Annotated in this window: 42 protein-coding genes; 16 read left to right on the plus strand and 26 right to left on the minus strand. The window is 63.2% G+C overall.

The features are described 5' to 3' along the window. Positions 1–18 precede the first annotated feature (18 nt). Genes AC1DJT_RS05260 through AC1DJT_RS05270 form a run of 3 tightly spaced genes read right to left on the minus strand, consistent with a single transcriptional unit; the run spans position 19 to position 2,839 of the window. Positions 19–1,149 (minus strand): NAD(P)/FAD-dependent oxidoreductase, encoded by a 1,131-nt coding sequence (locus AC1DJT_RS05260; protein ID WP_476770103.1) that lies wholly within the window; start codon positions 1,147–1,149, stop codon positions 19–21. Beyond that, entirely contained in the window at positions 1,146–2,546 is a 1,401-nt protein-coding gene (locus AC1DJT_RS05265) for an FAD-dependent oxidoreductase (protein ID WP_476833665.1), read from the minus strand. The genes AC1DJT_RS05260 and AC1DJT_RS05265 overlap by 4 nt, the downstream gene beginning before the upstream one ends. Further along, positions 2,543–2,839, minus strand: a complete 297-nt coding sequence (locus AC1DJT_RS05270; protein ID WP_476770101.1) for a (2Fe-2S)-binding protein — start codon at positions 2,837–2,839, stop codon at positions 2,543–2,545. Before AC1DJT_RS05270 ends, AC1DJT_RS05265 begins: the two co-directional genes overlap by 4 nt. Positions 2,840–3,079: 240 nt before the next feature. On the opposite strand from AC1DJT_RS05270, the gene AC1DJT_RS05275 reads away from it, so the two are divergent. Continuing rightward, positions 3,080–4,072 carry a LysR substrate-binding domain-containing protein gene (locus tag AC1DJT_RS05275; RefSeq protein WP_476833666.1) on the plus strand — a complete coding sequence of 331 codons (993 nt, stop codon included), beginning with the start codon at positions 3,080–3,082 and terminating at the stop codon, positions 4,070–4,072. Positions 4,073–4,240: 168 nt separating this feature from the next. Here the strand turns inward: AC1DJT_RS05275 and AC1DJT_RS05280 are convergent, their stop codons facing one another. From AC1DJT_RS05280 to AC1DJT_RS05315, 8 genes are all read right to left on the minus strand, one after another. Further along, positions 4,241–5,155, minus strand: a complete 915-nt coding sequence (locus tag AC1DJT_RS05280) for an SDR family NAD(P)-dependent oxidoreductase (protein ID WP_476833667.1) — start codon at positions 5,153–5,155, stop codon at positions 4,241–4,243. Positions 5,156–5,220: 65 nt separating this feature from the next. Continuing rightward, on the minus strand, positions 5,221–6,312 hold the full coding sequence (locus tag AC1DJT_RS05285; protein WP_476769998.1) for a Gfo/Idh/MocA family protein: 1,092 nt from the start codon (positions 6,310–6,312) through the stop codon (positions 5,221–5,223). A gap of 133 nt (positions 6,313–6,445) precedes the next feature. Continuing rightward, positions 6,446–6,883 (minus strand): DsrE family protein, encoded by a 438-nt coding sequence (locus tag AC1DJT_RS05290; protein ID WP_476770007.1) that lies wholly within the window; start codon positions 6,881–6,883, stop codon positions 6,446–6,448. Between the two features lie 26 nt (positions 6,884–6,909). Beyond that, positions 6,910–7,875, minus strand: a complete 966-nt coding sequence (locus tag AC1DJT_RS05295; RefSeq protein WP_476833668.1) for an MBL fold metallo-hydrolase — start codon at positions 7,873–7,875, stop codon at positions 6,910–6,912. Positions 7,876–7,980: 105 nt separating this feature from the next. Next, positions 7,981–8,805, minus strand: coding sequence for an alpha/beta fold hydrolase (locus AC1DJT_RS05300; RefSeq protein ID WP_476770000.1), 825 nt, complete (start codon positions 8,803–8,805; stop codon positions 7,981–7,983). Between the two features lie 267 nt (positions 8,806–9,072). After that, positions 9,073–9,372: a tautomerase family protein gene (locus AC1DJT_RS05305; RefSeq protein WP_476770001.1), complete on the minus strand. Its 300-nt coding sequence runs from the start codon at positions 9,370–9,372 to the stop codon at positions 9,073–9,075. 36 nt (positions 9,373–9,408) lie between these two features. Beyond that, the gene (locus tag AC1DJT_RS05310) at positions 9,409–10,407 is read right to left on the minus strand and encodes a zinc-dependent alcohol dehydrogenase family protein (protein WP_476770002.1); all 999 of its coding nucleotides are present in this window, start codon (positions 10,405–10,407) and stop codon (positions 9,409–9,411) included. Positions 10,408–10,547: 140 nt separating this feature from the next. Further along, positions 10,548–13,418, minus strand: a complete 2,871-nt coding sequence (locus AC1DJT_RS05315; protein ID WP_476833669.1) for an ATP-binding protein — start codon at positions 13,416–13,418, stop codon at positions 10,548–10,550. 277 nt (positions 13,419–13,695) lie between these two features. Here AC1DJT_RS05315 and AC1DJT_RS05320 point away from each other — a divergent pair, with 277 nt between their 5' ends. Then, positions 13,696–14,019: an acylphosphatase gene (locus AC1DJT_RS05320; RefSeq protein WP_476770004.1), complete on the plus strand. Its 324-nt coding sequence runs from the start codon at positions 13,696–13,698 to the stop codon at positions 14,017–14,019. Here AC1DJT_RS05320 and AC1DJT_RS05325 read toward each other — a convergent pair. Further along, positions 13,984–14,205 (minus strand): hypothetical protein, encoded by a 222-nt coding sequence (locus AC1DJT_RS05325; protein WP_476770008.1) that lies wholly within the window; start codon positions 14,203–14,205, stop codon positions 13,984–13,986. The genes AC1DJT_RS05320 and AC1DJT_RS05325 overlap by 36 nt on opposite strands. A 147-nt stretch (positions 14,206–14,352) precedes the next feature. Here AC1DJT_RS05325 and AC1DJT_RS05330 point away from each other — a divergent pair, with 147 nt between their 5' ends. Further along, the gene (locus AC1DJT_RS05330) at positions 14,353–16,044 is read left to right on the plus strand and encodes an FAD-dependent oxidoreductase (protein WP_441492833.1); all 1,692 of its coding nucleotides are present in this window, start codon (positions 14,353–14,355) and stop codon (positions 16,042–16,044) included. Between the two features lie 686 nt (positions 16,045–16,730). Here AC1DJT_RS05330 and AC1DJT_RS05335 read toward each other — a convergent pair. Beyond that, on the minus strand, positions 16,731–17,879 hold the full coding sequence (locus AC1DJT_RS05335; protein ID WP_476833670.1) for a hypothetical protein: 1,149 nt from the start codon (positions 17,877–17,879) through the stop codon (positions 16,731–16,733). Then, on the minus strand, positions 17,876–18,433 hold the full coding sequence (locus AC1DJT_RS05340; RefSeq protein ID WP_476770006.1) for a DUF4365 domain-containing protein: 558 nt from the start codon (positions 18,431–18,433) through the stop codon (positions 17,876–17,878). Before AC1DJT_RS05340 ends, AC1DJT_RS05335 begins: the two co-directional genes overlap by 4 nt. Positions 18,434–18,581: 148 nt before the next feature. Here AC1DJT_RS05340 and AC1DJT_RS05345 point away from each other — a divergent pair, with 148 nt between their 5' ends. The 3 genes from AC1DJT_RS05345 to AC1DJT_RS05355 all read left to right on the plus strand — a co-directional run bounded on the left by AC1DJT_RS05345 (position 18,582) and on the right by AC1DJT_RS05355 (position 21,590). Next, positions 18,582–20,039, plus strand: coding sequence for an RES family NAD+ phosphorylase (locus AC1DJT_RS05345; protein ID WP_476833671.1), 1,458 nt, complete (start codon positions 18,582–18,584; stop codon positions 20,037–20,039). A 73-nt stretch (positions 20,040–20,112) separates the two neighbouring features. Beyond that, a complete protein-coding gene (locus tag AC1DJT_RS05350) occupies positions 20,113–20,526 on the plus strand; it encodes a hypothetical protein (RefSeq protein ID WP_476833672.1) in 414 nt (137 codons plus the stop codon). A 137-nt stretch (positions 20,527–20,663) separates the two neighbouring features. Next, a complete protein-coding gene (locus tag AC1DJT_RS05355) occupies positions 20,664–21,590 on the plus strand; it encodes a hypothetical protein (RefSeq protein ID WP_476833673.1) in 927 nt (308 codons plus the stop codon). A 489-nt stretch (positions 21,591–22,079) separates the two neighbouring features. On the opposite strand, the gene AC1DJT_RS05360 is transcribed toward AC1DJT_RS05355, so the two are convergent. Beyond that, on the minus strand, positions 22,080–24,869 hold the full coding sequence (locus AC1DJT_RS05360) for a UvrD-helicase domain-containing protein (protein ID WP_476833674.1): 2,790 nt from the start codon (positions 24,867–24,869) through the stop codon (positions 22,080–22,082). Between the two features lie 880 nt (positions 24,870–25,749). Here AC1DJT_RS05360 and AC1DJT_RS05365 point away from each other — a divergent pair. After that, positions 25,750–26,292, plus strand: a complete 543-nt coding sequence (locus AC1DJT_RS05365) for a hypothetical protein (protein WP_476833675.1) — start codon at positions 25,750–25,752, stop codon at positions 26,290–26,292. 1,261 nt (positions 26,293–27,553) lie between these two features. After that, positions 27,554–27,760, plus strand: coding sequence for a hypothetical protein (locus tag AC1DJT_RS05370; protein ID WP_441492172.1), 207 nt, complete (start codon positions 27,554–27,556; stop codon positions 27,758–27,760). 101 nt (positions 27,761–27,861) lie between these two features. Here the strand turns inward: AC1DJT_RS05370 and AC1DJT_RS05375 are convergent, their stop codons facing one another. Beyond that, complete coding sequence (locus AC1DJT_RS05375) at positions 27,862–29,187, minus strand: MFS transporter (protein WP_476833676.1); 1,326 nt, start codon at positions 29,185–29,187, stop codon at positions 27,862–27,864. Between the two features lie 126 nt (positions 29,188–29,313). On the opposite strand from AC1DJT_RS05375, the gene cyoA reads away from it, so the two are divergent. The 5 genes from cyoA to AC1DJT_RS05400 are packed head-to-tail and all read left to right on the plus strand — an operon-like array spanning position 29,314 to position 34,274. Beyond that, complete coding sequence (gene cyoA, locus AC1DJT_RS05380; protein ID WP_476833677.1) at positions 29,314–30,453, plus strand: ubiquinol oxidase subunit II; 1,140 nt, start codon at positions 29,314–29,316, stop codon at positions 30,451–30,453. Between the two features lie 41 nt (positions 30,454–30,494). Then, the gene (gene cyoB / locus AC1DJT_RS05385; RefSeq protein ID WP_476833678.1) at positions 30,495–32,495 is read left to right on the plus strand and encodes a cytochrome o ubiquinol oxidase subunit I; all 2,001 of its coding nucleotides are present in this window, start codon (positions 30,495–30,497) and stop codon (positions 32,493–32,495) included. A 9-nt stretch (positions 32,496–32,504) separates the two neighbouring features. Next, the gene (gene cyoC, locus AC1DJT_RS05390; RefSeq protein WP_441505616.1) at positions 32,505–33,140 is read left to right on the plus strand and encodes a cytochrome o ubiquinol oxidase subunit III; all 636 of its coding nucleotides are present in this window, start codon (positions 32,505–32,507) and stop codon (positions 33,138–33,140) included. Further along, a complete protein-coding gene (cyoD, locus tag AC1DJT_RS05395; protein ID WP_441477516.1) occupies positions 33,137–33,514 on the plus strand; it encodes a cytochrome o ubiquinol oxidase subunit IV in 378 nt (125 codons plus the stop codon). Before cyoC ends, cyoD begins: the two co-directional genes overlap by 4 nt. A 10-nt stretch (positions 33,515–33,524) precedes the next feature. Next, complete coding sequence (locus AC1DJT_RS05400) at positions 33,525–34,274, plus strand: SURF1 family protein (RefSeq protein WP_476833679.1); 750 nt, start codon at positions 33,525–33,527, stop codon at positions 34,272–34,274. A gap of 37 nt (positions 34,275–34,311) precedes the next feature. Here the strand turns inward: AC1DJT_RS05400 and AC1DJT_RS05405 are convergent, their stop codons facing one another. The 9 genes from AC1DJT_RS05405 to AC1DJT_RS05445 all read right to left on the minus strand — a co-directional run bounded on the left by AC1DJT_RS05405 (position 34,312) and on the right by AC1DJT_RS05445 (position 43,387). Beyond that, the gene (locus AC1DJT_RS05405) at positions 34,312–35,088 is read right to left on the minus strand and encodes an enoyl-CoA hydratase/isomerase family protein (RefSeq protein ID WP_476833680.1); all 777 of its coding nucleotides are present in this window, start codon (positions 35,086–35,088) and stop codon (positions 34,312–34,314) included. Between the two features lie 117 nt (positions 35,089–35,205). Further along, positions 35,206–35,979 carry a sulfite exporter TauE/SafE family protein gene (locus tag AC1DJT_RS05410; RefSeq protein WP_441505613.1) on the minus strand — a complete coding sequence of 258 codons (774 nt, stop codon included), beginning with the start codon at positions 35,977–35,979 and terminating at the stop codon, positions 35,206–35,208. After that, the gene (locus tag AC1DJT_RS05415) at positions 35,976–36,725 is read right to left on the minus strand and encodes an SDR family NAD(P)-dependent oxidoreductase (RefSeq protein WP_441505612.1); all 750 of its coding nucleotides are present in this window, start codon (positions 36,723–36,725) and stop codon (positions 35,976–35,978) included. Before AC1DJT_RS05415 ends, AC1DJT_RS05410 begins: the two co-directional genes overlap by 4 nt. Before the next feature lie 3 nt (positions 36,726–36,728). Then, entirely contained in the window at positions 36,729–38,102 is a 1,374-nt protein-coding gene (locus AC1DJT_RS05420) for an MmgE/PrpD family protein (RefSeq protein ID WP_476768804.1), read from the minus strand. Then, positions 38,099–39,595 (minus strand): tripartite tricarboxylate transporter permease, encoded by a 1,497-nt coding sequence (locus tag AC1DJT_RS05425; protein ID WP_476833681.1) that lies wholly within the window; start codon positions 39,593–39,595, stop codon positions 38,099–38,101. The genes AC1DJT_RS05420 and AC1DJT_RS05425 overlap by 4 nt, the downstream gene beginning before the upstream one ends. A gap of 10 nt (positions 39,596–39,605) precedes the next feature. After that, positions 39,606–40,103, minus strand: a complete 498-nt coding sequence (locus AC1DJT_RS05430) for a tripartite tricarboxylate transporter TctB family protein (RefSeq protein ID WP_476768805.1) — start codon at positions 40,101–40,103, stop codon at positions 39,606–39,608. Between the two features lie 49 nt (positions 40,104–40,152). After that, complete coding sequence (locus AC1DJT_RS05435; RefSeq protein WP_476768806.1) at positions 40,153–41,115, minus strand: tripartite tricarboxylate transporter substrate binding protein; 963 nt, start codon at positions 41,113–41,115, stop codon at positions 40,153–40,155. Positions 41,116–41,210: 95 nt separating this feature from the next. Further along, positions 41,211–42,653, minus strand: coding sequence for an MmgE/PrpD family protein (locus tag AC1DJT_RS05440; protein ID WP_441505609.1), 1,443 nt, complete (start codon positions 42,651–42,653; stop codon positions 41,211–41,213). A gap of 32 nt (positions 42,654–42,685) precedes the next feature. Continuing rightward, positions 42,686–43,387, minus strand: a complete 702-nt coding sequence (locus tag AC1DJT_RS05445) for an FCD domain-containing protein (RefSeq protein WP_476833682.1) — start codon at positions 43,385–43,387, stop codon at positions 42,686–42,688. Positions 43,388–43,738: 351 nt separating this feature from the next. Here AC1DJT_RS05445 and AC1DJT_RS05450 point away from each other — a divergent pair, with 351 nt between their 5' ends. The 3 genes from AC1DJT_RS05450 to AC1DJT_RS05460 all read left to right on the plus strand — a co-directional run bounded on the left by AC1DJT_RS05450 (position 43,739) and on the right by AC1DJT_RS05460 (position 47,791). Further along, positions 43,739–44,833, plus strand: coding sequence for an ABC transporter ATP-binding protein (locus AC1DJT_RS05450; RefSeq protein ID WP_441492158.1), 1,095 nt, complete (start codon positions 43,739–43,741; stop codon positions 44,831–44,833). A 54-nt stretch (positions 44,834–44,887) separates the two neighbouring features. Continuing rightward, positions 44,888–45,949, plus strand: coding sequence for an ABC transporter substrate-binding protein (locus AC1DJT_RS05455; protein WP_441492157.1), 1,062 nt, complete (start codon positions 44,888–44,890; stop codon positions 45,947–45,949). Between the two features lie 111 nt (positions 45,950–46,060). After that, complete coding sequence (locus AC1DJT_RS05460) at positions 46,061–47,791, plus strand: ABC transporter permease (RefSeq protein WP_476768807.1); 1,731 nt, start codon at positions 46,061–46,063, stop codon at positions 47,789–47,791. On the opposite strand, the gene AC1DJT_RS05465 is transcribed toward AC1DJT_RS05460, so the two are convergent. After that, on the minus strand, positions 47,792–48,362 hold a 571-nt coding region (locus AC1DJT_RS05465; RefSeq protein WP_476833683.1), incomplete at its 5' end, for an FCD domain-containing protein.

The following is a 48,362-nucleotide window of genomic DNA, read 5'->3' on the forward strand; positions in this document are numbered from 1 at the left end:
CCCTATGGTTGTCCGGCATCACGCCGCCGCCCGCTGCTGCATGAGCCGCGTGGCGCCGAAGCCTTCGATCGATCGCCGCGTCGTGCCGTGGATGACGAGATCGGCCATGATCGCGCCGACCACCGGCACGAGCTGAAATCCGTGCCCCGAGAAGCCGAACGCGTGAAACGCACCCTTCGCGTTCGGAGAGGCGCAGATCACCGGCAGATGATCCTTCGTCGTGGCCTCCATGCCGGCCCAGGTCCGTACGATGCGCAGCGCGCTGATCGAGGGGAACAGATCCGTCGCGGCGCGAGCGCCCTTGGAGAGCTTCTGGAAATCGACGTGGCTTTTCTGAACCTCGATATCCGCCCGGCCCTGCAGGCCGCCGCCAATGACGAGCGTTCCCTGGTCCGACTGCTTGAACGAGAGCGGCCGCCCGACCACACTGACGACGGGTTTGAGCAGCGGCGCAACGCGCTCCGTCACGATCATCATCGAGGCCTTGAGCCCCAGCGGAATGTCGTCGCCCAGCATTGCGGCGATCTTACCCGCCCAGGCGCCCGCGGCGTTGATCACCGTCGGGGCAACGAAATCGCCGGCATGCGTGCGCAGTCGCCAATCGGCCCCGGTCTGTTCGATCGCATCGACGCCAACGCCCTCGTGAATCGCCACGCCCGCGGCTTCCGCGCTGCGCCGGAACGCCTGCAAGGTCCGGTGCGGGTCCGCGGCACCGTCGCGCCGTGCGATCAATGCCCCCACGCAATGCGGTGAGATCGCCGGCACGAGCTTCAGGAGCTCGGCGCGGTCGATCAGTTCCTCGTGCGCGTATCCGGCCTCCCGCATCTGGGCGAGACGGCTCTCGAGCTTGGGCAGATGGCTCACATGCTCGGCGATGTTGAGCTGGCCATGGGAATGGAAACCGCAGCCGTCCCCGACGATCCCTTCAATGCCGTGCCACATCTCCATGGCTTCGAGGGAAATCGGGATCTCAGCGGGATCGCGATTGAGCGTGCGGACACCTGCCGCTGTCGCTCCGGACGCGTGGCGTCCGACCCACGATCTTTCGAGGATCGTGACGCGGCGACCGGCGCGCGCCAGATGCAACGCGGCTGACAGGCCGTGAAGCCCGCCACCGATGACGAGCGTGTCGATGACCTTCCCGCTCATGCCCCGGAATCCATCGTGTCGAGCGCCGCGAGTTCACCCAATGTAACGGGCTTGAGCGGCGGACGGGCCCTGTAGAGCCCGACATCGGGCACGCTTCGGCCTTCCGCCGCGGCGAGGACATGGGCAACCGTGTAGCTGCATTGGCGACCTTGGCAGGGGCCCATGCCGGCGCGCGTGAAGGCCTTGACCTGGTTCGGCCCGGGACGGTTCGCGCTGACCTGATCCCGGATCGACGCGACGCGGACCTCCTCGCAGCGGCAGGCGATCGTCTGGTCGGGCGGAATGAAGACTGCTGGTCGCGGGCGGAAATAGCGATCGAGGAACGCACGCGAGGCAAGCGCCCGCACCAGCCGGGAGCGGATCGGCTTCGCGAGGCTTTCGGCTTTTGCCTCTGACAGCCGGCCGGCCTTGGCCGCAATCTGCAGTGCAGCGAGTTCGCCCCGCAGGCATGCGGCCCTGGCACCACCGATACCGGCCCCATCCCCTGCGACGAAAACATTCCGCTCCGATGTCTCCCCCCAGCCGTCGAGTTCCGGCGCAAAACTGTCCTGGTCACTGTTCCAGGCATGCCGGCAACCGAGTGCGAGGGTCGGATGAATCGTTGGGACGAGGCCTTCATGGACGAGGAGAAGCCCCGCCCGCGCGGTCGCGGCACGGCCATCGGTCGTGACATAGCGGATGCGTTCGAGCGCCTGCTCGCCGATCGCCTCGATCTCGGCGACATGCCGGACATAGGGAACCTGCCGCCGCAACCGCGCGATCCAGGCCAGGCCCTTCAGAAGGTCGCCCGGCGCGCCGAACAGAGCCGCCGGCAACGTCGCCATGGTTTCTGCGGCCCGCCTGGGTGGCGTGGTATCCAGGAAACCGGCGATCGTTCCGCCCGCCTGCAACAGCTGGACAGCATACAGGAGCGGCAGGGGGCCGGAGCCAACGATCCAGGCCGGCTCGTCGGGAATCTGGCCCGAAGACTTCAGGACAATCTGGGCCGCGCCGACCGTCATCACGCCCGGCAGCGTCCACCCGGGAAACGGCGCCGGGCGTTCCTGTGCCCCCGTCGCCAATAGCAACCAGTCAGCCTCGACGGAGCTGGCGGCGCCGCCACGCCTCAGGAACGCCCGCATTCCCGCCTCGACGTGCCAGACCTGCGTCTCCGGTTCGTAATCGACGCCGCTCGCGCGAAACCGGCCGACCACGGCCGCGCCCTCGGCATAGGCCTTGCCGAGAAGTCCGGCCCGCGGGGTCCCGGCAACATGCTCGATGTTCCGCCAGATCTGCMCTCCCGGCGAGGGTTGCTCGTCGACGACGAGCACCTGCAGACCGTGCTGCTTCGCGATGATGGCCGCCGACATTCCAGCCGGGCCGGCTCCGACGATCAGGAGATCGGCACGCCGGCTCATGGCGTCACATCGGGCCGGCCGTGCTGACGCTCGATCCGCATGCCGTCGCGAACCTGCGCGAGGCAGGTCTGAACCGACGACACGCCGTCGACCACCGCAAGGCAATCGAAGCACACGCCCATCATGCAGTAGGGGGCCCGCCGCGCACCCGACACCGGGGTCGTCCGCGACCAGAACGATGCCTGCCGCAGAAGCACGGCTGCAACGCTTTCATCGGCGCCGGCAGTGACGGGATGCCCGTCGACATAGACCGTCAGCAAACCGCCGGCTTCCTGATCCAGCTTCCTGAACATGAGAGTGCCTTCTGGACGTTTCGACGTAAGACCGTGGCTCTTAGCGGGCGGCCGCCAAAGGCGATGATCCGCTGCGGGAACAGGCCGTCGGCGCGCGCTGCGTTCCCTGCCTTGGCATCTCGAAATGCTTCATCGGCCTTGGGCAATGCATGATGGTCCCTCCGTGTTGACGACGGTAGGAAGCTGCATACTATTATGTCCAATAGAAAAATGACCGCACTCTATTCCTAGAGTTATAGCATGCCGCGCGCGCTCAATCTGAGACAGATCGAAATCTTCAAGGCCCTGATCGAGCACGGCACAGTCAGCCGCGCGGCCGAGGCGCTCTACATCTCGCAGCCGGCCGCGAGTAAGCTCCTGATGCAGTTGGAGAAGGACAACGGCCTCAAGCTCTTCGATCGCTACAAGGGCCGCCTGGTGCCCACGGCCCAGGGCTTGCGCCTGCACGAAGAGGTCGCCCGGATCTTCGTCGGCGTGCGCCAGGTCGAAAGCGCGATCGGATTGATCAAGCGCGAGGATCAGGGACGCCTGGTCGTGGGCGTGATCCCTGCGCTCAGCGGCGCTTACATCCAGCGCACCACGATGAACTTCCTCAAGCGCAATCCGAACGTCTATTGCTGGATCAAATCGCCCAGCTCCCAATGGATCCCCGAATATGTCCTGACACGCGTTCTGGACATCGGGATCGTCACCGCACGCGTCGAGAATCCCTTCATCGTCACAGAACCGCTCTTCGAACACCCGTTGCTGTGCATCATGCCGGTCGGCCATCCGCTCGCCGATCGCAAAACCGTCCGGCCGGACGATCTGAACGGTGTTCCGTTCGTCGCCTTCAACACGGAGACCTATACGGGACAAAAGGTTTCCACGATGTTCGACAAATATAATGTCAGATCAAACATAGTCTTGACCGCCGATTCAAACTCGACACTTTGCCAATTCGTCGCGGCCGGCCTGGGCGTATCTCTTGTTCACCCCCTCTTTATCGCAGGGGTCGAAAAACAAGTGGTCGTACGGCCGTTCGAGCCCATCATGCCGCTGGATTTCCTGGTCTGCTTTGGGCGCGATGCGAGAAACCCCCAGCTCATCTCCGAATTCGCGAGTGAGGCGAAAACAATGGCCACGCGTTTTGTCGATGATCTCTCAAAAAGCTGGAGCTGCGCCGGCCCCGCGGCGTTGCCCCTCGGCAGACAGCAAGCTATGGGCCGACGTCGGAGCAGCAGGAAAAACTAACGTGTCAATCGCGCCACAACCGGACTCTGGCTCTTTGCCCGAAAGCGGACCAACGCTGCGGCCTTGGATTGCCAACGCACGCCGGCACGCACCGAAGCACTCCATAGACCCGGCACACGGCCGACGTGTCCCGATCCGAGCCGGCAGGAAGTTCAGCGCCGCCTTCGACTAGGAAATCAGCCTGAGCGATGTGTCCCAAAGGCGCTCTGCGTTTCCGCTGTCGAGTGCATAGCGGGCAACGCCGGTGAAATCAGCGGGGCGGCGTGACACTGTCGTGGCCTCATTGCAATCCTCGAAATAGCGCCCGCCGACCCCCTGCAGCAATGGAGACGCTGCGAGAAGCACGGAGGTTGCCGCGCCTTGCCGCGGCGACTTCCGACGCTCGGGAGGTGTTTTGAGGCMACCCGTATGCTTCTGGAGATTGGTGGCGATCGCTCCTGGGTTTAGCGCGTTAGCAAAGATGCCATCGCTCGACCAACGTCGTGTTGCCTCTACTGCCAGAAGGGCACATGCCGTCTTGGACTGTCCGTAAGCGACGAGCGGATCGTAGGGCAGAAAATCAAAATTTAGATCATCAAAKATGACAGGTGCGATGAGGTTCCCGCTTGAGCTCACCGAAACGATCCGGGCGCCGCCCGCAGCCGCAAGCGCGCGCTGCAATCCGATTGCGAGTGTGAAATGCCCGAGGAAATTAGTGGCAAACTGCATCTCCCATCCTTCGGGAGTGCGTTCGAGGGTTGGCAACGCCATGATGCCAGCATTGTTGACCAGAATGTGCAGCGCACCGTCCCAATCGGCAACAAATCGGCGAACACTTCGCTGATCGGACAAATCGAGCTGCCTAACCAGGACGGAGGCGTCGTTAGACGCCGCGCGGATTTCGGCAGCCGTGGTCTCTCCTGCATCGATCCTGCGCACGGCCAGGGTGACCTCGGCGCCAGCGGCGGCGAGCGTTCGAGCGGTTTCCACTCCGATTCCCGAGGAAGCACCTGTCACCAGTGCGCGCTTGCCGCTCAGATCGATGCCTGAAAGGACCTGCTCTGCAGTTGTGCTGAAGCCAAAGGGCGTGGTGATGAGACTCATTTTGCATCCCTTCGGTGCCTCGTTGGGCGTCCGCTAGTCGAGCGACGGCGCCCATCCGTCCGCCTTTAGGGGCGGCGGGACGACCCCTGGCTGTGCTCGATCGTCTCGATCAGGCGGTGAAGCTCCACGGCGTCGTCGAATGTCGGTCTGAGCTGCGTTCCCTTCAGCAAGTCAGATGCGAGACGCTGGTATGAGAGAGCGAGAATCTGCTGTGGGCCCTCGCCAAAGCGGTCGGCTCTGTAATTCGCCGGAATATCCAGCTCCTCCAATGGTCCGCCCCCGCTTGCTCCCATCAGGTTGAAGCCGCCCAAACCAACATATCCGACGGGGCTCGTGATAATCAGATCGCCTTTTGTGCCATTGATCTCGACGTGAAAATTGGTGCCCCGCGAGAGGCCGCCGCGGAAATGCGCAGTGACCGCCACGCCATTCGCCAGTTGGCCGCTCACCATCACCTGGTCAGGGACCGTCATGGGCAGCTCAGCTCCAGTCTCCTCGAGGCGGATAGTCCGGCGACGGGTGATGAGAGTTCCGGCCACTTTGTCGAAGCGGCTATCCAGCGCATGAAGCAGCGCGTCGATCGAGTGAGCGAAAGGTACGTTCAGCATCGCCGCGCCGGCTGTCCGATCGAGCGTGTAAGCAAAGCTGCTGCTCATCGCTTCTCCCCAGACGATGCCGGAGCCGATCTGCGTGGCTGAAAGAACTTCGCCCAGATACCCGTCCCGAATGAGATCGCGCGCATAGGCGAAAGGCGGCGCAGCACGTGTCTGCAGGCCTATTGTGGTTGCGACGCCTTTGGATCGAGCAAAGTCACGCATCGCAACGGCGTCAGAGAGGTCCATCCCGAGAGGCCATTCGGAGAACACGGCCTTCTTCGCCGCGATCGCTTTGGTAACAAGGTCCTTGTGCCGAGTGACTTTGACCGCGATGACGACCAAGTCGACGTCAGGAGAGGCAACCAATTCCTCTGTCGTTCCCATTGCAAAAGGAACGCCGAATTTACCGGCGGCTGCGGTCGCGATATCGAGATTGCTGTGGCTAATCGCTGTAAGGCGGAAATCTGAAAGCCCCTTCAGCGCCGGGATGTGCGCGGTCGTCGCCCAGCCCTTGTCGGGATGGACGCCTATGATTCCGACCTTGATTGGGTTGCCGAACATGTCGCACTCCCTACGTCGGTGACGCGGCAGATCCCGAAGCCGACCGATGCTCCGCAGACAATGGCACGTCATCTCGAACCAGCGTCGAGCTCGAAGCAAAACGGCTGAGCAGCGGCCGGCTACTCGCGCCAAGTTATTCGGTGATCTTCACGAAACCCTGCTGAACGAGCTGAATCGTTCTCGCCATCGCGTCGAGGTTGATCTTCACATCCGGCAGCAAATCCATATTGCCCCAGCCGTTCGCTTTGGCGGTTGCGCCGCAGAGTTCAATGTTCACCCCGCGCTTCATCAAATCGGCGATCAGGCCCTGATACGGGTTGCCGGTCTTGATGTTTCGAGCGGCATTATAGGCCCGGTCGTTCAGCGTCGCGTGCCCGGCGTTGGTATGGAAGACCGCAATGACCTCGGACTGGGCATTCCAATCGCTGATGTCGCCGGTGATCAGATCAAGATGAAACAGCGACGCTGGGAGATCGCCTTCGAACGCAAGCCCGCCAATGCTGTGCACCGACTTTACGTTCTGCAGCGTGACCGGGATATCGATGACTATGGCATGTTCGGTTTTGGACATGGGGACACACCGTTCGGAAAAAGCCGTCACACGCCCTCGTGAACGAGCTTGGTGAAGAAGGCAGGGCCGATGACGAACTGGCCCCATTTCTCATCAAACTGAGCCGTCGGCTTGGCTGCGACAATCTCGTCCAGAGAGCGACCGTCACGTTTCAGCTTGGCGACATTCGCGCGAATGCCAACGAGCATGTCGTGGTAGTTCYGGAGCTCCGCCTTGTTGCTCACGGGTTGCCCATGACCCGGAATAACGATCGTCTGGTCGCTTATGCCAGACAGGATTGCCTCGATCGCGCGGATCGTGCCGTCAATGCTTCCTCCGGTCGAGTAGTCGATGAACGGGTAGATTCCGTTCCAGTAGATATCGCCAGCGTGGATGATATCCGCTTCTGCGAAGCTCACCGTGATGTCACCGTCCGTGTGGGCGTTCGGGCGGTGCTTGAGGAGCAGCGTCGCGTTGTTCAGCCGGATGGACTTCTCGTCGGAGATGGTTTCGGCCGGCAATGCGCCTGGGGGCGAGGGTGGGAAGTTGAAATCCCAATCCTCGACCCTCTGCGCTGCCATGAGGTGTTTGCGTGCATTGTCGTGGGCGAGGATCGCCGCTCCTTCCTTGTTGAGCCATTCATTGCCGTCCGCATGGTCGAAATGCCAGTGCGTGTTGATCAGGTGCTTCACGGGCTGGCGGCCGAGTGCGTCGAGAGCCTCGATGATCCGCGGCCGGGACGCCGTAATGCCAGCGTCGACGAGCACCTTCCCGTCGGGCCCGGTCAGTACAGCGATGTTTCCTCCCGATCCTTCCAGCACGGCCACATCGCCACGTAGCTTGTGGACGGCGATAGGCGCCTTCGCGGCTTCGGCGCGGATCATGTCGACGATGCCCTGGGCCTTGGCGAAGGCGTGCCTTGGGCTCAGCCAGCCATCGGTGGCCGTGATTGTGCCCGCGCCGATGCAGCACAGGCAAAATCCGCGGCGCGAAAGCCTGAATTCCTGGGTCATGACAATACCTTCCTCGGGCGCGCAGCCCGAGGCTGGCGCGTTGGTGGGTAAAGGCTGAGGGAGGGCGCTGATGGGCCGAAGCCGTCTGCGTCCAAGCTACGGTTGCTACGCCTTGATGAAGGCGAGCAAGTCCCGATTGATCTCGTCGGAATGCGTGCTGAACATGCCGTGCGGAAAGCCCTTGTAGACTTTGAGCGTTCCGTTCTTGAGCAGCTTGACCGACAGTTGGGCGGAGTCCGTGATCGGCACGATCTGATCGTCGTCGCCATGCATGACGAGGACCGGCACGTCGATCTGCTTGAGGTCTTCGGTGAAATCGGTTTCCGAGAATACCTTGATGCAGTCGTAATGCGCGTTGGCGCCGCCCATCATGCCCTGGCGCCACCAATTTCGGATCAGGCCTTCAGATACCTTCGCGCCCTTGCGATTGAAGCCGTAGAAGGGTCCGCTGGGTACATCGAGGTAGAACTGGGCCCGGTTGGCAGCGAGCTGGGCACGCAGATCATCGAAGACAGCGATTGGCGTGCCGTTCGGGTTGCGATCCGATTTCACCATGACCGGCGGGATTGCGCTGATGAGCACGGCCTTGGCGACCCGCCCCCTGCCATGGCGGGCAACGTAGCGCGTGACTTCGCCGCCGCCGGTTGAATGACCGATGTGGATCGCATCGCGCAGGTCGAGCGCGGCTGCCAGCTCTCCGACATCCGCCGCATAGGTGTCCATGTCGTTGCCCGTCGCGGTCTGCGAGGAGCGACCATGACCTCGCCGGTCGTGGGCGATGACCCGGAAGCCCTTGCCTAGGAAAAACAGCATCTGATTGTCCCAGTCGTCACCGCTGAGCGGCCAACCGTGATGGAAGACGATCGGCTGTCCCGACCCCCAATCCTTGAAGAAGATCTGCGCGCCGTCCTTGGTCGTGATCGTGTTCATCGGATGCTTCCCTCGTTCGCTGGAAAGATTGTTCGTCCGGTCTGGCTTTGCGATTTGGGCCTGCGCCGCGCTGGGAAGCCCGGCTGCGGCCGCTGCACTCGCCGCGGTCACCAGGACATCGCGCCGTGAGGCGCCCCACGCAGGTGACGGATTTGATGTCGTCATCGCCATCTCTCCTCTCGCTGCCGGTTGCACTTGCATGCAGCCACGCAATTCCGCTGCGCCACCGGTCGGCAGGCGTTCAATGGTCAGCAGTCAGCGAACCGATCAGGCTCGGACGGGCGCGGCGGCGGCCAACTCACTCCGGGTGGTCGGCCTGCCGTTAATCGTCTCGTAGACGGCCTTGGATTTGCCGAGCGTGTCCATCAGCGACTTCGGCCCCTCGAACGGCCTTCCGCCGATATGCCAGCCATCGGTATGCAACTCTTCGATCAGCACCCATACGACCTCGCGGAACGCCTCCGATCCCTCGAATTGGACCATGACGTCGGTGAGGGCCTTGGCCATTGCGTGCTTCTCTTCGGGTGTGAAGACGCCGTCGACCAGCTTGACGTTGACGAAGGGCATGACATCGCTCCTGGAAAAGGTGAGTTGGAGTTCGCGTTAGTCGGCGATATCGACGACGATCTTGCCGTTGGCGCTGCGATTTTCGACCTCGCGGTGGGCGTCGGCCACTGCGTCGAATTCAAACCTGCGTGGATCGACGAAGGGTTTCACCTTCCCGTACTCTGCCAGCTTCGTTGCCTCGCGCATGATCTCGCCATGGTGCTCACGACCTTGACCCGTCAGCATCGGCAACAGGGTGAAGACGCCCGAATAGCTCGCGGCGCGGAACGACAGTGGAGCGAGCGAGTGAGTGCCCCATCCGAGGCAGCTCACCACATGGCCGAAGCGGCGAACTGCGGTGAATGAGGCATCTAGGGCTATGCCCCCCACGGTATCGTAGACCACGTCGAAACCACGGCCGCTGCTGTGATCGTCGACATACTCCTGAGGAGTCGTCTGCTCGCGGTCGATCGCCGTGGCGCCCAATTCCTCGATAGCCCCTCCCTTCGAGGCCTTATCGACCGCGAACACCTCGGCACCGAAGGCCCGGGCGATCTGGATCGCCATCAGCCCAACGCCGCCGGCGCCCTGAACCAGAACCCGCTGCCGGGCCTGGACCTGGGCTCGGTCGACCAGACCTTCCCACGCCGTGATGAACACCAGGGGGAGCGCGGCAGCCTCGCGCATGCTGAGATTGACGGGCTTCGGCGCAAGAAGGCTGGCATCGACCGCAGCAAACTGCGCCAGCGATCCTTGAAGGCCCCCGACGCCTCCGGTCAGCCCGTACACCTCGTCTCCGACGACGAAGCCGGTGACGCCGGTCCCGAGCGCCTCGACAGTGCCGGCGAGATCCATTCCCAGGATCGCGGGAAAGGGGTGTTTCGCGTGCGCCGCGTTTCCGCTCCTGATTTTGAGATCGAGCGGGTTCACGCCGCTCGCCTTGACGCGAACCAGGACCTGGCCTGGCGCTGGCTCCGGGCGAGCGATGCTCGCCCGAGTAAAAGGCGCATTGGTTCCGTTGAGGACGAGTGCATCCATTGCGGCTGCCGTGGTCATCGTCTGACGCCTCTGTGAGGACATTTGCCGCTTACCTGGCGGCACACAGACGATGACCAAAGGACCAACCGGCAGCCAGTGAATTCTCGTGAATTCTTGTGTGGCCGCGCCAGCGCGGCGCACAAGCGCTGTTGGTCAGGTCAGGACAATTCGGCCAGAAGAGACTTCGCGGCTCGCAGATCAGCCGTCTCAAAGCCTTCGCCGAACCGGCGGTACACCGTCGCCAACGACCGATGCGCCTGAACGATCTCCCCGCGGCCACGCAGAAAACGAGCAAGGCTCATGCTGGCTCGAAGCTCCCACGACAGAGCGTCCTGCTGTTGCGCCCGCTTGATGGATTCAAGGAAACACGGCTCGACCAAAGCTGCGCCGGCGCCTTCCTGCAACAGAATCTCGCCCATGACGCGCAAAAGCTCGGCAACGCACCAAAGCTCMTCTTTTTCCTCGCTCCGCAGGATTGCGGCTTCGACGAGCGCCCGGCCCTCAGCCACTTGTCCCGAGAGTGCTAGCGCTTCGGCTAGGAAGCCGGAAAATCTGACGTTATAGAGAGTGAACAATCTCCCCTGTTGAAGTTMGCCCAGCGCGGTCCGGAGAAGCGGAATTCCGCGGTCGAGAAGGCCCTGCTTGATCAAGAGCGTGCCCTTCCAGCAGCGGCCGAACACCTCCCATGGGCCAAGCGCATTTGTTGCCGCCTGGTCGAGCAAGGTTGTGATCGCAACGTCCGCAGCAGCCAGATCCCCGACATGAACCCAGACGGGACATGCCCAACGTGATAGGGCATCACACAGCGAAATTGCGTGGCCGGTTGCCCGCGCAGCATCAGTTGCATGTTGGACAGCCTCCACTGCCTGATCAGGGAATCCCTGCATCCAGAGGAGTTGAGCCGGCTGTACGCGGGCAGCCACTGATTGTCCGAATCGAAAGCGTACCGAACTGGTTGGGCTGGTTCCGGCGGCGGAGACATCGTKAGCAAGCATGCGATCGGCATGATTGCGAGCGCCCCGACAATCCCCCATCGAAAACAGCGTCATGCTGAGCATCCGATCACCGATGAAGCGATCGAGGCTGCTTTCGGCGAGCGACATGAACCGTTGTGCGAGTTCAAGTGACGTTCCGTACTCACCCATGCCGACCTGACAGAGCCACAAACCCCAGAGGGCCTCTGACTGAGCCTCAACATCGGCGAGGTCTTCGGCCATCTCCAATGCCTTAGCGAATGCGGCCGGCGCCTGCGGCGCGAAGCCAATCTTGAAAGCTTGTGACAGGCCGAGCGCTCGGTAAAGCTGCATGACTTGGCGCGCCTGCGCATCCCGGGCTGCTCCGGGACCGATGCCCGACAATGCGCGCTGAACGCCGTTCAGGCATTCGTCGACCGATGACAGCTGATACCAAAGAGGGATGGCGGCCACGGTTACAGCGAGGCCGACCTCCGGATCGCCCTGGGGCGAATAAGCCCAATCGAGAACCATGCGCACATTGTTGATGTGGCGGCCGTACCGGCTGAGCCACTCATCACCAGGCAGTGTTTCGACTTCGCCATGCGCGTGCTTCAGGACAGCGCACAGATAGTCGGCCACTCCCCGCACGGCGCCACTGAGCTCGCCTCGTTGTGAAAGTTTAGCCAGCGCGTAGGCACGGGTTGTGTCGAGCAACCGGTAGCGTGCGACTTTCCCGTGGGCTTCCGCTGCGACCAGAGACTTGGAGATCAAATTTGCCAGATGATCGCGGATGTCGGTGGCCGGGTCGCCGGCACCGCTCATGATGGCGATCACGGCCTCAAGCGTGAACTCGCCAGCAAACACGGCGAGGCGACGCAGGACCGCCTGCTCCGGCGCCGACAGCGCCTCGTAACTCCAATCGAGTGTAGCAGCGAGCGTCTGGTGCCTCGGGAGAGCAGTACGTCGACCGCCAGTCAACAGTCGGAAGCGGTCGTCGAGGAGTTCTGCGATTCCTCGCGTGCCGAACGCCTCGACACGGCCCGCCGCAAGCTCAATTGCCAAAGCAATCCCATCAAGCTGGCGACAAATGTCAGCGACGACGGGCGCCTCATTGTCGTCGAGCTCGAACCCACTGCCGCGTGACGTCGCGCGATCGACAAACAGCTGGACGGCCGGGAAAGTCAGTGCGTCCGCGGCGGTCAATCCAGCAGACACGGCGGGCATCTCGAGGGGAGCGAGCCGGTAAACGCTTTCGCCCTCAGCCCGCAAAGCCTCTCGGCTGGTGGCGAGGACGTGGAGTCCTGGAGCTTCCTTGAGAAGTGTTTCTGCCAACCGGGCCGATGCATCAAGAACCAGCTCGCAGCTGTCGAAAATCAGCAGCATCCGCCGCTTACGCAGAAGCGCGATCACACCAGGAAGCGGGTCGGAAGCACCGTCGGCAAGACCGAGTGCAGCCGCCAACACGCTTGGCACCAGCTGGGCGTTCGCGAGCGGAGCCAAGTCAAGAAAGCAGACGCCATGCTCATATGACAAAAGGAGTTGTTCAGCGACGGCGAGACAGAGTGTGGTCTTGCCGATGCCGCCCGGTCCCACGACCGTTGTCAGACGGGATCTTTGAAAGCGGCCTCGAACGGCCTTGATCGCCTCGGCACGCCCGATCGGCTGCGTCAGTTGTCGCGGGAGATTGTTTCGGGCGCCTGTTGCCCCAGCCTCACCGGAGACATCGGAGGATGAGATTGGAGCCACGAACCGGTAGCCGCGCCCCGGAACCGCAGCGATATAGCGCGCGCCGGCCTGGTTATCGCCGAGGGTTCGCCGAAGCAGAGCTACCTGAGCCCTGAGGTTCGACTCTTCGACGGTGGCTTTCGGCCAGGCGCGCGCCAGCAATTCATCCTTGGTGACGACCTCCCCGACGCGCTCGGTCAAGGCGATCAGAATCTCAAGGGCTCGGCTTCCGACCTGTAATGGTTCACTATGTTGAAACAGACGGTGTTGATCAGGACGGAGGCAAAACGGACCGAATGTGAGAGTTCCGCCGCGCGGGGGCCTCGCGAGAAATGGTGCCTCGTCCATTCAGCGACATAGCTCCGGCTGCTGTCGAAGTATTCGACTATCTGAGCGGTCAAGCAATATGTAAGCCGAGGTCTCACTCTCCTTTTTGCGGAGGCTATCCGTCTCGTCGAGCGCTGCCCCTCGGAGCACCCAATGCCCTGCAAGATGACTCGAAGCGCCATTTCCGGACATTGGCCCGCCAGCCTGAAGCGGACATTCAAACGAGCGCGCCTTGAGATTGGTCAGGACTGGGTGTTAGATTTCATGGAGCGATTTCTTGACGGAAAAGCGGGATCGAATGGATCTGCACATCAGCATTTCCGGACGGGTCCAGGGAGTTGGCTACCGGCAATGGTTCCGCGGCCGCGCGCTCACGGCTGGCGTAAGCGGTTGGGTGCGTAACTGCGTAGACGGCACCGTGGAAGCAGCGCTTTCCGGTCCAGCCGAAAGTGTCGAGCGATTAGTTCTTGAGGCGGGGCAAGGGCCCCGCGGCGCAGATGTCCAGGATGTTCGTCGCCTAGAAGCAGCACCGCCGCGGTTAGATGGCGGCGGCCAGACCTTCTTCATTGCCGCAACCGATAGCTTTCTACAAAAAGGGCGCGATACTCCTCATTCGCCTTAGCCAGTCGCCCTTGAAGTCCGGAGATTTCGCGAATTCGCCGACCCTGTAAGGCAGGGCCTCGATGCGCCAGAAGCGGACATTGGCCTTCTGCCGGAAGGCGGACCTTGGCGCGCTTCGCCGATCCTTGCCTGCATAGTATTTCGCGAGTTTCAGCGCGCGCGGGCCGCCCTCTGAGAGGCGCCTCATGATACTTCGTAGCTGAGCAAATTCCCTTTCCGTCAACGTTTCCGAAGGCGCCTCAGCTCGCGCCCGCGTGATTGCGGTCAAGCTCCTAATCTGGTCGGATGGTGTCGCGCACGAGAAGTGGCAAAGGCCCGATACGGAGGTCACCCCATGGCAATCGGCGAGGCTCGGCGAGAGCAGATTTTTCCGACACTGTCCGCCCTTCAGATCGCGACGGCGCGTCGCTTCGCGAGCGGTGCACCGCGCCGCTTCGACCCTCGTGACGTCGTCTATGAAATCGGCGCCCGCAACGCCCCCTCCTGGCTGATCCTCGATGGCTCGGCTGACGCGATCCGGCGTAGCGCAGCCGGCCAGTCGTCGGTGGTCACCACCTACGGTCCCGGTCAGTTCACCGGCGAGACCAATCAGCTCTCGGGCCGTCCATCCCTCATGTCGGTCGTGGCGGGTGACACTGGCGCGGTCGCGATACCCTTTGATGCGCCGCATCTCCGTGCGCTTGTCATTGGATCGGCGGATGTCGGTGAAACGATCATGCGCGCCTTTATCCTCCGGCGCGTCATGCTGATCGAGGAGGGGCAGACCGGCGGCGCAGGGTCGATCCTGATCGGACGCCGGGATGATCCCGACATCGTCGGGTTGTCGGGGTTTCTCACCCGCAACGGCTACCCTCACACTGTCATTGCCGCATGCGAGGCAGAGGGTCGCGAACTGGTCGAACGGCTCGGCGTCGCCCCCGAAGATCTGCCGCTGATGATCTGCCCGAACGGCACATTGCTCAGAAGCCCGAGCAATGCGGATGCCGCGTCCTGTCTYGGCATCACACCTGATCTCGATCCGAAGATTGTCCATGACGTGGCGGTCATCGGGGCCGGGCCGGCCGGGCTTGCCACTGCCGTCTATGGCGCATCCGAAGGGTTATCTGTCCTGGTCCTGGACAGCCGCGCCTTTGGCGGCCAGGCGGGCGCATCCGCCCGGATCGAAAACTATCTCGGCTTTCCGACCGGCATCTCCGGACAGGCCCTCGCGGGGAGGGCCTTCAATCAGGCGGCGAAGTTCGGCGCCGAACTCGCCATTCCGCTGACCGTCGAATTGCTCCGCTGTAACGGAGCGGGTGCGGAAGCCCCGTTCACCCTCGAGCTCAGCAACGGTGGCACTGCGCGGTCGCGCACCATCGTGATCGCTTCGGGAGCGCGCTACCGGCAGCCCGACATTCCCAACATCGACGAGCTGGAGGGGGCCGGCGTTTCCTACTGGGCATCGCCCGTCGAGGCGCGACTTTGTGCCGGCGAGGACGTCGTCCTCGTCGGCGGAGGAAACTCCGCGGGCCAGGCGGTTGCCTATCTCGCACCGCAGGTCAGGCATCTGCACCTCGTGGTGCGCCGACCCCTCGAGCAGACCATGTCCCGGTACCTGATCGATCGAATCGCGGCGTTGCCCAATGTCGAGCTGCATGTGGGCAGCGAGATTGCCGATTTGCACGGCGACCGGGCGACAGGCCTGACCGGGACGACGTTTCGGGACAGCCGGACTGGTGCGATCCGGGAGTGCACGTCGCGCCACCTCTTCCTGTTCATCGGTGCCGATCCCAATACGCACTGGCTCGACGGCTGTGTGGCGCTCGACGGAACGGGCTTCGTCCTCACGGGGGAGCGCGCCGGTGACGGCGGGCGGCTGCCGCTCGAAACCAGTTGCCCAGGCATCTTTGCCGTCGGAGACGTGCGTGCCGGCTCGACCAAGCGGGTCGCCGCCGCCGTCGGCGAAGGTGCCGCCGTMATCGCGCAGATCCATTCCGTCCTGACACGGAACGTCGGACCCGCATTGAATGCGGTGCCGCAAGCTTGATGGAACGTGACCTCTACAACACCCCAGGGCCAGCTACGCTGAGGTGCATGCTCCGTTCAGCGGAATCTTGAAAGCCTTCGAGGGGCGGGACTGAAGTGCGCCACATCCAGACATTGGCTCACTGCCCGGAAGCGGACATCAGGATAGCTCGACCGCTTGCCCGGATCCGACCCATCTGAGACGTTGGGGCTGCTCGCTTCAGGGTTAGGTGGTTGTGGTCAGCCTCGCGACCGCTCCGACGATGTGCCGGAGCTGAAGTATTTTCTCCAAGCGCTCAACTTTTTCGAACTCCGGCGGGATCACCTCAGCGTCGTAGCCGGTCGTGAAGCCGAGCCGACAATTCCGAATGGTACGTCGAGATAGCGCCATTGTAAGGCTCCGCAGATTTCCGGGTCCTATTCACGAGCCATTCATAGCATGCAGCCAGTTTCGGCTAGCGCCAGATGCGGATTGGCTCCTGCCCGAAAGCGCACGTGGCCGATAGGGCAACGATACGCACGCTAGCGGGACGCGTCGGATTCCTGATTATCGGCGATCTGAAGAGGCCATATGGACATTTGGAGAGGTTTGTCTGGGAGACATCTAAAGTCGTGGCCGGTTCTTTAGTGTTCGGAGCCAGCATTCGCGGTCACGGCCGCACTGCAGCCCTGACCGGAATATCCAGCGCAACCATCAAACGGCCTCGGTCAGTTATCAAGGTCGTCCACGTCCGCGGAAAAATCAAACCCAACAGKGTTCGTTACGACGTAAGACCGCCCTGACTTCTTGACGTTGCCCCGTAATTTCACGGCTTGGTATCGGCCGTGAGCCTGGGTTGCCTTGTTGTAGTCGTCGAGCGGAAGTGTCACGACGACCTTACGGAGCACTTCGTCGATCGGTGCGTAAATCGTCACGCGCCCGCTAGGCTCCCCATCCTCCCTTTCCAGCCTGACAACAGGTCCTTGGACTAGGTAGTCTTCCAGAGTGTCCGTCGCTCGAAAAAGTCTTGCCGCTTCGGTGATTGCCGGGACGACGTCCTTGCTGATCACGACCCGCGAAAGGACATCGCTTGGCATCGGCCGATTCTGTGCCCATGCTACCGAGACAGCAATCGACGTGGGATCGCCGACTTTGAAAAGGCGGCTCACGGCCTCGCACAGGTTTGCGCTGACGCCATCGGCGACGGCGTCCTGAAATGGCTGGAAGCTTCCGCTGATAGACGCTTCGGCGGCGGCATCCACGGTGAGGCTGACGGATCGTGACAGCGTGCGGGTTACCCGACGCTCGAAGGGGTCCTCCGGAAATAGGTTCGTGTCGCTGTAAGCGTTAAGCTGGGGGGCCACAGGCGAAAGCATGGTCAGAACATAGCTGCCGTGTTCGGTCTGTCCCAGGCGGGCCGTTTCCATGTACTCATTGGCCTGCTGCGGCTTCCGCGCGTGGAAAACCGAACGTGGCTTCACAGCTGCGCACGCGGCCGCGAGAAGGATCTCACGAGCCTCTTCGAACAGGGTTAGTCCCTCGTCGATGCGTATCGAGCCGCCTGCCGCGTCAGAAGACTTCGCGGCGACGCGTACGACATCGAAACCGGAATTCAGCAGGTCTCGGATGATACTCAGCTGGGACCGCTCCTCCGCGACCTCCAGTTCGCGCAGGACGCCGCTCAGGAGCGAGACGTAATCGGATGCCCGCTTGTAGGGTATCACCAGCTCCGCGTCGGGCTTCTGGTCGTTGACCCAGACGGAGAACTTTCCAGCCGTCTCGCTATATCGCGTCCAGCCCTTCGCGCGCAGGTAACCGATAACGCTCAGGGGGCTGAGCGCGGAGATCGCGTCCTTGTCGGTGATGAGCGCCTTCATTGCAGTTCATCCGCGGCGACGACGCCGGACAGATCCTGCCCATTGCTGATCCTCGTCATCATCGACTGCAACGATAGCGGGGAAAAAACGTTCAATCGTGGCAGGTGCACGACCCGCGAGTCCTGGTCTGGAAATTCCGGAAGCCCTTTCAGCGAGACCCAATAGCCGCAATGGCTCAGGGCGAGCTGTTGTTCGCTCTGGGCGAGCCAGTTCGGAAGCGACTTTGGCGTGAGAACCACAACCAAGATCCGAGGTATCGAGACCTGCTCGTCCCGCAGGATGTCATAGGTCTCGATGTCGAGGGCATAGGAGGTGTGCTCCCCTTCGGCTGCGGAACTCAGCAGACTTTTCGCCTGCACGGCGATCATCGGTTTCGTAAACATCGTGCCACGAACCCGGGAGCCTATCAGCCAGTCGATCTTGTCGTTGTCCGGTCGCGGCGAAGAGATCGAGCATCCCGCCACTGCCGCCACGGCCTGAATGTAGGCGCTTGAGAATGCTTCCTGCCGGGCCGTAACGTCATTGTAGGGTCTCAGAATAGAAGCCGATGACACATCTACCCCCGACTGCGCCGACGTTCCTCAGTATGGTCTTTACCTGCGTCAGTCTCCATAAATTCCTAATTTCGGGCGGGCCCATTCCTAAGGCTCTGCGGGCGGGGCATGCTCCCGACACCGGAAGAGAAGCACAGGGCGTGAATTGATGTCGTTCGATATTGCCGAGTTGAAAAATAACAAGCTGTGCTTCGAATGCGTCGGCGAGAGCTTTCTAAAAAGAGAAATGCTGACCCACGGCAAGGTCGCTGAGTGTTCGTATTGCGGCACTCAGCAAGAGAGCTACACGCTCGCGACCATGGCAGAGCGGATCTCCGAAGTGTTCAACGAGCACTACAGGCGCACCTCCGATCAGCCCAATTCCTTCCAGCAGATGATGCAGGCGGATAAGGAGGGGACCTATGAGTGGGAACGGGATGGCGAGGAAGTCATCAATGCCATCGCCAACGCCGCCGAGATCTCCGCCGATGCCGCGCGAGACATCCAAGAGATCCTCGACGACGAGAACGGTGACTACGACGCCTCTATGAGTGGTTTGGAAACCGAATTTGCTGCGGAATCCTACTATGAGGAAAGGAGGTMGACCATCGATGCCTGGCATGGGGAATGGAGCTCATTCGAGCGATCGCTGAAGACGGAGGCGCGCTTCTTCAGTCAGACGGCCACGAAACACCTTGTTTCGGTATTTGGCGACATCGAGACGATGCGAACCAAGAACGACGGCCCCCTGCTTGTCGATGCTGGTCCGGGCACGCCGCTGGAGGCCTTCTACCGGGCCAGAGCGTTCCAATCCGAGGACAAGCTCGTCGAAGCCATGGGCCGGCCAGACAAGCATCTGGGATCGGCCCCTGCGCACCTATCGAGTGCAGGACGGATGAACGCTCGCGGCATATCGGTATTTTACGGCGCGAGCACGGCTCTCGTTGCTCTTGCCGAGGTCCGACCTCCAGTCGGCAGCCAAACCCTGGTCGGGCGGTTCGAGATCATCCGACCTCTGCGCCTGCTCGATCTCACGGCGCTGAGCGATGTCGTGGAGCGCGGAAGCATCTTCGACCCAAGCTTCGGAAGGCGGCTAGAGCGAGCGATGTTCCTCCGGTTCCTGAGCAAGAAAATCACGCGACCAGTGATGCCGGACGATGAGGCTTTTGAGTACCTGCCCACTCAGGCGATCGCCGATTTCCTCGCGACCCAGAAGGAGCCTGCGATCGATGGCATCCTGTTCCCATCGGTGCAGGCGGCAGGCGATGACCTGAATGTCGTGCTCTTCCATAAGGCCGCACGCGTCGAAACCTATGAGGTGCCGAAGGGGACGAGGATCGAAGGCAAGACCTACGAACAGCATGCCGATGGGGAGGACATCGATTATTCCGTGATCGAATGGCTCCCGCCCGAGGAAAGGAAGATGGCCGCTCCGTCACCCGGCTGGCCGGATTTCGCCGCGATACATGGCAACCCTTGGATCGAACCCGACGTGGATAGCAGAGAGCCGGCTCTGCGCGTCGACATGAAATCGCTCAGAGTCCACCACGTGGACAGGGTAAAATACGACACCACCGACTACCGCGTGTCGCGCAATAGCTACCAATGGCGGGATGGCGGATTCTAACGTGACGGACAGCGCGTCGGCGGTGGGAGTAATCTAGATGGGTGGAGCGGCTGCTTCCGCGGTGGCGACCGCAATGACGACGGCTGACTGGGCGTTCGTCGTCTCGATCTTCTCGGCGATCGTCTCGCTGGTCAGCCTGGCATGGACGGTGTGGAGCAAGTGGCTTCACCCCAAGCCAAAGATCCGGATCGGCTTTGCCGTCATGCACATCATCGACGAGAACGGTAAGTCCCCTCCCTTCCTAGAAGCAAACGCGACGAATTTCGGTCCCACAGACACGACGATCACTAACCTCGTCGCCCGGTCACGCGCGGACGGCTGGTGGTACAAACTCGGGCGAGACAGGTGGACTTGGGGCGTGATGGTCACCGCCAACAACATCCCCGATGCAATCCATGCCAGAAGGGCCGCCCATGGCRGCATGCCAGTGACCGGTGGGAGAGAAGTTCTCAACCTACCTGCCGTTCCGGCACGAACACCTCCGTGATGACAACGACGTCGACATCGGCTTCAGCGACATCTTCGGCCGGTATCACTGGGCGCCTAGAAAGAGCCYCAAGACGGTGGTTGGCAGCATTAGAGAAAAGTGGCCCAAGGTGACCGACGGCAAGGGGGAGTAGGGCGATGGAACCGTACACGAAAGGCACCGCCGAGATCCGGCACCGGACGACCGGGGTCGTCTACGAAATCGAGAGCGACGAACTCGAATGGGAGCAGAACGGCGGCGAAGAGCGGGGCATGGGGTCCGAGCTGCGCTATGAGGCCATCGTCGAGCACCCGCATCTAGGGACACTCACTTGGGCTTTGTGGGAATACCCGCTCGGGATCGAGAATAACGACGACACCGATGTCGGCCGGCATGAGGTCATCAAGAACTTCGACTTCGGCCTTGAACATGTGCCGGACGCGGAGGACGAGTATTGGCTCAATGACGATACCCCGCCTGATCCGTTCCGAATCTACCACGATTCTTATCACATGACCGGTGACCTGCTAGCCGACCATGGTGGGCTAGGCGGGGGTCATCTCCTCAACCGGATGATCTTCTCACATCAGATCACGGCGCTCGAAGCTTACCTAGGCGACACCCTGRTCAATGCGACGTTGAACGATCCCGCGGCGATGGGCCGGTTGATGGAGAAGGACACTGAGCTGAATAAGCAGAAGTTCACGCTGGTGCAGATCGCCGAGGAGCCTGATCTTGTCGAGAGACGCGTGCGGACCTACCTCCAAGAGATCCTCTATCACAACCTGGAACGGGTGAACTTCCTCTATTCGACCGCCTTGCAGTTCCAGATCCTGCCGTTGGCGAAGGATAGCGCTGCGCTGATCGCAATGATCAAGCTCCGTCACGACTGCGTTCACCGGAACGGCTTCAACAAGGACGGAACGCAACTTACGATGTTCACAAAGCAGTATGTCCAGGCTGCTGCCGATATGATCCGGGAGTTCGTGGAAAAGATCGAAAAACAGGTGCTGTTGGTCAGTAGGCCACCTCAGCCGAAGGCTGCTAGGCGGGCCAAGTCGACCTTGTTCCCCAACTCTCCTTAGGGCGCCCTCCCGATGCAACATACCGCATGACGCTGCATGAAAAAGTGCCAGCAGTTGCAATAGTGGGACGTAAAAAGCGCGCAGGCGCATCATCTCTCGGCGCACTCGGAAAATGGATTTGAATGCGCCCACAAGCTGACATTCCGAAAGTCGGGTGAAGGGCCACCCGTGGCTGCTCGATCAACAGGCCCAGCAGACTGCCCTGAAGCAGACGTTCCGCATGTCTGCAAAGGGCCATCTTCCCCCGTCTGGCGCTCTGCCGCGAACGTCTCACTTGGGTCGCGAGCGGCCATTTCGCCAATAACCGACATGGGTGGCTAGCTGAAGTTCGCTAGGTCCGCTCCGCAGGACCGGATGTGCCCATATCGGCCCTTGGGATCACCTCTGCCAGCGCCCGAAGGCGGACGTTAGCCGGTTCTCGCGTGGAAAATTTGGAGGGAGCGGCATGTCCATTCAACGGCGAGGTTGGCGACAGCGGCGGCTATAGCACTATTGAACTATAGGTCGCCGTGACGCTCGCGATCTGTTTTGCTTTTGCTTGCCGGAGAACACCGCGTGCCTGCAGTTTGGATACTGGCTGCAGCCGACGAACGAGCGCCCGGTCTTCGTTTTCCTTTCGACCAACTGACCAACTCGGCAGGCCGGGCATCGCTGTAGCGCTTGGCCGTCGATGGTTTCGAAGCGGATCTCCTCACCAGCGGCCTCGCAGAGTTCTTGGATGTAGCGCGAGGGTCGGGCACTGTCGGCCAGCATGAAGACGCCGCGGCTGGCCCGGGTCAAGGCGACGTAAAACAGGCGTCGTTCCTCTGCGTACTCGAAGGTCTCGGGATTGGGAATCACTAGGTTCAGCAGCTCGTCGTCTTCGACACGGCTCGGAACACCATAGTCGCCCTCGCTGATGTCGAGCAGGATAGTGTAGTCCGCTTCGAGACCCTTCGAGCRGTGGAAGGAAAGCGCCGAAACCTCGATATGCGCGAATGCCGGCATACGGCCGGCGAACGGATCGAGATGGTTGTAGCGCCAGAGAACGAGTACTCTAAGCTTCTGGCTTGCCGTGTCGCGCCGCTGCTCCGCGACGATGCTTCCCAGGAACACATCCAGCCGGGATAATATCCGCAGGCAGGCTGCGCCGAAGTCCGGCCTCTTCTTTGCGCCTTCGATCGGGATGACGCGGATCGATTTGGGTATAGCGGGCCGTATAGACCGTACCGACTTCCTGAGTTGCTCTGGGTTCCGTTGAACGAAACGCGCAGCTGTCTCCGCGATTAGCTGGTTGCAGCGGTAAGTTTGCTCGAGCCGACCTTGCCAACTTGTGCCGAAGTTCGGCTCGAATCTTGTGAAGAGGGTCACATCCGAGCCAGMAAAACGGTAGATAGACTGCCAGTCGTCGCCCACGGCAAAGAGTTTGGAGAACGGCTTCTGGTCTCGCAGCGACTTAATGAGTTTAGCCCTGGGTCCAGATATGTCCTGGAATTCGTCCACTAGGATCAGCGAGTACGGACAGGTGTATCGTTTCGTCTCAACCAGCTGCGTCGCGTCGGCGATCATGGAATCGAAATCGATCCGTTCGGCATCCACGAGCTTTTTGGAATAGGCTTGGGTGATTCTGTAAACGACGCCCGAAAATATCCGTGCGCGTTCCTTATCTTGGAGCGACTGCGCAAGCTGCAGCAGCGTATCGAGCGTCAGGTGGCTCGCCCGGATGTGCTTGACGCACGTGCCGATGATCTGGTGGTAGTGCCTGACCACCACTGGCTCCAGCGCCTTCGCAATATCGCTATACTGCTTCGCCACGAGTGGTATCCCGCGACGCTCAAGTTGCTCGCGCATGACATCGAAAATCGTGCCGTCCTTGGCCTGGGCGGATCGCGTCTCGAAAAAGTCGATCTGCCCGACCTGATAGTCCCGGCGCTTTGCCTCGGCGTGGACGACATAGTCCTCGAACGGTGAGGCGCCGTTTGCATCGATCGCGAAATGCTCGTGCACGGTACCGGTCGCCGGATAATAGAAGTCGGGATGAATATGGCGGACGGCGCCTTCCGCGTCCCGCACCTCGACCTGTCGTTCGTATTCGAACGCGACCGAGTTCAACCAGAGCCAGTTGGCGATCGACTGTTCCTGCAATGATTTGACGTAAATTCCGGCCAGCGAGCCGATCGTCGCCTTACCCCTGGTCCGCCGCTCCGTGACGTATCGTTGGTAGTCAACCTCGCTGTCGAACGTTTCCCGGGGGATATCGGCCTTGGGATGCAAGACCAGGAGATCAACCCAAAGTCGCATAAACTCCCCGTCGGAGCTGACTAGTTCAACGATGATTTCCTCAATCGCCTTGGCTTCCMCGGCGGGATGTTCGACCCAGTTGGCAAGCTGGGGCGGCCGCCCGTCGACCTCCTGGATTATGCCGCGGCCCAAAGCGTGGAAGGTCGTCACACGACATTCAAGTTTGTCGGGCTCCACCTTCAATTGCCTGGCGATGCGCTCCCTAAGCTCACCGGCCGCCTTCTTGTTGAAGGCCAAGACCAGTATTTCGTCAGGGCGTACTAACTTCTTCGCGAGCACATACGCTACCTTGCCCACCATTGTGGCGGACTTGCCCGATCCCGCCGACGCAATGAGCAGGTTGTTGTCCTCGAGGCGGATACAGGCCTCACGCTGCTGCCCGGACAACGACCGGCCGTCCAGGTCGTCGAAGAACGCCGCAAAAGCGGCCAATTCGGCCACGACGAACCGCTCGTTGTAGTGATGGCGCACGTTCGGATCGGTTAGGAAGGAGTGGGAGGCCGGCAAGGCGGCCTCGAGCGTCTGCGCCATCCGCCTGGGATCGAACAGGGGGTGCGAAAACGCCGTTGCCGCCTTTCCTGGCACGCCGGCAATTGCGCTGGCGAGGTCCGAATTCGCCAGATACCGGTGGTTGTCCGTCACGACCGCGCCGAGTCTCGCGTCGATCTCGCGCAGCTGATCAGTCTCGGAACGGATCAGCTCGCCCAGATATTCGTTGACGAACGCCACGAGGTCGGCCGCGAGTTCGTCTGCGGCGTTTCGGCCGAGGCCCGATAAGCGATCCACCTTGGTCCTCGAGCGGATCTCAACGGCGTGCCACAGGGCCCCTTTCGCGGTTTGGACCGACACGAGGTCTAAGCATTCCAACTCGGTCTCGCCGCCGCCCGACACCAGGCAGATACCGGCAGTCGAACGCTGACCGGGTGTCAGTTTCCAGTTCTCGCCGGAGAACAGTCGGGCGAATAGTCCGGGACGATATGTGCGGGCGCGCTTCAGCATGGCTGTCTTAATCGAGAACATGGCGAGCGTGAGCTTAGCAAAGTGCGAGTTGACAGGGCTCGACAGCTGTTTGCCCTCGAGAGCGGAACGTCAACTATTTGCTGAATGCGAACATAGCGGACGGGCAGCTTCCGGCCCTGGCCGGCGCACGCATCAGACTGTCTGAGAGCAGACGTTGTCAGAGTCCGGAATGGGCCATCTTCCCCAATCTGGCGCTCTGCCGCGAACGTCTCGCTTGGGTCGAGAGCCGAACTCTTGTCAGCACACTCGTAGCGTCTGCTTCTTCGGCAATGCGCCAATGTCCGCATCTGGCGCGGGACGGAAGCGCCTTCACGCGCCTTCCAACTCTTGTGGTCCGCGATGGCCACGCGACCGCCGCTTCCGCGCGCTCGGAGCAACGCAGTAGGTCKCCGCCGTGCCGCCGTGCCAAAGCCGATGTGAAGCTCGCGCCGAACGCTGGCCGGAAACCCCGACCGTGGCGATCACAAATCATGAGGAGTACCGTGTGGTGCTCGAACGCATTGGCCAGATCGAGGATCTCAGGAAGATCAGCGATTCCGAACGCCTCGAATTGAGCATGCTGAGAGCTGCAGTCGAGGATTATCAAGCCCTATCCGATTGCAGCTCCAAGCCAACGGCGTCATCTGATCTTGTCTAGCCGCCTCGCTACCTGAGGCGAGACGCCACTAGGCGTGCGGCGGCGCCATCGGCGCGACCGCCGAGTAAGATCTCACGCAAGCGACGGAGATCTCGGTGACGGAACCGGTGACGAACGGGTATCCGACAAAAGTYGTCTACATCGGCGCGCCTATCGTACTGGTGTTAGACCCGCCGATCTGTATGGTTTGCCCCAAAAATTAATGGGGGGATCAAACAAATAATGCCCGAAAAATATAAGGGCTTCGAGCTCAAGGGGAGCACGCTTCGCAAAAAATGCGAGGTTGCGATTAATCTGGGCGACAAGCGGCACCACATCGCCACAGGCGATACAATGGACGACGCCTATATCGCAGCCCGTGCCTGGCTTGATCGGTCCTTTGCTGCTGCAAAGCAGGGCCGACGCGAAACCCACATCGCAACTGCTGAACAGTATGAGACGTACCTTCGCACCCAACTTCTAAAGCGGTACGAGCGCGCGATGCTGGCGGAGAACGCAGCCGGAATCAAAACGGCAGGCGAGCTCGCTCGCGCTGCTGGATGGTCGGATTACGGGACGGCGAATCTCCATTACGGCAAGTTGGGTCGAAAGGTCGGTGAGGCGCTTTYGCTGACCTTCAAGAAAATGGAACATGATGGATCGGATTTTCTGATCAGCGCTCTCGCCAACGAAGTTAGCGGGACTAAGACAGAGCGCGTGAATTGGAAATTTGAGATGCACCCAGAACTTGTGCAGGCACTAAAAACCGTTGGCATTGTCGAGTAGCCGTTGGCGATGGTGATTTCACCCCGCACGCGTCATTGGGGGCCTCGGCGCCTCGGCGCCTCTGGTTCTTCGGCAGCGGCGAGTGGTGTTGATCCGCCCCCGCCGAGAGGTCCGGGTTGAATGTTAGTGGGCGGTTGGCAACGGCAGCCGCGCGCTTCCCGCTATGACGTCGTGAAGACCGCGCTATCTMGCTAGATTGCTCTTTTMGGGTAGAACAGCACCTCCTCACGTCAGCCACAGCGGGGCTTTGATCGCCGGAGGGGCATATTCGAAATAAACCGAGTCTCCTCGGCGGAACCCGTAGTCAGGGACCCCATTAGCTCGCGTGACACGATTCTGGTCGGCAATGAAGCCATTGGGAGTCCGATTTTCGGTGAACTTAGCGGATTGGTGTCGGGTTATTCGTGTGCAAACCGGCATGCGATTGGCCGCACATAATCGACATTTTTCTTAATCCTACAGGCAACAAATAACTGATAAATTTGACGGCCCCTACGCTCGAAATTGCGGAGGCTAGCTTCGGCGCCCAATGGGAAACAAGCCGCGCCGATACACATGTTGGCCCAGCGCAATTCGCTTAGAGACATTGCGGCACTGCATAATCAGAGGATTCTCGCTCCTCAAGGAGTGAATTCCAGGCCAATAGCGTTTCGAACAGTTGGTTCGAAGTTACGCTATTCGGGCGCGCCATTTTTGGCTCCTTCTCAGGAGCACTGCTTACGGTTCGTTTTCAGGGCCATTTGTAAGCTTTCATTCAAGCACGATTCAGCGCTCTGCACTCGGCCGAAGGCCATGGGGTGGTCGATCTTCGCCAACGCGTGTCGTTCTGCCAGCGATCGATCCGGCCGCGTGTCGGTCATGTGCCCGGTCGTCCCATGATTTCGGCGCGGTTCGCGCGATCATGGCCCATTTGACCCCACGCGCCTATCGCGGGGCCTGCTGGGCCGAATCGTCGTGCATCCAGTCTCTCGATCGCCTGCTGAGCATTCCCCGTGAGCAGGGTGGTTGTTGCCGCTCCTTGTCGACCGCAAGGCAGCGCCGCTGCCAAGCGCTGGCGACTGCGCGCCAATTCGAAGCGGCGTGGCTCAGCGTGAGATCCGACGAACGACCGGGCGCAATGGACTGAGCATGATGCGGCACCGTCACTGCTCAGATGCTGCGATCCGTTTTGGGGGCGAAGCCGAAGAGATTGCCACCCGATCGGTCCACGGCAGGGGAACAGCTGCCGTTCAAGGACGTTGCGCAACCAGGAGGACGCGCGATGAAGGCTTCAGTGATGACGCTATTGCTACTCACCGCATTGGCGGCGAGCGCCTGCAACACGACCCAGCAGAGGATCGGCGGTGCCGCTGCCGGAGCGGGAACGGGCGCACTTGTCGGTGGTCCGGTCGGTGCGGTCGTTGGGGGCGCTGCGGGGGCGGTCACGGCTCCCACCGTGGTGCGCGCAACACGGCGTGCGACGCGTTAGCCGTAGGCGCTGAGCGGCCGCTGACTTCGGACCATTTCAGCCTMTTCCACCGCCTCAGGCTCGGCGCGGACGCATATCATCGCTTGCGGGTTGCGGGTGGTTCAGCCGTAACGCCCCTCGAGCCGCCGATCGATMCCTAGTGCCGCGAGCGTGCAGAGCGCGCCCGAGAGCAGATAGACGCCAACCCAGGCGAGCCCGAATTGGCTGGACACGGTCAGCGCCACGAGTGGCGCGAAGCCCGCGCCGAGCAGCCAGGCAAGATCCGAGGTCAGCGCTGCGCCGGTATAGCGGTACTGGGTGCCGAAGCTCGAGGCCACGGCGCCGGCAGTCTGGCCGTAGGAGAGCCCAAGCAGGCCAAAGCCGATGATCACGTAGATCGTCTGCCCGGCCAGGCTGTCGCCGAAGAGCAGGGGGGCGATGATGCTCGACAGGCTGAAGAGCGCGATCATTCCGCCAGAGACAAGGAGCGTGTTGCGGCGGCCGATCTGGTCGGCGATCAAACCGGAGGTGACGATCGCGCCGAAGCCAACCACGGCGCCGGCCGCCTGCACCATCAGGAATTCCGAAACCGAACGTTCGGTGAAGAGGTTGATCCAGCTCACCGGGAAGATGGTGACGAGGTGGAACAGCGCGAAGCTCGCCAGTGGCACGAAGGCGCCGAGGATGAKGGTGCTGCCGCGCGCCCTGACCAGTTCAAGGACCGGCATGGGCATGAGCTCGCGGGTTTCCATGAGCTGGGCGAACTCGTGGGTTGCGACCATCCGCAGCCGCGCGAACAACGCCACGACATTGATCGTCAGCGCGACGAAGAAGGGGTAGCGCCAACCCCAGTCGAGGAAATCTTCCCGCGACAGCGAGCCTTCGAAATAGGCGAACAGCCCGGCGGCAAGGATGAAGCCAAGCGGAGCACCGAGCTGTGGCAGCATGGCGTACCAGCCGCGGCGGCCGGYGGGCGCGTTGAGGGCGAGCAGGGAGGAGAGCCCATCCCAGGCTCCGCCGAGCGCGATGCCCTGCAGGAGCCGGAAGATCGCGAGAATGATGCCGGACCAGATGCCGATCGTGGCATAGCCGGGCAGGAAGGCGATGGCGGCCGTCGCGCCACCGAGGAGGAAGAGCGCAACGGTAAGCTTGGCCGCGCGGCCGTGGCGACGGTCGATCGCCATGAACAGCACTGTGCCGATCGGGCGGGTTATGAAAGCCAGCGCGAAGATCGCGAAGGCATAGAGCGTCGCGGTCAGCCGGTCGGCGAAGGGGAACACCAGCTCGGGAAAGACCAGAACGCAGCCGAGACCGAAGACGAAGAAGTCGAAATATTCGGAAGTCCGGCCGATGATCACGCCGATCGCGATCTCGCCGGGCGAGACATGGTCGCGCCCGTGCTCGTCCGTCAGGTGGCCCGATGTATGGTTCGCTGCCTCAGCGCTCATGACCGGGAACCCCTCGTTATCGGGCGGGTCGGATCGTACGGGCTTGCCCGCACCTCATGCAAATGGATACGGTGGATCGCAGATACCCGTCAAACCTTCGCAATGGGACAGATTGTCTGATGGGTGATGCGAAGGAATGGGCATAGAGAAGGTTGTTCCGGCGGCAGGGAGGTCTCGAGTCTCTTGCGGATCCTTCGATTTCTAACGGTTCTGCCTGTTTTCGCGATGCTCGGCGGCTGCCAGATGGTACTCTTGGCACCGTCCGGCGATGTTGCCGTGCAGCAGCGAAACCTGCTGCTGACCTCCACGGCGCTGATGCTCCTGATCATCGTGCCGGTGATGGCGCTGACGGTGTTCTTCGCCTGGCGCTACCGCGCTTCGGCCAACGCGACCTATGACCCCGACTGGCACCATTCGCTGCCGCTCGAGGTGGTGATCTGGGCGGTTCCGTTGCTGATCATTATCGTCATCGGTGCGATCACCTGGATGGCCACGCATCTGCTCGACCCCTACCGGCCGCTCGGGCGCATCAGCGCGGCGAAGCCGGCTGCCGCTGCGAGGATGAGCGAGAACGCGCCACCGCAAGGGCCGTTGGTCATCCAGGTGGTGGCGCTCGACTGGAAGTGGCTGTTCCTCTACCCGGAGCAGGGCATCGCCTCGCTCAATGAGGTCGTGGCGCCGGTCGACCAGCCGATCGAATTCCGGATCACGTCCTCCACCGTCATGAATTCCCTCTTCATTCCGGCGCTGGCGGGGCAGATCTACGCCATGCCGGGCATGCAGACGAAACTCAACGCCGTGATCAATCATCCCGGCGATTTCGAGGGCTTCTCGGCCAATTACAGCGKCGCCGGCTTCTCCGACATGCGCTTCCGTTTCCGCGGCGTCGACCGCCRGGGCTTCGAGGCCTGGACCCGAGCCGCGCGCGAAAAGGGCGGGCCACTCGGACGCGAGGAATATCTGGTGCTGGAACGCCCAAGCGAGCGCGAGTCGACGCGGCAGTTCCGCGATGTCGCACCGGACCTGTTCCAGGCGGTCCTCAACATGTGCGTCGATCGCGCCAAGATGTGCACGCGCGACATGATGGCGATGGATGCCAAGGGCGGCGGCGGCAGGGAGGGGATCTCGACCGTGATGGCGCTCGAATACGACAAGAGCGTGCGCCGGGGCGGGCAGCCGATGCCGCCGCGCCCCTTCGTCACGGCGATCTGCACACCCGCCGACGTCTACGGTACCGCGGGCGTCACCGCCCGCGTTGCCAACTGAACCGCGTCCGAGATGGTCGCCGCTAGCGAGACGAGGGATCCATGACCTCCTATCCCGAATGGTGGAAGCTGGTGTTCGGCCGTTTCACCTTCGAAGCGCTGCCGCTGCACGAGCCGATCCTGGTGGCGACCTTTGCTGTCGTGGTGCTCGGCGGCCTTGCGCTCCTCGTGCTGATCACGCGGATGAAGGCCTGGGGCTATCTCTGGAACGAGTGGTTCACCAGCGTCGACCACAAGAAGATCGGGATCATGTACATGATCCTGGGGGTCATCATGCTGCTGCGCGGCTTCGCCGACGCGCTGATGATGCGGGGCCAGCAGGCGATCGCTTTTGCCGGCAGCGAGGGCTACCTGCCGCCGCACCATTACGACCAGATCTTCACCGCCCATGGCGTCATCATGATCTTCTTCGTGGCGATGCCCTTCGTCACGGGGCTGATGAACTTCGTCGTGCCGTTGCAGATCGGCGCGCGGGATGTCGCCTTCCCATTCCTCAACAATTTCAGCTTCTGGATGACGGTGGGCGGCGCCGTGGTGGTGATGGCCTCGCTCTTCATCGGCGAATTCGCCAAGACGGGCTGGCTTGCCTACCCGCCCCTCTCAGGTGCCGCCTACTCACCCGGGGTGGGCGTGGACTACTATCTCTGGGCGCTGCAGATCGCGGGCGTGGGCACAACGCTCTCCGGCGTCAACCTGGTGGCGACCATCATCAAGATGCGCGCGCCCGGCATGGACATGATGAAGATGCCCGTCTTCACCTGGACGTCGCTGTGCACCAATGTCCTGATCGTCGCGACCTTCCCGATCCTGGCGGCGACGCTCGCGCTGCTGACGCTCGATCGCTATGTCGGCACCAACTTCTTCACGAACGATCTCGGCGGCAACCCGATGATGTACGTGAACCTGATCTGGATCTGGGGGCACCCCGAGGTCTACATCCTGATCCTGCCGGCCTTCGGCATCTTCTCGGAGGTGGCCTCGACCTTCTGCGGCAAGCGGCTCTTCGGCTATGCCTCGATGGTCTATGCGACGGTGGTGATCACCATCCTGTCCTACCTCGTCTGGCTGCACCATTTCTTCACGATGGGCTCGGGCGCCAGCGTCAATTCCTTCTTCGGCATCACGACGATGATCATCTCGATCCCGACGGGCGCGAAGATCTTCAACTGGCTGTTCACGATGTATCGCGGCCGCATCCGCTTCGAGCTGCCGATGATGTGGCTCATCGCCTTCATGCTGACCTTTGTCATCGGCGGCATGACCGGCGTCATGCTGGCGGTGCCGCCGGCCGATTTCGTGCTGCACAACAGCCTGTTCCTGGTTGCGCATTTCCATAACGTCATCATCGGCGGCGTCGTCTTCGGCATCTTCGCCGGCATCGCCTACTGGTTTCCGAAGGCCTTCGGCTTCAAGCTCGATCCGTTCTGGGGCAAGCTCTCCTTCTGGTTCTGGGTCGTCGGCTTCTACGTCGCCTTCATGCCGCTCTATGTGCTCGGCCTGATGGGCGTGACCCGCCGCTTGAATCGCTTCGAGGACCCCTCGTTGCAGATCTGGTTCGTGATCKCGGCMWTCGGCGCSGTGCTGATCCTGTTCGGCATCCTTTGCTTCCTCATCCAGATCGCGGTCAGCATCATCCGTCGCGATGCCTTGCGCGACACGACCGGCGACCCCTGGGACGGGCGCACGCTGGAATGGTCGACGTCCTCGCCTCCGCCGGATTACAATTTCGCCTTAACCCCTGTGATCCACGACCATGACTCGTGGTCCGACATGAAGAAGCGCGGCTATCAGCGCCCGCTCGCTGGCTTCCGGCCGATTCATATGCCGAGGAATACCGGGGCCGGTGTCATCATCGCGGGCTTCGCGACGCTCTGCGGCTTCGCGCTGATCTGGCACGTCTGGTGGCTGGCAGCGCTGACTTTCGTGGGCGCCGTGGCGAGTGTGATCACGCACAGCTTCAATTACGACCGCGACTTCCACATCCCGGCAGAGACCGTACTGCGCGAAGAGGATTCGCGCAGCAAGCTGCTGGCCCGGGCCTGAGGAATGATGATGGCGAAGGCGGCAGCACAGGTCCCGGTCCGAAACGGCGCCCCGACGTTCTACGTCACGGAAGAGGAGCACGAGCACTCCGGCGGCTCCACCATGCTCGGCTTCTGGATCTACCTGATGAGCGATTGCCTCGTCTTCGCGGTGCTGTTCGCGACGTTCGGGGTGCTGGGGCGCAACTACGCGGCGGGGCCGTCCGGCGCCGACCTGTTCGATCTCAGGCTGGTGGCGGTCAATACCGGCCTGCTGCTGGTCTCCTCGATCACCTATGGCTTCGCCATGCTGGCGATGGAAAAGGGCCGGCAGGCCGCAATGCAGAGCTGGCTCGTCGTGACCGGCCTGTTTGGCCTCGGCTTCCTCGCGGTCGAGCTTTACGAGTTCGCCCACCTGATCCACGAGGGCGCGACGCCGATGCGCAGCGCGTTCCTCTCTTCCTTCTTCACGCTGGTCGGTACGCACGGGCTGCATGTCACTTTCGGCCTGATCTGGCTGGTCGTGCTGATGAGGCAGGTCGCAAGACACGGACTGATCGAGGCCAATTGCCGCCGGCTGATGTGCCTGAGCATGTTCTGGCACTTCCTCGACATCGTCTGGATCGGCGTCTTCACCTTCGTCTACCTGATGGGCGTGCTGAAATGAGCGGAAGCCAGAATCACGCCGAGCCGCATGGCGAGCACGGGGACGCCCATGGCGCTCCCCATGGCAGCCTGCGCGGCTACATCACCGGCTTCGTGCTTTCGGTCATCCTGACCGCGATCCCGTTCTGGCTCGTCATGAATGACGTGCTCGGTCACGCGACTTTGACCGCGCTCGTGATCATGGGTTTCGCGGCGGTGCAGATCGTCGTCCACATGGTCTATTTTCTTCACATGAACGGCCGCTCCGAAGGCGGCTGGTCGATGATGGCGCTGATCTTCACCATCATCATCGTGGTGATCGTGCTCTCGGGCTCGCTGTGGGTCATGTACCACCTCAACGCCAACATGATGCCGAGCGACATGCACAGGATGTGAGGCTGGCGTCGTGACGTTCCCGGACGCGGGGCAGGGGCGCCKACCGCGCACGGCCCATGTCGTTTTTGTCGCCGCAGCCTGCGTGCTTGCGCTCATCTTCGCAGGGCTCGGCATCTGGCAGATGCAGCGGCGGGCCTGGAAGCTCGACCTCATCGTCCGTGTCGAGGCACGCATCCACGCGCCGCCAGCGGCCGCGCCCGGGCCGGCGGAATGGGGCAGGATCAACGCCGCCACCGACGAATATCGCCGCGTTGCATTGCAGGGGCGCTATCTCCCCGGGCCGGAAACGCTGACGATGGCGGTGACGGAGCGCGGCCCCGGCTTCTGGGTGCTGGCGGCGTTTCGAACGGATGCCGGCTTTACCGTTCTCGTCAATCGCGGCTTCCTGCCGGAGGGGCGGCGTGGGCCGGACGAACGCCGCAAGGTTGCCGGCGAAGCGGCGAGTCCCATCGGGTTGCTGCGGCTGAGCGAGCCGGGTGGCGGCTTCCTGCGTGCGAATGATCCCGCCGCCGGGCGCTGGTATTCCCGCGATGTCGTGCAGATCGCGCAGGCACAGGGCGTCGGAGAGGTCGCACCCTATTTCGTCGATGCCGACGCTGTCTCCGAGCCTGGCCCGCTGCCGCAGGGCGGGATGACACAGGTCAGCTTCCGCAACACGCATCTTGTCTACGCGCTGACCTGGTTCTGCCTTGCATTGATGAGCGCGGGGGCGGCGGCCTATGTGATCCGGGGCAAGGCCGACGAGCCGCCGTCAGCATAAATGCAGCGAACCCGCGGCTTCCGAGGTTCACCAAGCCTCATCGTCCTTGCCAGGTCGGCGCGCGCTTGGTGAGGAAGGCCTCGATACCCTCTCGGAAATCGGCGCTCATATAGCACATCAGGATGAGGTCGCTTTCCCTTGTGCGGTCGGATCTGGTGATCCGTCGCATCGCTTCCTTGGTCGCGCGCAGGGTCAGCGGTGCATGGCCAGCAATGGTCGTGGCCAATTCCTTTGCCCGCTCCATCAGCGCGGCATGGTCGGAGACGAGTTCAGTGTAGAGACCGATCCGGTGGCCCTCGTCGGCATCCATCAGCCGCGCGGTAAAGACGATGTCCTTGACCCGCGCCGGTCCGAGCAGGGTGGCGAGCCGCGCATAATTGTTCATGGACAGGCAATTGCCGAGCGTGCGCGCAACCGGGAAGCCGAAGCGGGMGTTGCGCGTCGCAATCCGGAGATCGCAGGCGCAAGCGATGCCGGCGCCTCCGCCCGTTGCCGCTCCCGAGATCGCCGCGATGGTCGGAACCTGGCAACTTTCGATCTTCTGCAATGCACCGTCGATGCGTGCCTCATAGGTCAGCGCATCCTCCGGCTTGTCGAAGGCGCGGAACTGCGAGATGTCCGTTCCGGCGGCGAAGGCTTTCTCTCCCGCCCCGGTCAGAACCAGAACCTTGGGTGARCCATGGCCCTTGAGATCGGAGCAGATCTCGGCGACACGGTCATACATCGCAAATGTCAGCGCGTTGCGCGCCTGCGGCCGGTTGAGCGTAATCCAGCCGATCCCGCTGTCGACCTCATAGCAGATCTCGTCACTCATCGATTCCTGCTCTCCTTCCTGCAGCCGGCATCAGGGGAACCGCTGTCGCCGGCGCCCGGCTGGAGCGCGGCGTCGGACCGGCGTGCGCCRGAACCTGTGTCGGACATCGTTTCAAGCTCAGTCCCTCAGGGCCTGGACCACGAAGGAGAAGCCGCCGAGCGCAACGACGCCGTCGAGCAGCAGCGTGTGGACCTTGAGCGGTATGCGGGCGAGCAGTGCTCTGGCGAGCCAAGCGCCCGGAAACATGCAAAGCCCGATCACCGCACCGAGCCAGACCTGCGCGCTGGTCAGGACTGCTGCCTGCCCGAAGACCAGTGTCTTGGTGAGATGCATGGTGAGACCGACGATCGCATCGGTCGCGACCAGCGCTGCACCGCCAAGCCCGGCGCCGAGCAGGATCGGGATCATCAGCAATCCGCCGCCGATCGTCGTGCCCGAGAGAAAGCCGAAGAATGCTGACGCGACGAGAACGCCGGTCGGCCCGATCTCGAAGCGCCGGCCGGCGAACAGGCGCTTGAGCACCACGATCGCGATCAGGAAGATCCCGAGCACCAGCCCGATCGCCGCCTCGTCGAGTCGGGTATAGAGCACCGCTCCGGCAAGGCAGCCGGGGATCGCCGCCGACAGGATGCGCCTCGTGACGGGCCAGTCGATCAGTGTCCGGAAGGCGCCGACGCGCGCGACATGACTGAGCAGCATCGCAACGCTGATCGTCTGCACCACGGAGGCGACGCCGATGATCGGGGCCAGCACCAGCGACAGCACGATCGCGCCGCCCGAGCCGGTGAGCGCACTCAGCAGCGATCCGACCAGGGCGGCTGTGCCGACGGCGAGCGCCGTCACAACCTGCACGGCCGATCCGAGCAAGGCCGGGTCGGCCACGAGGCTCATGGCAGATAGGCTCCGCCATTCACATGCATGGTCTGGCCGGTGAGATAGCGCCCGTTCGGCCCGGCAAGATAGCGCACCATCGCCGCGACCTCCTGCGGCCGGCCGCGGCGTCCGACCAAGGTGGTGCGGTGTTTGTGATGGTCCGGCTCGGCGGCGGAGTGGCCGCCGCGCACCGTATCGATCAGGCCGGGGGAGACGAGGTTGACGGTGATCCCGCGCTCGGCCAGCTCCTGCGCCAGCGCTTTGGTGAGACCGTCGAGTCCGGCCTTGGCGGTGACGACATGGGCGCGTTGCTTCGCGCCGGTATAGGCTGTCAGTCCGCCGATGTTGATGACGGCGCCTGCGCCGCTCGCGGTCAGCGCGTCCAGCGCCGCCTGCGAGCACAGGAACGGGCCGTCGAGCGTGACGCCCAGCACCTGATGCCATTGCGCCAAGGTCATCGCATCGAAGGCCACTTCGCCACGGATCGCGGCATTGTTGACGAGGATGTCGATCCGGCCGAAGCGCTTGAGCGTGGCCTCGACGGCGGCGCGGACCGAGCCAGGGTTGGTGACATCGGCCAACTGCCAGGCGGCACGACCACCCTCGGCCTCGACTGCGGCGACCATTTCGCCAAGCCCTGTCTCGTCCGAGAGCGCCACGCCCATCACCGCTGCCCCACCGGCGGCGAGTTCGAGCGCGATGGCGCGCCCGATATTGCGGGCTGCTCCCGTGACCAGCGCAACCTTGCCGTCGAGTTCAGTCATCGCTCAGCCCCGTGCCGCCGAGAGGTCGACGCTGCCGCCGGCGCCGAGCGTGTCGAGCGCGGCGGCCATCTGCTCAGAGCGCTCGCGCGCCCAGCTCCCGAAGGCGGCGTTGTCGTGGAATTTCTGCAGGATATCGCCTGCGGAAAGAGGTTCATGCGCCCCGCCGCGCATGTGCGGCTGACGCAGCTCGCGTAGCGAGCCATCCGTGAGGGTAGCCCTGATATGGCCGCTGAAATTGCGCGGATACGCGTCTTCTGGATTGACGACATAGGACACCTTGGCGGCCAGCGCCCGCACGCTCGCCTCCGCCACGCGCTCCTCGGTGAATTGCCCAAGCCCGGCGCCGCCATCGATGAAACCGACGGCGACGCAATAGGGCGTCGAGAATTTTGCCGCATAGGCGTTGGGCGGCGCCTGTTTCAGCGCCAGTGGTTCCCAGAGCCGGTGCACCGTGCCTTCGCCGACCTCGCATTCGAGGCTGACGATGTCCTGCGCCTTGATACCCTGCTGCGCCAGTGCGATGGCGCAGTCGACGAAGGGCTGGGTCATCGTTCCGCAGGCATAGGGCTTGAAGGCGAGTGTCTCGAGCACCCAGCTCTCGCCCAACCCGTCGAGCAGCGGCGTGAAATCCGGTGCCTTCGACGGAGCGAAGGCGCGGTAGAAACCGTGATGGCCCTCGATCACGGTTGCGGGTCCGAGGAAGCCGGCCTCGGCCAGCAGGGCGGCCCGGATGCCGGCCTGCGCTGCCGCACCGGCATGGAGCCGCTTGGTCCAGCTGCCGTCGGCGAGATATTCGATGATGCCGGAGGCCAGGCTGCCGGCGACGCCGATGGCATGCGCGATCAGCTTCGGGGGCAGGCCGAGGGCGCTCGCCACCGCGGCGGCAGCTGCGGGAGCGCCGATCACCGCGGTCGGGTGAAAACAGGCCTTGTGAATCGCTTGCGGCGTCACCAGGCTCATTCGGCACATCAGCTCGGTGCCGACTGCAACACCGCGCAGCACGGCTTCGCCCGACAACCCGCGATGCTCCGCCGCCGCCAGCACGGCCGGCACGATCACGGCGCCGGCGTGGATCGGCCCGCCCTCGAATGTATCGTCAAAATCCTCGCCATGCGCCGCGGTGCCGTTGACCAGCGCGGCGTCATAGGGGCCCAGGCCCGATGCATGGCCGATCGCGGTTGCCTTGCCCGACGACGCGGTCGAGGCCAGGGCGGCGCGGACATAGTCGGTGCCACGCGCCGCGACGCAAAGCCCGGCGACGTCGAGCAGCAGCAGGCGGACGGTCTCCCGCGCCTTGGGGCTCACCCTCGCATGGGCGGCGAAGCTGGCGAGCCGCAGCGCGACCGGCTCATCGGCGATCGAAGTCTGGTGGTTCACGCGTGCGCATCCTTGAGCTTGGCATTGCGCGCGTCACGGAATTCGCGGACGAGCGAGAGGGTGACGAAGACGGTCGATGCCAGCAGCAGGCCGACCGCGATCGGGTCTTCGAGGAAGATCGAATGGTCACCGCCGGAGAGCAGCAGCGAGCGGCGATAGCTCGACTCGACCATGTGACCGAGCACGACGCCGAGGATCAGCGGCAGGAACGGATACCCGGCGCGGCGCATCAGGTAGCCGACGAGGCCCATGCCGAGCGCGATGCCGAGATCGGCAAGCGAGGTGTTGAGCGTGTAGATGCCCGACAGGATCAAGGCGAGGATGAAGCCGGCGAGATAGGCGCGGGGCCGGTTCACCAGCCAGACGCAGACGGGCAGCAGCAGGATGCCGACGACGATCTGTGCCAGGGTCGCGATGAACGAACCGAGATAGAGCCCGACCACGACATCGGCATTCTGCTCGAACAGGCGTGGCCCGGGCAGCAGCCCGTGGATCAGCAGGCCGCCGAGCAGCACCGCAGTCGAGTTCGAGCTCGGAATGCCGAAAGAGAGAAGCGGGATCAACGCGGTGCTGGCCACCGTGTTGTTGGCGGTCTCGGGCGCAGCGACGCCCTCCTCCGATCCCTTGCCGAATTTCTCCGGCTCCTTCGACCAGCGCCTGGCCTCGTTAYAGGACAGGAAGGCCGCAATCGAACCGCCGCCACCCGGGGTCAGCCCCTCGAATGTGCCGAGCAGGCAGCCGATGAACTGCGAGCGCTTGAGCCTGTTCATCATGCTCAAGCTGGGCAGGCGGACCTTGACCTGTTCACGCAGGCCGCCAATGTCGCGCGAGCCGGACTGCATCATCAACTCGCTGACCGCGAAGATGCCGATCATGATCAGGACGGGTTCGACGCCTCCGAGCAGCTCCGGGCTACCGAAGGTGAAGCGCGTCACGCCCGAGATCGGGTCGGTGCCGATGGTCGAGATCATCAGCCCGACGACTGCCGCGGCGAGACCCTTGAGCAGCGAGCCGTTGGTCATGGAGGCGATGACGCTGAGGCCGAGAATGCCGAGCGCGAAATAGGAGGTTGGCCTGAAGGCGAGTGCGACCCAGGAGAGCGGCTCGGTCAGCATGATCAGCATGACCAGGCCGAACAGGCTGCCGATGACGCCCGACCAGAGCGAGATGCCCAGCGCCTCGCCGGCCCGGCCCTGCTTCTTCATCTCGTAGCCGTCGATCACGGTCGCGGCGGCCGAGTTGGTGCCGGGTGTGCGGATCAGGATGGCCGKGATCGAGCCGCCATATTCGGCGCCGATATAGGTGCAGGCCAGCATCACGATCGCCTGCACCGGCGCCATGCCGTAGGTGAAGGGCAGCAGCAGGGCCATGGTGATCGAGGCCGAGATACCGGGCAGCGATCCGCCGATGATGCCCCAGATGAGGCCGACGATCGAGAACAGGATGATCGGCGAGCCGAACAGGAGGTCGAATGCGATTCCGAGCGAATGCATCATCGTCCCCTTAGAAGAACCAGCCGGAGGGCTGATGCACGCCGAGCAGCTTGACGAAGATCGCCCAGTAGCCGACGGCCCCGCCCATCGCGATCAGCGCGGTTTTCCAGTTCGCCGCCGCGCCCTCGAAGAGAGCGATCGCGCCGATCAGGAGGGCAATGGCGAGCAGGTAGCCGATGATCGGCACGAGCACGACATAGGCCGCACCGAAGCCGAGGAAACCGAGCGCGCGCGGCAGCGGCGCGATCGGGTCGTCATCACCGGGTTGAGTGACTATCGCGGCTGGCTTCGGCGCCCGCGCCAGCGCGCCCTCGATGATGGCGCGGGCCACCAGGACCGCGCCGAACCCGGCCAGGGCGAAGGCGAGGATACGCGGCAATCCGCCCGCGCCGACATCGTCGGCGAGCGAACTCTCCGCGATGTCGCTGATGCCGAGGTAGTACAGGATCGCGATGGCGAGCACGATGAGCCCGCCTGCCAGATCCTTCTGAGCTGTTCGCCCGCTCATGCTACGGTCTTTCCCGACGGGTTGCGCACATGGTCGCTGGAGCGCGGCGTCACTTCAGGACGCCGTTCTCCCTCAGGAAGGCTTCGGTGACGGTGCCGAAGTTCTGGACGAAGCCCTGGTACTGGTCGTGGGGTATGAAGTTCGCGACCAGGCTCTCGGTTCTGTAGACCTTCTGATACTCGGGATCGGCCAGGATCTTCGGCACGACCTCGTCCCAGATCTTGGTGATCGCCGGCGGCAGCCCTTTGGGGCCGGCAAGGCCACGGAATTTGTCGAGCGCGATCGCGTAGCCGGATTCCTTCACCGTCGGGACGTTGGGGAAGGCTTCCATACGCTTKGCATCGAAGGTCGCGAGCAGCCGGATCTTGCCGGCCTCGAGTTGCGGACGAATCTCCGGGATCTCGCCGATGCCGATATCGAGCGTGCCGTTGAGCACGTTGATCATCAGGTCGCCGCCACCCTCATGCGAGACCACGGCGGGGGACACGCCTGCCGCCTTCTTGAGCTGCTCGGCCGCCTGGCGCTCCAGCGAGGCCGGATTGGCCGCGCCCCAACGCCCACGCGAGCTCTGCGCCTTGTCGATCACGTCCTTGAGGGTTTTGTAGGGGCCGTCGGCGCGGGTGTAGATCACCTCCGAGTCGGTGAAGAAGTTCGCCAGCGGCTCGACGTCCTTGTAGCCGTGCTGTGTCTTCGAGAGCAGCGAGGTGTAGATGTAGGTCGGCGTCGTCGCGTAGAAGACGCTGCCATCGGCGGGCGCCGTCGCCAGCCGCGAGACGGCGCGGGCTCCGCTGCCACCCTGCACGTTCTCGATGATGAAGGTCGCCTTGATGTATTTCGGCAGGTGCTTGGCCATCTCGCGCAAGAAGACGTCGCTGCCGCCCCCCGGACTCGAATGGGTGACGAGCGTGACCACCTTATGCGGGTAATCGACCGGCGCTTGCGCGGCGGCGCCGCCTGCCGACCAGGCCGAGAGGCTGGTGGCGACGGCTGTGGCGATGGCCAGATGTCGCATGGTTTCTCTCCCTGAGATCGATGAATGGGCCTCCCTGCTTCGGAGAGGCCTCGTTCGATTGGCGCGGCGGCGCGGCTTCTCCGCGCCAGGCCGTCTTACTGCGCGGCGTTGCGCAGCGGCCGGACTGCCGGCGTGGTGTCGAAGACGAGCTGCTCGACGAGCATCTCGATCCGCGGYAGGGCGTCGACGCCCCAGGCCAGATCGAGCAGCCTGTCCTGGGCGGCGTCGGTGATCGCGCCCTCGGCACACATCCGGAACTTGGCTTCGAGATCGGCGTCGCTGATCGGGTTGTCCGGGCCGCCGCGATAGCGCTCGTCGGCCCATTGCACGAGGGTCCGGCCGTCCTTGGTCTCGACCTCGATGCGCGAGCGGATCTTGTCATAGCCGCGCGCATCGATTTCGGGGTCGTTGAGGATTTCGGTGCGCTTCTGCATGTCCTGCATCGCCGGCGAGGCCACGAACGCGTCGTTGAACTCGTGATGGCTGGCGCGGCGACAGAGCGCGATCATCGAGAGCAGCGCGGGCATCGAGAACTTGGCCTGGAGGTGGTTCTGCGCCAGCGGATAGCGGATCGGCTCGAGGATGTTCCTGCCGGCAAAGAAGCGGATGCGCTCGACCTGCTCGGGTTTGAGGTCATGCGCGAGCACCAACGCCAGCATCGCGTCCATCGATTGGTGGGTCAGGATGCCGGACGGGTAGGGCTTGATGCTGATGCCGGGCTCAGCGATCGTCAGCGTCTCGCCGAAGCCCTGCGGCAGCTTCTCTTCCGAAAGTCCCTCGCCCATCACCTGGAAGAAGCCCCAGGTGCCGTCGAGGGCCGCCGGGTCGGCGGTGAAGCCGCGTGCCGCGAGAAGGGCCGCGGTGACGCCGTTTTCCGAAGCGCGACCGACATGAAGCGGCTTGGTCATCGTGCCGAAATTGCAGCGGATGCCGGCAGCGAAACTCGCTGCGATGCCGAGGGCATGCGCCACCTCAGCGCCCTTGAGACCGAGCAGCTTCGCGGCGGCGGCGGCGGCGCCGAAGGTGCCGACCGTGCCGCTGCTGTGATGGCCACGACGATAATGGCGCGGCGTCATCCATTCCGAGATCTTGCATTCGACCTCGAACCCCGTCTGGAAGGCGAGCATGAGGCGCTTGCCGTCAACGCCGCCAAGGCGTTGCGCCAGCACAAGCGCGGCGGTCAGCGGCGGCACCGAGGGGTGGGTCAGCAGGCCGTAGACATGGCGCGGGTCGTTCGAAACCTGGGTGTCGTCCCAGTCGTGAGCATGGCCGGCAGTGCCGAGCACGCGCGCCGCCAGCGCCGCGGGAACGCGGGTATGGCCATGGCCGATCAGCAGCGCCTCGGCCTTGCCGCCGGTTTCCGCCGCATCGGCCGCCAGCATGCGCACCGAGTCCTCAAGTCCACCGGCCAGGTAGAGGCCAAGCGTATCGATGATGCAGCGCCGGCCGATCCGCAGCGCCTCAGCTGGCAGGCCGTCGTAGCTCGCCCTCTCGATGAACGCGACAGCGGAGGCAGTAACGTGGTTGAGCTCGGTCATGGCGTATCCGGCTTTCTCTTGAACGAAGATCGTCAGCTGGTCAGACGCGTGGGCTGCGCCTCGGTCTTCCGGTAGGCGGCGAGCAGGCGCGCCTTGGCGCGGGCGACATGGTCGGAATGGGCGCGCTGGGCACGCTCGGGATCGCGGGCGGCGATCGCCTCGACCATCTCGCGATGCTCCKAGTTGGAAACCTCCAGGCCGCCGCCCTGCACCAGGCTGCGGGCACGAAACAGGTGCAGCTTCTTGACCAGCCCGCGATATTGTGCGGCGAGCGTGCCATTGCCGCAGGCATCGATGATGAATTCGTGGAAGGCGAGGTTGAGCGGGTAGTAGCGGTCGAAGTCGCGGTGGCGCGCGGCTGCTTCCATCTGCTCGAGATAATCCCTCAACCGCGCCACCTCCGCCTCGCTGACCCGCTCGGCCAGGAGCTTGCCGGCAAGACCGAACAGCACCGTGCGCACGTCGTAGATCTCGATGGCCTCCTCGACCGCCGGCTGGCGGATGAAGACGCCGCGATTGGGGATCAGCTCGACCAGGCCGAGCCCTTCAAGGGCCCGCAGCGCCTCACGCACCGGGCCGCGGCTGGTGCCGAAGCGGATCGCCAGATGGTTTTCGTTGACCCGCTTCCCCGGCGGAATCTCGCCGGCAAGGATCGCCCTCTCGATTTCGCGTTCGAGCACGCCCGAAAGCGAGCGGGTCCTCAGAATGGTCAGGGCATCGTCTGGAATGGTCATAGGTTCTGATATCAGCGTCTACAGAAAACTGTCAACAGTTTGCAATTCTCGAGTTACCATGCTCTCATGAGGTGGTCGCGCGTCCCGGGGAGGGAACAGATCGGCGCAGATCCACGCCTCCCGAGACCGATATCGGGACTTGGGCTTAAGGCTTGGATCTGCCGCCTGCCGCCTAGGCGCGGAGATCCGGTCGGCCCACTGCACAACCGTTCAAGTGCAGCTCAGGGTTGATCGTAGAATGCTTATTGTTGACAATCCTGAGGATTGGCCCTTAGCTCGTATCAAAATTGGGATAGCGGAGCAGGCGTACCCGCTCGCCGCCGATCCAGAAAAACGAAGCCCGGACCCCGGATGTCCAGGCGATATCGCGTCTGGGAGGATGCATTGGCGTTTCTGGAACTTGCCGATCTGACGATGCGGTACGGCGCGATGACGGTCGTCGATCGCGTCGATCTGAATGTCGAGAAGGGCAATCTCGTCTGCCTGCTCGGGCCGTCGGGTTGCGGCAAGACGACCACCTTGCGCCTCATCGCCGGCTTCATCACGCCCAAGGGTGGCGAGATCCATGTCGGCGGGCGCACGATCTCGTCGGCCGGCTGGAGCGAACCGCCGGAGCGGCGGGGCATGTCGATGATCTTCCAGAGCTACGCGCTCTGGCCGCACATGACCGTTCGCGAGAATATCGGCTATGGGCTGTCCCTCCGGAAGATGCAGGCGGCCGAGATCGCGCGGCTCGTCGACAAGATCCTCGACGTCACGCGGTTGAAGCCGCTGGCCGAGCGCTATCCGGGAGAGCTGTCCGGAGGGCAGCAGCAACGCGTTTCGCTGGCACGCGCGCTCGTCGTCGAGCCCGAGATCCTGCTGCTCGACGAGCCGCTCTCCAATCTCGACGCCAACCTGCGCGAGGAGATGCGCTTCGAGATCCGCCGGCTCCACGACGCCTATCGCTACACCACCGTCTATGTGACGCACGACCAGGCCGAGGCGATGACCACGGCCGATCTCATCGTGGTGATGAACCAGGGCCGGATCGAGCAGGCGGGCAGCCCGGAAGAGATCTATGAGCGGCCGCAATCGGAATTCGTGGCGCGCTTCCTCGGCGGCACCAACATCCTGAAGGGCCGGTGGCTCGATGCCGATACGGTCGAGTGCGGCCCGCTGAAGCTTCGCTGCGGCACCGGCGATTTCTCGGCCGGCGGCGATGGCGTCGTCTCGGTGCGCCATCATGACATCGTGCTGGACGCCAAGCCGCAGGGCGACGGGCCGAACCGGGCGCAGGGCACGGTCCTGCGCCAGGTCTATCTCGGCTCGCATCGCGACTACCTGATCGAACTTCCCGGCGGCGCGCAGATCCGCACGGTTGCCGAACCGCACCTCGCCATCGACCGCGGCCAACCCGTCTGGCTGCACTTTCCACAGGAGCACTGCCGCGCTCTCGCCCGCTGAACCGGGGGCGCGAAAGCAATCTCGCCAACATCATAACAATGAGGAGGAACGAGAATGACACGCCCAATGTTCGACAGACGATCCGTGGTGGCCGGCCTTCTGCTCTCGACCGCTCTCGGAAGCATGCCCGCTTTGGCGCAGGCTCCGGCCCCCTATCAGGTAACGCCGGAGCTTATCGAGGCGGCGAAGAAAGAAGGCACGGTCACCTTCTACACCGCGACCGACGTGGCGGTCTCGGAAAAGGTCGGCAATGCGTTTGAGGCGAAATATCCCGGCATCAAGGTGAAGGTCGAGCGTTCCGGTTCCGAGCGGGTGTTCCAGCGCCTCAGCCAGGAATATGGCAGCTCCATCCATAATGCCGACGTCGTCGAAACCTCCGACGCGGTGCATTTCGTCCTGTTCAAGCGCAATGGCTGGCTGGCCCAGGCCGTGCCGGCCGAGGTCGCGAAGGACTGGCCGAAGGAGGCCAAGGATGCCGACGGCTATTATGCGGCCTATCGCGCGCATCTCTCGGTCATCGGTTACAACAGCAAGCAGGTGAAGGCGGAGGATGCGCCCAAGAGCCATGCCGACCTGCTCGATCCGAAATGGCGCGGCCGCATCGTCAAGGCCCATCCCGGCTATTCCGGCACGGTGATGACCGGCACGGACGTCCTCAGTCAGGCGCTCGGCTGGGAGTTCTTCGAGAAGCTCGGCAAGCAGCGCATCATGCAGGTCCAGTCATCGACAGAGCCGCCGAAGAAACTCGCCCAGGGCGAACGTTCGATCGAAGCCGACGGCAACGAATACAACATGTTCATGCTCAAGGAGTCCGGCGTTCCCGTCGAGATCGTCTATGCGACCGAGGGCACGCCGATCGCCATCGGTCATGGCGGGATACTGAAGAACGCGCCGCACCCCAATGCCGCGAAGCTGTTCTACTCCTTCCTCTTCGACCAGGAGACACAACAGCTCAACAGCGATTCCGGCGGGCTTCGCTCGTTCCACCCGCGCGTCAAGGAGAAGGAGACGCGTACGCCGCTTTCCAAGATCAAGCTGCTCTATTCCGACCCGCTGAAGCTCGAGCCGAATATCGAGATGATCAAGAAGAAATACGAAGAGTATTTCGGCACCTGATCCGTTCCGCGCGGACCCCACGGCGCGGATCTTCCGCGCCGTGCATCGCCCTTTGACGAGAGCTGCACCCGGCGCCGGCGCGTCGCGCGCTGGCGGCGCACGGAGATCCTCATGACAGCGATAACCGGGATCGTGTCCGGAGTTCCCATACGCCACGTCACCATCGACTGGTCGCGGCCGATCTTCGTGCTGCTCACGGTTATCCTTTCGGTGCTGGTCGTGCTGCCGCTCGCATGGCTCGGCTACTACGCCGTGACCGATCAGTCCGGCAGCCTCAGCCTGGCGAATTTCAGGGCTCTGGTCAGCGATGCGACGCTGCGCCGGCCGTTCATCGTGGCGATCACCACGGCGCTCAGCGTCGGTGTGCTGTCCTGCGCCATCGCGACGCCACTCGCCTGGATCGTGGCCCGCACCGACATGCCGGGTCGCACGCTCGTGCGCGGGCTCGTCATGGCCTCCTTCGTGACCCCGCCCTTCCTCGGCGCCATCGCCTGGGAGATCCTGGCCGCGCCCAATAGCGGCATCATCAATGCCGTCTATCGCTGGCTGTTCGACCTCGATCCCTACGAGTACCTCGTCGACATCTACACCCTGTCCGGCCTCGTCTTCGCGATCGCGTGCTACACGTTTCCCTATGTCTTCACCTTGGTGACGAACGCGCTCGAACGCGTTCCGACCGAACTTGAGGAGGCATCCGCCATCCTCGGCGGTGGCCTGTGGACGACCTTGCGCAAGGTGACGGTGCCCCTCGTCCTGCCGGCCATGCTCGCAGGCTCGCTGATCGCGGTGCTGCAGGCGCTGACCATGTTCGGCTCGCCTGCCATCCTCGCCCTACCGGCGAATTTCCACGTCATCACCACCAAGATCTGGAGCCTGTTCCAGTACCCGCCCAAGCCCGGGCTCGCTGCGGCGGCGGCGTTGCCGCTGCTCCTCGTCACCATCCTGCTGCTCTGGACGCAGCGGCGCATCCTTGGCCGGCGCGGATACACCACGGTCGGCGGCAAGAGCGGCAGCGCGCGCATCACGGTGCTCGGGCGCTGGAAATGGCTGGCGCTCGGCTTCACCTTCCTTATCCTGTCGCTGACGGTGCTGATGCCCTATGCCGCGCTGGTGAAGACCGCGCTCACCCGCACGGTGGCGGAGCCGCTGACCTTCGAGAGCTTCACGCTCCACCATATCTGGTTCGTGTTCTTCGAGTTCTCGGCGACACAACTTGCGCTGCGCAACACGTTCCTGCTCGGCTTCCTCACCGCGACCATCGGCACGGCGATCGCGCTCGTCGTGGCCTATCTCGTCACGCGCGGCAGTTCGCGCGGGGCTCCGCTGCTCGGCTATCTCGCTACCGCGCCGGTCGCGATCCCCGGCATCGTCCTCGGCGTCGGCCTCTTCCTCAGCTATTCCAGCCCGATATTGCCGCTCTACGGCACGCTCTGGATCCTGCTGATCGCTTTCCTGACCATCGAGATGCCTGCGGGCTACCAGCAACTCTCGTCCGCCTTCAAGAGCGTGCATGTCGAGCTCGAGGAGGCGGGGCGCATCCTCGGCGCGACGCGGATGACGACCCTGCGCACCATCACCGCGCCGTTGTTGCGCTCAAACGTCGTGGCGGCATGGTGCTTCGTGTTCATCGGCACGATCCGCGAGCTTTCGGCGACGATCCTGCTGACCACCGCCGACACCAAGCTCGTATCGGTCATCATCTACGACCTCAACGAATCCGGCGATCTCGGCGCGATCTCGGTGCTCGGGATCATGCTGCTGATCGTCTCGTTCGCGGTCGTGTTCCTCGCCAACCGCCTGCCGCTCCTGGGCGGCGCGAAGGTCGCGCCGGTCCGCGGCTGATCAGGCGTCCGGGTAATGGCCGAGCGGGCCGAACAAGGCGGTGCGACTGATCAGGACATGCTCCTCCAGTGCAKCCTCGGCACCGGCGGGGTCGCGTGCCGCGATCCGTTCGAGGATCGCGCGGTGCTCGTCATTCGAGGTCGTCATCCGGCCGGGCATATCGAGGGTGCGGCGGCGCAGGAGGTGCATCTCGCGGTGGATGGCGGCGCATTCGGCTGCGAGGCGGCCATTGCCGCCGAATTCGACGATGGCTTCGTGGAAGCGCAGATTGCCGGGATAGAAGCTGTTGAGGTCGCCGGCTGCCATCGCGGCGTCCATCTCCGCGACATAGCCGGAGAGGATGGCCACCTGCTCGTCCGTGACGATGGGCGCCAGCAACCTGCCTGCCAAACCGTAGAGCGCCGCCCGTATTTCGTAGAGCTCGGCCGCCTCGCGCCCGTCGAGCGCGCGGATGAACACGCCACGGTTGACCACGACGTTCACCAGCCCGCTCTGCTCGAGTCCCCGGCATGCCTCGCGGATCGGCCCCCGGCTGACACCCAGCCTGGCGGCGAGCGCGTTCTCGTTGAGG

The sequence above is a fragment of the Allobosea sp. 05T422_2 genome (assembly GCF_056396265.1).

Coding starts and splice junctions, on each gene's coding strand:
- AC1DJT_RS05450 (WP_441492158.1), top strand. CDS start 43,739: ATGTCCAGGCGATATCGCGTCTGGGAGGATGCATTGGCGTTTCTGGAA.
- AC1DJT_RS05410 (WP_441505613.1), bottom strand. CDS start 35,979: ATGAGCCTCGTGGCCGACCCGGCCTTGCTCGGATCGGCCGTGCAGGTT.
- AC1DJT_RS05285 (WP_476769998.1), bottom strand. CDS start 6,312: ATGTTCGGCAACCCAATCAAGGTCGGAATCATAGGCGTCCATCCCGAC.
- AC1DJT_RS05310 (WP_476770002.1), bottom strand. CDS start 10,407: ATGACCACGGCAGCCGCAATGGATGCACTCGTCCTCAACGGAACCAAT.
- AC1DJT_RS05270 (WP_476770101.1), bottom strand. CDS start 2,839: ATGTTCAGGAAGCTGGATCAGGAAGCCGGCGGTTTGCTGACGGTCTAT.
- AC1DJT_RS05290 (WP_476770007.1), bottom strand. CDS start 6,883: ATGTCCAAAACCGAACATGCCATAGTCATCGATATCCCGGTCACGCTG.
- AC1DJT_RS05305 (WP_476770001.1), bottom strand. CDS start 9,372: ATGCCCTTCGTCAACGTCAAGCTGGTCGACGGCGTCTTCACACCCGAA.
- AC1DJT_RS05260 (WP_476770103.1), bottom strand. CDS start 1,149: ATGAGCGGGAAGGTCATCGACACGCTCGTCATCGGTGGCGGGCTTCAC.
- AC1DJT_RS05415 (WP_441505612.1), bottom strand. CDS start 36,725: ATGACTGAACTCGACGGCAAGGTTGCGCTGGTCACGGGAGCAGCCCGC.
- AC1DJT_RS05370 (WP_441492172.1), top strand. CDS start 27,554: ATGAAGGCTTCAGTGATGACGCTATTGCTACTCACCGCATTGGCGGCG.
- AC1DJT_RS05300 (WP_476770000.1), bottom strand. CDS start 8,805: ATGAACACGATCACGACCAAGGACGGCGCGCAGATCTTCTTCAAGGAT.
- AC1DJT_RS05460 (WP_476768807.1), top strand. CDS start 46,061: ATGACAGCGATAACCGGGATCGTGTCCGGAGTTCCCATACGCCACGTC.
- AC1DJT_RS05325 (WP_476770008.1), bottom strand. CDS start 14,205: ATGAGGCGCCTCTCAGAGGGCGGCCCGCGCGCGCTGAAACTCGCGAAA.
- AC1DJT_RS05275 (WP_476833666.1), top strand. CDS start 3,080: ATGCCGCGCGCGCTCAATCTGAGACAGATCGAAATCTTCAAGGCCCTG.
- cyoC (WP_441505616.1), top strand. CDS start 32,505: ATGGCGAAGGCGGCAGCACAGGTCCCGGTCCGAAACGGCGCCCCGACG.
- AC1DJT_RS05320 (WP_476770004.1), top strand. CDS start 13,696: ATGGATCTGCACATCAGCATTTCCGGACGGGTCCAGGGAGTTGGCTAC.
- cyoD (WP_441477516.1), top strand. CDS start 33,137: ATGAGCGGAAGCCAGAATCACGCCGAGCCGCATGGCGAGCACGGGGAC.
- AC1DJT_RS05430 (WP_476768805.1), bottom strand. CDS start 40,103: ATGAGCGGGCGAACAGCTCAGAAGGATCTGGCAGGCGGGCTCATCGTG.
- AC1DJT_RS05455 (WP_441492157.1), top strand. CDS start 44,888: ATGACACGCCCAATGTTCGACAGACGATCCGTGGTGGCCGGCCTTCTG.